General features: G+C 37.0%; 50 protein-coding genes (2 of these 50 cut by a window edge). 21 read left to right on the forward strand and 29 right to left on the reverse strand.

Annotated elements, in window-relative coordinates:
• The 4 genes from C4F50_RS24725 to C4F50_RS24740 all read right to left on the reverse strand — a co-directional run.
• A protein-coding gene (locus tag C4F50_RS24725; RefSeq protein ID WP_228012136.1) for a HAMP domain-containing protein crosses the window boundary here: on the reverse strand, window positions 1-1,660 show its 5' portion. 4,706 nt of this gene lie to the left of the window's left edge; 1,660 of the gene's 6,366 nt are visible here — the first part of the coding sequence; the start codon lies at window positions 1,658-1,660; its stop codon lies beyond the left edge, outside the window.
• 67 nt (window positions 1,661-1,727) lie between these two features.
• A complete protein-coding gene (locus tag C4F50_RS24730) occupies window positions 1,728-2,159 on the reverse strand; it encodes a response regulator (protein WP_194141311.1) in 432 nt (143 codons plus the stop codon).
• A complete protein-coding gene (locus C4F50_RS24735; protein ID WP_194141312.1) occupies window positions 2,156-3,607 on the reverse strand; it encodes a sensor histidine kinase in 1,452 nt (483 codons plus the stop codon). The genes C4F50_RS24730 and C4F50_RS24735 overlap by 4 nt, the downstream gene beginning before the upstream one ends.
• A gap of 103 nt (window positions 3,608-3,710) precedes the next feature.
• Window positions 3,711-4,088 (reverse strand): response regulator, encoded by a 378-nt coding sequence (locus C4F50_RS24740; protein ID WP_194141313.1) that lies wholly within the window; start codon window positions 4,086-4,088, stop codon window positions 3,711-3,713.
• 405 nt (window positions 4,089-4,493) lie between these two features.
• On the opposite strand from C4F50_RS24740, the gene C4F50_RS24745 reads away from it, so the two are divergent.
• Window positions 4,494-6,263 carry a mechanosensitive ion channel family protein gene (locus C4F50_RS24745; protein ID WP_194141314.1) on the forward strand — a complete coding sequence of 590 codons (1,770 nt, stop codon included), beginning with the start codon at window positions 4,494-4,496 and terminating at the stop codon, window positions 6,261-6,263.
• Window positions 6,264-6,322: 59 nt separating this feature from the next.
• Here C4F50_RS24745 and C4F50_RS24750 read toward each other — a convergent pair whose 3' ends face one another.
• Window positions 6,323-6,613 (reverse strand): hypothetical protein, encoded by a 291-nt coding sequence (locus C4F50_RS24750; protein WP_194141315.1) that lies wholly within the window; start codon window positions 6,611-6,613, stop codon window positions 6,323-6,325.
• Between the two features lie 202 nt (window positions 6,614-6,815).
• On the opposite strand from C4F50_RS24750, the gene C4F50_RS24755 reads away from it, so the two are divergent.
• From C4F50_RS24755 to C4F50_RS24790, 7 genes are all read left to right on the forward strand, one after another.
• Window positions 6,816-7,061: a hypothetical protein gene (locus tag C4F50_RS24755; protein WP_194141316.1), complete on the forward strand. Its 246-nt coding sequence runs from the start codon at window positions 6,816-6,818 to the stop codon at window positions 7,059-7,061.
• 138 nt (window positions 7,062-7,199) lie between these two features.
• The gene (locus tag C4F50_RS24760) at window positions 7,200-7,577 is read left to right on the forward strand and encodes a hypothetical protein (protein ID WP_194141317.1); all 378 of its coding nucleotides are present in this window, start codon (window positions 7,200-7,202) and stop codon (window positions 7,575-7,577) included.
• A gap of 272 nt (window positions 7,578-7,849) precedes the next feature.
• On the forward strand, window positions 7,850-8,773 hold the full coding sequence (locus C4F50_RS24770) for a hypothetical protein (protein ID WP_194141319.1): 924 nt from the start codon (window positions 7,850-7,852) through the stop codon (window positions 8,771-8,773).
• 4 nt (window positions 8,774-8,777) lie between these two features.
• Window positions 8,778-10,757, forward strand: a complete 1,980-nt coding sequence (locus C4F50_RS24775) for a TonB-dependent receptor plug domain-containing protein (protein ID WP_194141320.1) — start codon at window positions 8,778-8,780, stop codon at window positions 10,755-10,757.
• A 6-nt stretch (window positions 10,758-10,763) separates the two neighbouring features.
• Window positions 10,764-11,129, forward strand: coding sequence for a hypothetical protein (locus C4F50_RS24780; RefSeq protein ID WP_194141321.1), 366 nt, complete (start codon window positions 10,764-10,766; stop codon window positions 11,127-11,129).
• 57 nt (window positions 11,130-11,186) lie between these two features.
• Complete coding sequence (locus C4F50_RS24785) at window positions 11,187-12,053, forward strand: MbnP family protein (RefSeq protein WP_194141322.1); 867 nt, start codon at window positions 11,187-11,189, stop codon at window positions 12,051-12,053.
• A gap of 174 nt (window positions 12,054-12,227) precedes the next feature.
• Window positions 12,228-13,247, forward strand: a complete 1,020-nt coding sequence (locus tag C4F50_RS24790; protein ID WP_194141323.1) for a cytochrome-c peroxidase — start codon at window positions 12,228-12,230, stop codon at window positions 13,245-13,247.
• Between the two features lie 97 nt (window positions 13,248-13,344).
• On the opposite strand, the gene C4F50_RS24795 is transcribed toward C4F50_RS24790, so the two are convergent.
• From C4F50_RS24795 to C4F50_RS24820, 6 genes are all read right to left on the reverse strand, one after another.
• Window positions 13,345-14,418: an NAD(P)H-dependent flavin oxidoreductase gene (locus C4F50_RS24795; RefSeq protein ID WP_194141324.1), complete on the reverse strand. Its 1,074-nt coding sequence runs from the start codon at window positions 14,416-14,418 to the stop codon at window positions 13,345-13,347.
• A 3-nt stretch (window positions 14,419-14,421) separates the two neighbouring features.
• Window positions 14,422-14,799: a nuclear transport factor 2 family protein gene (locus C4F50_RS24800; RefSeq protein WP_194141325.1), complete on the reverse strand. Its 378-nt coding sequence runs from the start codon at window positions 14,797-14,799 to the stop codon at window positions 14,422-14,424.
• Between the two features lie 361 nt (window positions 14,800-15,160).
• Window positions 15,161-15,898, reverse strand: a complete 738-nt coding sequence (locus C4F50_RS24805; protein ID WP_228012137.1) for an SDR family NAD(P)-dependent oxidoreductase — start codon at window positions 15,896-15,898, stop codon at window positions 15,161-15,163.
• A gap of 65 nt (window positions 15,899-15,963) precedes the next feature.
• The gene (locus tag C4F50_RS24810) at window positions 15,964-16,182 is read right to left on the reverse strand and encodes a tautomerase family protein (RefSeq protein WP_194141326.1); all 219 of its coding nucleotides are present in this window, start codon (window positions 16,180-16,182) and stop codon (window positions 15,964-15,966) included.
• A 33-nt stretch (window positions 16,183-16,215) separates the two neighbouring features.
• Complete coding sequence (locus C4F50_RS24815) at window positions 16,216-16,749, reverse strand: YceI family protein (protein WP_194141327.1); 534 nt, start codon at window positions 16,747-16,749, stop codon at window positions 16,216-16,218.
• Window positions 16,750-16,842: 93 nt separating this feature from the next.
• Window positions 16,843-17,421 (reverse strand): Crp/Fnr family transcriptional regulator, encoded by a 579-nt coding sequence (locus C4F50_RS24820; RefSeq protein ID WP_194141328.1) that lies wholly within the window; start codon window positions 17,419-17,421, stop codon window positions 16,843-16,845.
• A gap of 167 nt (window positions 17,422-17,588) precedes the next feature.
• Here C4F50_RS24820 and C4F50_RS24825 point away from each other — a divergent pair, with 167 nt between their 5' ends.
• From C4F50_RS24825 to C4F50_RS24835, 3 genes are all read left to right on the forward strand, one after another.
• Complete coding sequence (locus C4F50_RS24825; RefSeq protein ID WP_194141329.1) at window positions 17,589-18,167, forward strand: TetR/AcrR family transcriptional regulator; 579 nt, start codon at window positions 17,589-17,591, stop codon at window positions 18,165-18,167.
• A gap of 73 nt (window positions 18,168-18,240) precedes the next feature.
• Entirely contained in the window at window positions 18,241-19,062 is an 822-nt protein-coding gene (locus C4F50_RS24830) for an SDR family NAD(P)-dependent oxidoreductase (protein ID WP_194141330.1), read from the forward strand.
• Window positions 19,063-19,079: 17 nt separating this feature from the next.
• Entirely contained in the window at window positions 19,080-20,291 is a 1,212-nt protein-coding gene (locus tag C4F50_RS24835) for an MFS transporter (RefSeq protein ID WP_194141331.1), read from the forward strand.
• Between the two features lie 257 nt (window positions 20,292-20,548).
• Here the strand turns inward: C4F50_RS24835 and C4F50_RS24840 are convergent, their stop codons facing one another.
• Window positions 20,549-21,487, reverse strand: a complete 939-nt coding sequence (locus C4F50_RS24840) for a ring-cleaving dioxygenase (protein WP_194141332.1) — start codon at window positions 21,485-21,487, stop codon at window positions 20,549-20,551.
• Window positions 21,488-21,796: 309 nt separating this feature from the next.
• On the opposite strand from C4F50_RS24840, the gene C4F50_RS24845 reads away from it, so the two are divergent.
• Window positions 21,797-23,386: a sigma-54 interaction domain-containing protein gene (locus C4F50_RS24845; RefSeq protein WP_194141333.1), complete on the forward strand. Its 1,590-nt coding sequence runs from the start codon at window positions 21,797-21,799 to the stop codon at window positions 23,384-23,386.
• Window positions 23,387-23,391: 5 nt separating this feature from the next.
• On the opposite strand, the gene C4F50_RS24850 is transcribed toward C4F50_RS24845, so the two are convergent.
• From C4F50_RS24850 to C4F50_RS24925, 16 genes are all read right to left on the reverse strand, one after another.
• On the reverse strand, window positions 23,392-24,009 hold the full coding sequence (locus C4F50_RS24850; RefSeq protein ID WP_194141334.1) for a TMEM175 family protein: 618 nt from the start codon (window positions 24,007-24,009) through the stop codon (window positions 23,392-23,394).
• A 1-nt stretch (window position 24,010) separates the two neighbouring features.
• Window positions 24,011-24,361 carry a cupin domain-containing protein gene (locus C4F50_RS24855; protein WP_194141335.1) on the reverse strand — a complete coding sequence of 117 codons (351 nt, stop codon included), beginning with the start codon at window positions 24,359-24,361 and terminating at the stop codon, window positions 24,011-24,013.
• A complete protein-coding gene (locus C4F50_RS24860) occupies window positions 24,361-24,981 on the reverse strand; it encodes an alpha/beta hydrolase (protein WP_194141336.1) in 621 nt (206 codons plus the stop codon). Before C4F50_RS24860 ends, C4F50_RS24855 begins: the two co-directional genes overlap by 1 nt.
• A gap of 17 nt (window positions 24,982-24,998) precedes the next feature.
• The gene (locus tag C4F50_RS24865) at window positions 24,999-25,289 is read right to left on the reverse strand and encodes a GNAT family N-acetyltransferase (protein ID WP_194141337.1); all 291 of its coding nucleotides are present in this window, start codon (window positions 25,287-25,289) and stop codon (window positions 24,999-25,001) included.
• Window positions 25,290-25,605: 316 nt separating this feature from the next.
• A complete protein-coding gene (locus C4F50_RS24870; RefSeq protein WP_194141338.1) occupies window positions 25,606-26,964 on the reverse strand; it encodes a sigma-54-dependent transcriptional regulator in 1,359 nt (452 codons plus the stop codon).
• Between the two features lie 8 nt (window positions 26,965-26,972).
• On the reverse strand, window positions 26,973-27,902 hold the full coding sequence (locus C4F50_RS24875) for a sensor histidine kinase (RefSeq protein WP_194141339.1): 930 nt from the start codon (window positions 27,900-27,902) through the stop codon (window positions 26,973-26,975).
• A gap of 51 nt (window positions 27,903-27,953) precedes the next feature.
• Entirely contained in the window at window positions 27,954-28,619 is a 666-nt protein-coding gene (locus C4F50_RS24880; RefSeq protein ID WP_194141340.1) for a YoaK family protein, read from the reverse strand.
• Between the two features lie 4 nt (window positions 28,620-28,623).
• A complete protein-coding gene (locus C4F50_RS24885; protein WP_194141341.1) occupies window positions 28,624-29,097 on the reverse strand; it encodes a Dps family protein in 474 nt (157 codons plus the stop codon).
• Between the two features lies 1 nt (window position 29,098).
• Window positions 29,099-29,527, reverse strand: a complete 429-nt coding sequence (locus C4F50_RS24890) for a DoxX family protein (protein WP_194141342.1) — start codon at window positions 29,525-29,527, stop codon at window positions 29,099-29,101.
• A 10-nt stretch (window positions 29,528-29,537) separates the two neighbouring features.
• Window positions 29,538-31,424 (reverse strand): amidohydrolase, encoded by a 1,887-nt coding sequence (locus tag C4F50_RS24895; protein ID WP_194141343.1) that lies wholly within the window; start codon window positions 31,422-31,424, stop codon window positions 29,538-29,540.
• 3 nt (window positions 31,425-31,427) lie between these two features.
• A complete protein-coding gene (locus C4F50_RS24900; RefSeq protein ID WP_194141344.1) occupies window positions 31,428-32,162 on the reverse strand; it encodes a M17 family peptidase N-terminal domain-containing protein in 735 nt (244 codons plus the stop codon).
• 50 nt (window positions 32,163-32,212) lie between these two features.
• Complete coding sequence (locus C4F50_RS24905) at window positions 32,213-33,505, reverse strand: alginate export family protein (RefSeq protein ID WP_228012138.1); 1,293 nt, start codon at window positions 33,503-33,505, stop codon at window positions 32,213-32,215.
• Between the two features lie 185 nt (window positions 33,506-33,690).
• On the reverse strand, window positions 33,691-34,323 hold the full coding sequence (locus C4F50_RS24910) for a hydrolase (RefSeq protein WP_194141346.1): 633 nt from the start codon (window positions 34,321-34,323) through the stop codon (window positions 33,691-33,693).
• Between the two features lie 200 nt (window positions 34,324-34,523).
• Window positions 34,524-34,841: a phosphoribosylpyrophosphate synthetase gene (locus tag C4F50_RS24915; protein WP_194141347.1), complete on the reverse strand. Its 318-nt coding sequence runs from the start codon at window positions 34,839-34,841 to the stop codon at window positions 34,524-34,526.
• A gap of 72 nt (window positions 34,842-34,913) precedes the next feature.
• The gene (locus tag C4F50_RS24920) at window positions 34,914-35,732 is read right to left on the reverse strand and encodes an alpha/beta fold hydrolase (protein ID WP_194141348.1); all 819 of its coding nucleotides are present in this window, start codon (window positions 35,730-35,732) and stop codon (window positions 34,914-34,916) included.
• A 1,163-nt stretch (window positions 35,733-36,895) separates the two neighbouring features.
• Entirely contained in the window at window positions 36,896-39,034 is a 2,139-nt protein-coding gene (locus C4F50_RS24925; RefSeq protein WP_194141349.1) for a tetratricopeptide repeat-containing sensor histidine kinase, read from the reverse strand.
• Window positions 39,035-39,356: 322 nt separating this feature from the next.
• On the opposite strand from C4F50_RS24925, the gene C4F50_RS24930 reads away from it, so the two are divergent.
• Together C4F50_RS24930 and C4F50_RS24935 are read left to right on the forward strand one after the other, a co-directional pair.
• Window positions 39,357-40,694, forward strand: a complete 1,338-nt coding sequence (locus C4F50_RS24930; protein ID WP_194141350.1) for a DUF6734 family protein — start codon at window positions 39,357-39,359, stop codon at window positions 40,692-40,694.
• Window positions 40,695-41,012: 318 nt separating this feature from the next.
• Window positions 41,013-41,168, forward strand: a complete 156-nt coding sequence (locus C4F50_RS24935; protein ID WP_194141351.1) for a hypothetical protein — start codon at window positions 41,013-41,015, stop codon at window positions 41,166-41,168.
• 78 nt (window positions 41,169-41,246) lie between these two features.
• Here C4F50_RS24935 and C4F50_RS24940 read toward each other — a convergent pair whose 3' ends face one another.
• On the reverse strand, window positions 41,247-41,633 hold the full coding sequence (locus tag C4F50_RS24940; RefSeq protein WP_194141352.1) for a hypothetical protein: 387 nt from the start codon (window positions 41,631-41,633) through the stop codon (window positions 41,247-41,249).
• 296 nt (window positions 41,634-41,929) lie between these two features.
• Here C4F50_RS24940 and C4F50_RS24945 point away from each other — a divergent pair, with 296 nt between their 5' ends.
• The 7 genes from C4F50_RS24945 to C4F50_RS24975 form a co-directional block, all read left to right on the forward strand.
• On the forward strand, window positions 41,930-45,631 hold the full coding sequence (locus C4F50_RS24945) for a two-component regulator propeller domain-containing protein (protein ID WP_194141353.1): 3,702 nt from the start codon (window positions 41,930-41,932) through the stop codon (window positions 45,629-45,631).
• A gap of 178 nt (window positions 45,632-45,809) precedes the next feature.
• Window positions 45,810-48,779 (forward strand): SusC/RagA family TonB-linked outer membrane protein, encoded by a 2,970-nt coding sequence (locus C4F50_RS24950; RefSeq protein WP_194141354.1) that lies wholly within the window; start codon window positions 45,810-45,812, stop codon window positions 48,777-48,779.
• A gap of 16 nt (window positions 48,780-48,795) precedes the next feature.
• Window positions 48,796-50,538, forward strand: coding sequence for a RagB/SusD family nutrient uptake outer membrane protein (locus C4F50_RS24955; RefSeq protein WP_194141355.1), 1,743 nt, complete (start codon window positions 48,796-48,798; stop codon window positions 50,536-50,538).
• Between the two features lie 264 nt (window positions 50,539-50,802).
• Window positions 50,803-52,596, forward strand: a complete 1,794-nt coding sequence (locus C4F50_RS24960) for an alkaline phosphatase (protein WP_194141356.1) — start codon at window positions 50,803-50,805, stop codon at window positions 52,594-52,596.
• Window positions 52,597-52,728: 132 nt separating this feature from the next.
• Window positions 52,729-54,996, forward strand: coding sequence for a GH92 family glycosyl hydrolase (locus C4F50_RS24965; protein WP_194141357.1), 2,268 nt, complete (start codon window positions 52,729-52,731; stop codon window positions 54,994-54,996).
• A 10-nt stretch (window positions 54,997-55,006) separates the two neighbouring features.
• A complete protein-coding gene (locus tag C4F50_RS24970; RefSeq protein ID WP_194141358.1) occupies window positions 55,007-55,573 on the forward strand; it encodes a hypothetical protein in 567 nt (188 codons plus the stop codon).
• A gap of 106 nt (window positions 55,574-55,679) precedes the next feature.
• Window positions 55,680-57,671, forward strand: the 5' portion of a protein-coding gene (locus C4F50_RS24975; protein ID WP_194141359.1) for a PAS domain S-box protein. 492 nt of this gene lie beyond the right edge of the window; the window shows 1,992 of its 2,484 coding nt (coding positions 1-1,992); its start codon is at window positions 55,680-55,682; the stop codon falls past the right edge of the window.

Genomic DNA, 57,671 nt, shown 5'->3' on the forward strand with positions numbered 1-57,671 from the left:
CCTCAGAAGAGAAGGAGTTCAGCTGATCTACCATCGTATTAATGGTTTTTTTCAATTCGAGAATTTCTCCTTCGGCTACAGCGGTAATTTTTTTAGAAAGGTCGCCATTTGCTACGGCTGTTGTAACCTCGGCAATATTACGTACCTGTCCCGTAAGGTTAGACGCCATTTGGTTCACAGAATCGGTTAAATCTTTCCAAGTTCCGCCCACACCTTTCACTTTTGCCTGACCTCCCAGTTTTCCTTCAGAACCAACTTCTCGCGCTACACGAGTTACCTCGGCACCAAACGAATTCAGCTGATCCACCATGGTATTGATCGTATTTTTTAACTCTAGAATTTCTCCTTCGACACTTACGGTAATTTTTTTAGAAAGGTCGCCTTTTGCTACGGCTGTAGTTACCTCGGCAATATTACGAACCTGTCCGGTAAGGTTAGACGCCATCTGGTTCACCGAATCGGTAAGATCTTTCCAAACCCCGCCGACACCGCGAACTCGCGCTTGACCTCCCAGTTTTCCTTCAGAACCTACTTCTCGCGCCACACGTGTAACCTCAGAAGAAAAAGAGTTCAGCTGATCTACCATCGTGTTAATAGTATCTTTTAGTTCTAGAATTTCTCCTTTTACGTCAACAGTAATTTTTTTAGAAAGATCGCCTCTTGCCACCGCCGTTGTTACATCGGCAATGTTACGCACCTGACCAGTTAAGTTAGACGCCATCTGGTTTACAGAATCGGTTAAATCTTTCCAGGTTCCGCCGACTCCTTTTACCTGTGCTTGTCCGCCCAGTTTTCCTTCTGTACCTACTTCACGTGCCACACGGGTTACCTCAGAAGAAAAAGAGTTCAGCTGATCCACCATTGTATTAATGGTATTTTTTAATTCCTGAATTTCTCCTTTTACGTCAACGGTAATTTTTTTAGATAAATCTCCTTTTGCCACCGCTGTTGTTACATCGGCAATATTACGTACCTGTCCGGTAAGGTTAGACGCCATTTTATTTACAGAATCCGTCAAATCTTTCCAAACACCACCAACACCTCTTACTTTTGCCTGACCTCCCAATTTTCCTTCTGTACCTACCTCACGCGCCACACGGGTCACCTCCATAGAAAACAAATTCAGCTGTTTTACCATTCCGTTTACCTCTTTGGCAATTCTAAGGAATTCTCCCTGCAATGGATTTCCTTCAATAGACAAGGGCATTTCCTGAGATAAATTTCCTTTGGCAACAGAAGTAATTACGTGTGCAATTTCGATAGTAGGGTGAACAAGATCCGAAATCAGAGTGTTTACCGAGTCAATACACGAACTCCATGAGCCGCGTGCTCCGTCCAAAACCACTCGATTGGTTAGTTTTCCCTGCTTACCAATGCTTTTACCTACTTTCTGAAATTCAAAAACCATCCTTTCATTCAAGTCAATAATTTCATTTAAAGTATCGCAGATCGATCTTTTTACTCCGTTCTGATCTGTTGGAAAACGCTGCGAAAAATTACCATTTTTGACTTTCATCAAAATCTTTAAAAACTCAGCATCACTAAGAATAGGGGCTTCGTTTGGATTTTTTTTACTACTAGCTTTCGTGTCCGTAACAACAGGCATTGCAATGACTGCCTTGTTTTTCGACGGTTTGTCGATGTGATTTGACTTTTTCATTTTGCTGCAGATTGGTTTAGGATTATGTTTTTAGGTTTGGGGAATTTATAGAGTTCTTGAAAACAAATCAAGTGTTTTCATTTAATAAAATTTTACGCAGATGAAACTGCACAAAAGCATCCATAGAATCAGATCTTTTGGTATTGTCGTTATAATTTAGCGGTTTTATAATATAACCAGAAATACCCAGTTCTTCGGCCGTGGCTCTATCACTGCTTTCAGATGAAGTAGTCATGATAAATACCTTAAAATCTTTTAAATCGGGATCATTTCTTAGTATTTTCAAAAATTCAATTCCGTTCATTCTCGGCATATTTATGTCCAAAAAAATAACATCGGGTCTTAGAGGATTTTCGCCTTCTCTAAGCAGTTTCAAAGCTTCAATTCCGTTATAGGCCGTATGCAGCAGATATTGAATCTCCAGTTTTTTTAAAGAACGCTGTACGGATATGGTATCCAGTTCATCATCTTCAACTAATAAAATATTTGCTTGTCTCATATTTCTTTATTATTTCTCCAGGTAAAAGTAAACTCGGTTCCTTCTCCTGGTTTTGATTGTACATGTATGGTTTCTCCTTGATCATCAATGATTTTTTTGACAATTGCCAGACCTATTCCGGTACTTTCTACTTCATTTTTTTCTCGGAGTGTCTGGAAAATTTCAAAAATTTTATGATGGTATTCTTTGTCTATGCCTAAGCCATTATCTTTTATCGAAAATTCGTAGACATTTAGAAACTTTTCGCATTTAATTTGAATACTGGCATTTTCAGTTTTCGCATATTTTACCGCATTGCTTATTAGATTGGAGAAAACCTGCTCAAGTTTTATACGTTCTGTAAAAATCTGAGGCAGGTCAGTGAGTTCTAATTTAAATTTTCTCGGAACAATCGACTGAGTAATTTCGAGAACAAGCGTATTGGTATCTACAAGTTCTGAGGGAGTTTTGCGGCTGATGCGGGCGTAATCCAGAAGACCATTGATCAAGGCTTCCATACGCTGTGTCCTTTTCGGAATGATACTGAGATAATTTTTTAAAGCCGGAGAAAGTTCGTCTGATAAATCTTCTTCGATCCAGGTAATCACATTATAAATACCTCGAAGCGGTGCTTTTAAATCATGAGAAACTACGTATGCAAATTTTTTAAGCTCTTCATTTTTATTTTCAAGCTCGAGAATGTTTTTTTCGAGTCTGCGCGACATAACATTGAGAGAGAATGCAAGAGCGCTTAATTCGTCATTTTTATGATCTTCTACAATGGTAAATCGGCCTTTAGAAATGGTGTCTGCCACACGGACCATTGAGTTAATTCGGTTTGTGATAGTAAATACAATATAAGCCGTGCTGCAGATTCCGACAAAAATCGTTAAAGAAAGAAATATTAAAGAATACGTTCTTGTTCGGGTCAGAGAATCCAGAAGCATTTCGCTGTGATGGCGGCGTGTTTTGTATTCTATCTTGTCAAATCTTTTAAACTTTTGAGTTATCGAATCGTTGATGTTTTTACCAACATGTTTTTTAAGTTTATTTTCTAAAAGATTCTGATAATTCTCGGGACTTTCTTTTCGTGCTTTAATTAATTCTGTCGTATAATTCAGCCAGCTGGTGTGCAGCAATCCTATAGAATCTAGTATGGCGCGTTGTGTCACCTCATTTTCCGTAAGAAGATGCTGTTCTTTCAAAAACTGAGGAACTTTTTTGATACCATTGTGATAAACTTCCAAAAAAGTAGTGTCATTAGTTAACAGATAACCGCGAACGGCGCTCTGCATTTCAAGAATTGCCCGGTGTGTTTTGTTGGAGTTTCGTATAACAGCTTCGGATTTTGAAAGATATTGAGAATTATGCTGCACCTTAAGCGACAATCGGTAATTGGTGTACGAATCTGCCACAGAAAGCAGAATGATAAATATAAATGCGACGATTATTTGAGTAGATAACTTCATTGTCCAGACTAAGATTATTATATAACTTTATAATACAAACAGCAGGACAGTAACTGTCTGAAGAAACAGAATTGGAAATAAGGTTTTAATACGTCTGGATTCATTATGCAATGTAATGCGTTAAAATTTTCTTTAATTCATCAAAGTTGTTGGGTTTTGAAATGTAACCGCTGGCACCATAATTTTGAGCTTTAGTTTTGATTTCTTCAAATTGTGAAGTCGAAAAAATGATAACGGGTATATTTTTAACGAACTCCTGCTTTTTAATTTCCACCAAAAATTCAAATCCGGACATAAGCGGCATGTTCAGATCTAAAAAGATTACATCGGGAATTAGTTCTTTACTAATTAATTTTTCCAGAGCTTCAAGAGGATTTTGTATTCCTGTGTATACTGCGCTGGATATTTCGTGTACTGCGTCCATAAAGAATTCGCAGTCATCCATATCGTCATCAATCTGCAGTATATTTTTGTATATCATTTGCTTTTAAATTTAAATAGTTCCGTTAAGTTTTGAAAAAACGGCTTACAGTGCTGCTCTTTACAGTAACAGACACACAAATTTTTTAAGATTTAAAATCTGCAAGTGCTATAACAAAAAAGGTAACTTTTAAGTTTTAGTTTTATATTAAATACTGGCAAATAGACTTAGAGAATCTTCTCAAGCATGTTTTTTGGATGGTGAAATGTAATTCATAAAAAATAAAGACTTTTATATAATTGTAAAACGCTTTTATATAATTTACATGTCTGGTAAAATTTAAAGCTAAACGTTGCTAAATTGAAGTTTTAATTTTGAAGGCCGATTTCGATTTTCTGTACCAGAGTTTCTTTTTTTCTTCGATATTTCTTATTTTTAGAAAACTAAATACTAAAATAAATATCTATGATTTTAGTTGCTAAGCGATTATGGTCTTTTCTCTTCCTACTAACATTGTTGTTACAATCAGACTCAATAACGGCACAGCTTTTAGGTTCGTCAAAAACGACAGCAGAAGAACCCGCCAAAACTCCAGATGATTCTCTTGGAAGAAGAACGCCTCAAGGAACGGTCAACGGATTTATTAAAGCGATTGGGGATCAAAATTATCTGCGTGCCAGTCAATATTTTGTTTTAAGTAAGCGCTCGTACCGCAAAACAGCAGAAAGAATACGAATCGCCAAGACTTTTCAGCAGCTGCTGGATCAGGGCGGTAATTTTTCTCCGTCTTCGATTATCAGCAATAAAGAACTGGGACGTATTGATGATGATCTTTCTACAGGAATCGATTTGGTTGGAAGCATTTCTACCGACAAAACGGCTATACCGCTTTATCTCGAAAACCAGTCAGATGACAGCCAGCCTGCCGTATGGCTTTTTTCTGCAGAAACTATAGAAGCGATTATGTCGGCTGATATTAAAGGTGAAAAAACTTTTTTAGATCGGGTGCTGCCCAATGTTTTGATAGAAAAAAAACTGGGTAATGTACCTATAGGACATTGGGCAGTAGTAGTTATCATGACTGTTGTTTCTTATTTACTCTCCCGACTGCTTATTTTTATGTTTGTTTTTGTAATCCAGAAATTATGGAGAAAAGCAGCGAGTGAAAAAGGTACGGCGATAATAGAAGCTTTTACACTTCCTGTGCAAATGTATCTTACGGTGATTTTGTTTGTGGCTTTTACACAGCGTATGGGGATTTCTATAGTAGTGCGCCAGCGTTTTAGCATTATTATCATCACAATCGGAATTCTGGCTTTTCTGATACTGCTTTGGAGAATGACCGATTTTGTGACCATGTATACCCGAAGCAGAATGAATAGGCGAGGACGGATTTCTGCTATCTCTGCCATTTTGTTTTTAAGCCGTGCGACCAAAGTGGCGATTGTTTTTATAGGGATCATTGCTTTGCTCGGAATTATCGGAGTGGATGTTACTGCGGGACTTGCGGCACTCGGAATTGGAGGTATCGCCCTGGCATTGGGAGCACAGAAAACAATAGAAAACTTTGTTGGAAGTGTCAGCCTTATAGCCGATCAGCCTTTGAGAGTAGGAGATTATTGCCGTGTTGATGATATAAAAGGTACTGTAGAATCTATAGGAATGCGTTCTACTACTATCAGAACGTCTGCCCGAACAATAGTTACGATTCCTAACGGACAGTTGTCAGCCAGTAAAATAGAAAATTTTGCCCATCGCGACCGTTTCTTATTCAACCCGATATTTAATTTCAGAATGGAAACAACGCCCGATCAAATGCGTTATCTGCTTGTAGAACTGCGGTCTTTATTGTATGCGCATCCTGCGGTACTCAACTCACCGCCGATAGTTCGTTTTACAGGTATTACTGCTGATGCTTTTAAGGTTGAAATTACCGCTTATATTGAAGCCGTAAATGCTGATATCTCTCAAGAAGTACAAGAAGACATCCTATTACGGATGATTGATATTATAGAAAAAAGCGGTACTGCATTGGCGTATCCGTCACAAACGCTTCACGTATCTCGCGACACACCATTCTCTGCTGAAAAAGCAGAGGCAGTTGCTGAGACGGTTAAAAAATGGAAAGAAAATAACGAATTACAACTCCCTAAATTTGATCCTAAGCGGGTCGAAGAATTAAAAGGAACCCTAAAATATCCAGACGACGGAAGTTTTAAACCAGAAGAATTGTAAAAGAGGAGTCTATAAAAACAAAAAAAACTGATGAGGTAATCATCAGTTTTTTTGTTTTGTTAATCTACTTTATAACCGTCTTCAGAGAAAGTATCTACTTCGCGGTCATTTTCGTCATAATCTTCGGTTAGGTCATCATCAATATCGTTTGGGTCAAGATCTTCTTCCTCTTCCCAATCATTTTCATCATATTCCGAATTCAGGTAATCACTCATATAGAGATCTTCAAGATCACTAAGTTTAAGAGAAAAATAGTTTTTTACAGGCGCTGCATCTGTAATGTTGTTTGGTAGAAAATTACGATCACCTTTAAGCGGCTGTCCAGAATAGTGTGAATTTTTTGATAACATATATTTTTTTTTGAATTATTAGTAAAGTTTAAGTCATATAAAAGTAAATTTTTAGAAGAAAGAATATCTTACATAATTTTTATTATATGTTATTGAATTTTCATCTGAATTGAAATTTTTAACATTGGCAGACAGTGTTTTACGGCTTTATATAATTATATTTGGATATAAAATTAATCGTCCAACTTACAAATCTTTTGCAATGGAAAAAATTATACAATTAAAAGTGAGAAAAGATTTGGATCCGCACCAACAGCTCACTATAATCAAACTAAAAGGGAGCCTGATTTCAAAAGGCTACACAGAGATCATTCATATTCTTGATCAGGACGATGAATTTCATATCAATACTTTTGAGACTGATGCAGGGCAGCGAAATGAAGTACAGCAGTATATAACTGCTTTTATAAATGCCGAGAATCTTCTCGATACAATTTCCCTCAAATAGAAAATCTAAGATCTAAAAAAAACTGTTGAAGCCTTCAACGGTTTTTTTTTTGTTTTTTAAATTTGAAATTTAATTTTTTAGTTTTATCAAAATAAAAATAAAAAATCCGTTACTTTGTAGCGCAAATTTAACAAGCAGTTGAAAAGGTTATTCATCATAGTACTTTCCGTTTTAATCTTATCGCCATCTTTTGGCAGCTTGTTTGTTTATGCTTCATTCAAAATCAACCAAAAAGAAATTGCCCAAACGATTTGTGTACAGCGTAAATCTGTTTTCAATACTTGTAACGGTCGATGTGAACTTCAAAAAAGCATTAAAAAATATGCTGATAACGAAAGAAAAATGCAGGACAGCCTAAAAGATAAATTAGAAGTGGTCTACATTCAAAACAATACAGAAGTAAACTTTACTGCCATTCCTGTAATCGAATCAAAAGAGAAATCTTCTATTTTATTCGATAAAAAACCTATTGGGGCGTCTAATCTTACTTTTCATCCGCCGCTCTATTTCGTATAGATCAAATTTCAGTTCAAAAATTTAAATTCCATTTTTTTAAATTGGCAGCCTTGCTGGCTCTATCTCTCGGATCCAAATTCCAATTGGAAGAATTTGTGGTATTCTGGCATTTAAAGCTTTTTTAAACAGTGCTTGGACCCATTCTTTAAACTGATTTTCTGATCTTTTTTCTTTTCCCATATTCTTGGTTAATTCATGGTATTTTCTTGTTTTGGTTTTAAATCAAATTAAGAAACCGCCTCATTCAAACCGTTTTTAACTATTCCTTTTAAATGAGATTTTTTAATTTTTTAGCAGCAGCTTTCGCTTTTGCAGCCGTTTCCTGCACACTTGACAAAACCGATTACGAAGCCGAAATTGGCTTAGAAGTACCTGAATCCTATGAGTTTAAAGAAGCTGTTTCTTTAAATACGGGAAACTTTAAAATAAGCATAGATGCCTTAAACGGAACTTTTTATAAAGGCTATAATGAACTTCATCTCAGAATTCTCAATACACAAACCAATCAAAACATTACGGATTCGGAGGTTACTTTTTTACCTGTTATGACCAATTCTGATGAAAGTAAAACTTCTTGTCCGCACCAATATGCCATGAAGTTTGATGCTGCAGGCAAATACTTTTCGGGCTATTCTGTTTTTACGAGCGAAAGTGTGGCTGGGTCGAGCTGGAAACTGTATCTAAGTTTTACCGCTGATAACCAAAAATATGAAATCACCAAAGACATTTCTGTAGCAAAGCAGGACAATAAAAATCTAAACATGACTGCATTTACAGGAAAAGACGGTGAGCAATATTATATCGCACTCGTGGCACCGCAAAAACCAAAAGTGGCCGAAAATGCTTTGACTGCCGGAATTTATAAATACAATAAACCGACTACGACAGCAGGAACCTTTCCAGATCCGTCACAGTTTTCATATTCAGAAGTAACGGGTTATACCTTAAAACTCGATCCGAGAATGCCAGAACCTTCTATGGGAAACCATTCTTCGCCTAATAATAAAGATTTGACACAGCAAAACGACGGTTTATACCACGGTGTAGTCAATTATACCATGACCGGAAACTGGACGCTGAATATGATATTGACGAACCAAAACGGTTTGATCGTAAAAGGAACAGTGGTTCCGACAGATTTTACGCCTGGAATTGAAGGGGTAAAAAGTGAACTTTATATTGATACTTTATTTTAATCGCATGAAATATATAATACTGTTACTTTTTTTAGCAATGTCTGCTAATGCTCAAAACAATCATGCACACCACGATAGTATCAAGAATCTGGAAGAAGTGCGGGTGAAAAATGCGGCGAAGAAAAAAATTGAAACCGACATGAAAATGGCAGTTTCAGTTGACGAGTTTTTGTCATCTGCAGCAAACATCAGTTTTATAAAAAGGGGTGCCTATGCCTGGGAACCTTTACTAAACAATATGACAACCGAACGCTCAACGGTTACAATTGACGGGATGCATATTTTTGGTGCTTGTACGGATAAAATGGATCCGATAACGTCTTATGTTGAAAGTAATAATCTGGCTTCTATTGATATAAAATCGGGACAGGAAGGAAGTCTGCATGGCGCTACAATTGCCGGAAGTATTGATTTGAAACGAAGAAGCACGCCTTTTAGCACCGAAAGAAAATGGAACGGCGGCTATCAGACAGGTTTTGAGTTTAATAACAAGCAGTTTTTTAATCTGGGAAATGTCTCTTACTCCAGCAATAAATTTGTTGCCGACGCCAGTATTTCATACCGAACGGCCGATAATTATCATGACGGAAATAACGATGAGGTAAAACATTCGCAATACAATAAATTTAACACGGCGCTTGGACTTGCTTACAAGACCAGTGAGTTGTCATCTGTACGTTTTGATGCTATTTTTGATCAGGCCAAAGACGTTGGTTTTCCAGCTCTTCCAATGGATTTATGGCTTTCGCGTGCTTTAATTACCTCGGCTTCCTATAAACAATTATTTCAAGAAAGTTGGTTTAAAGCGGTAGATACCAAAGTATATTATAATGCTATTGAACATTATATGGATGATACGACACGTCCTGAAAATCTGGTTCATATGGATATGCCGGGATGGAGCACAACGTACGGCTTGATCTCGAAAGCAAATTTGCAAAAGAACACTTATTCGTCAGAAATTCAGTTGAATGCGTATGATAATCTGTCGATTGCAGAAATGAGAATGTATCCGCAGGATCGCAGTAAAAGAACCATGTTTGCGTACAGCTGGCCTTGGGTGACGACTCGTTTTGCAGGACTTTCTATGAATAATTTCTGGGATATTTCTGAGAAAAGCCAAGTCAATTTGGGCGGATCGCTGGGCGTAAACTATAATTATTCAAAATTTGTAGAATTCAATTGGATTTTTCACCCGGGAGCGCCTCAGGAAAAAACAAGAATACTGCCGAGTCTGCATGCGGGTTATCAGCTGGAACTCGAGCATTTTAATTTTTCTGTCGGAACGGGTTATGGCGAAAGAGCGCCTTCTGTTTCTGAAGGTTACGGATATTATATCTACAATAGTTTTGACCGTTATGACTATATCGGGAATCCAGATTTAAAAAATGAAATTTCACAGGAACTGAATGCAAGTGCAGGTTTCAGGAACGAGCGATTGAATATTGTTGGAAAAGTAAATTATTTCTATATCCAGAATTACATTATCGGAAAAATTTTGAGCATGGGAAGCCCAATGAATTATCAATCGGTTGGGGTAAAAGGCTACACTTCTTTAGATCATGCGGCACTTTTTAATATGTCTCTAAATACTTCTTACAACATTCTGGAGCACCTGCATTGGAGCGGAACGCTTACGTATGCAAGAGGAACAGACGATAAAGGCGGAAATTTACCATTTATACGTCCGTTGAGTTATTTGACTTCGCTTCATTTTATGCATAAAAACTTCGGAATCCAGACTTCTGTAAACGGCGATTTTGAGCAGATTAATTACAGTCCCGAATATGGAGAAGACCAAACTCCGGCTTACACTATATGGAATCTTTCTGCCGATTACACTTTTAAAATCAATAAAGTAAGAAGTACCATTCAGGTGGGTGCCGAGAATTTATTGAATGAATATTACAGCACCTATGCAGATTGGGGAAATATTCCGAGAATGGGACGTAATATTTTTACCTCTTTAAAAGTAAATTTTTAAAAAAAAATGAGAAAAGTTTTTGGTATCACAATGACAATACTGTTTCTGCTGGTTTCTTTCCAGCAGGCACTAATTGTTGTGCACTTTAAACTGAATCAAAAAAATATAGAAAAAGAGTTCTGCGTCAACAAAGCAAAACCTAAAATGCAGTGTCATGGTCAATGTCATTTGAAGAAAGAGCTGGAGAAATCAGAGAAAAGCGATTTGGAATTAACTGGAATCGGTAAAAAAATCGATATCAACATGATTCAAATTTTTGATTTTTCTTTAGAAATTTCTAAAACCATTCATTATGCAAAAAAAATAGTTTATAAAGAATGGGGAAAATCTGCGCCATCTTTAGAAATTTTTGTACCGCCGCCTATTTTGTAATTTGTTAAAAATCAGTTTTATAGATAGAATAAAAAGATAATTATAAAATATATCAAAATGCAAAATTTTAAAAAATACTTTATAGCTGCAACTGCGGCCTTTGCTTTCGTTTCATGTTCTAACGATGATCAGAATGCTGTTTCAAACAATCTAACATTGGAGTTTAATAATACTTTCAAAAACACGACAATCGTTTTAGGAGACGCCGCTTCGGCTTCGGCTACAGCCAACACTTCGGCTGCAGGACAAGTACATCATTTTTCAGAATTAAAATATGTAATTAGTAATATTCGCCTTGTAAAAGAAGATGGGAGCGAAGTGCCGTACAATGTTAACGATTTAGACAAAGGCGCTGCTGTTATCGATCAGTCCAAAACGGCAAGTTTGAGTTATGTTTTAACGAATGTTCCGTCCGCATCTTACAAACTTATCAAATTTGGATTGGGAATCAAACCAGAACAAAATACGCTGGATCAAGTGCGGTTTCCTAAATTTTATGCGGCAGCTGGAGCCAATGATACTCAAATGATGTGGGAATGGGGAAGCGGTTACCGTTTTACAAAAGTCGAAGGTTTTTATGATACCGATAATAAAGCCATGTCTATACATACCGGAAGTACAGTTGAAGGAACTGCAGGAGCGTACACGCAAGGTGTAAACGCTTATAGAGATATTACTTTAAACCTTACAACAAATGCTGTCGTGGGAAGCAGTGCGCCAAAGATTAAAATTAAAGCCGATTTTGATAAAATGCTGAGCGGCAAAATAAACACGATTACATTGTCTACAGGAACTGGAATGAACGATAATGCGACTCCAAATGTTCATACTGCGGCACAAATGGTAAAATTTGTGGATAACCTTGGCGGAAACGGCACCAACGATATCAGCGGCATGTTTTCGGTTACTGCAGTAGAAAATTAGAAATAGATTTCTAAAAATATATTTAACACATAGATTTTTGTTGCTCTCTTAAAAGCTGAAAAAAGACAGCCGGTCTAGGTGAATTTCACCAAACAGAAATGCCTTTTTGGGCTTTGCATACCATGATTCTATGTGTTAAATATTTTCAGAGTTTTTAAAATAAATTCATTTAAAATGAAAAAAATAATTCCCCTATTATCTGTGGTTCTGTTACTTATTTCTTGTAGTAATACTGATGACGAGATGATTGCTATTGATAACCCTGAAATTGCCCTCAATATCCCAACAGGTTTTCCTGAGCCAAATGAATTTGTGCGTTTCAATAAACCAACAAAGTACGGCGTTGAATTGGGCGAAAAACTTTTTTCGGATAAAAGATTCAGTGCAGACAATACTATTTCCTGTTCCAGCTGTCATATTCAGGAAAATGCTTTTACAGACGGAAAGGCTCAGGGAATCGGCATTGAAGGAAGAATTGGGCTCCGAAATACGCCTTCGATTCAGAATTTGATGTTTATGAAGTTTTATAATTGGGACGGAAGCAAACTGCAATTAGAAAATCAGCCTTTAGTTCCTATAATTACGCATGAAGAAATGGATTCTTCTATTTTGGATGTTATTGGTAAAATTCAAAATGATGCGTCGTATGCCGATTTGTTTAAAAAAGCTTTTGGCGACGCAGCCATTACGCCCGAAAGAATTTATAAAAGTATTGCACAATTTGAATATAGTTTGGTTTCTGCCAACAGTAAGTATGATAAAGTAAAACGTAAAGAAGGCGAAAGTTTTACGGCAGGTGAAGCAAAGGGTTTCGAAATATTTCAGCAGAAATGCGCCAGCTGTCACAGCACAGAATTGTTTACCGATCAGAGTTTTAGGAATATTGGTTTTCCTTTAAACACCAATTCAAACGAAGCAGGACGAGCCAGAGTAACCGGCATTACTGCTGATTATATGAGTTTTCGTGTTCCAACTTTACGCAATATAGAATACACCGCACCGTACGGAAGTTTCGGCCAGTTTCCGACTTTAAAAGCTGTTTTGGATTATTTCGATAATGGTGTTTTGGAAGCTGAAAACCTGGATCCGATATTTAAGAATAACGGCAGCAGCATACCACTTACCGAAGAGGAAAAAAACAATTTAATCGCTTTTATGAAAACCTTAAGTGACACAGCATTTGTGAAACAATAAGCTTATTTAGTTGAGCTTTTGCGAACTTAAAATCAACATACAGAAGATAAAAAACCTTTGCGAACTTTGCGGTAAAAAAAAACAAGCTTTATAAAAATCAGCGGTCAAGCAAAGCCGAAGTTTCGCTGATTAAAGCCTGCATCAACGCCTCAGCGCTGTGATGTTTAAGAGAGTTATTGTTCTGACCCGACCAGAAACTAATCATATCGGTTCTGTTTTGTGCTAAGGCAGCCACTCTAAGCGGTGCAATCAATTTGGTTTGTAATGGAAAAGGCAGTACTTCTGTTTCAAAAGGAACGCTTTCAGAAATTTTGTTGCTGACCATTCTGCCCATTCTTCCGGTAAGTGATTTTGAAATGGTGGTATGATTTAAAGCACCAGAAAACAGAACTTCTTTGTGTATCGGATGTGCGCCCGATTCATCGGTTACCATAAAGGCAGTTCCTAACTGTACCGCATCGGCGCCTAAAGTCAAAGCGGCTGCAATACCTTTAGCATCGGTTATACCGCCTGCGGCAATGATTGGCGTTTTGATTTTAGCTTTTAATTGCTGCAATAGCGAAAACAATCCAGTAAAAGAATCTTGTGCTGGTCTTAAAAACGAAGGTCTGTGTCCGCCGGCTTCAAATCCTGCAGCGACAATGGCGTCTACTTGAGCGTCTTCAAGAGCTAAGGCTTCTTCTAAAGTTGTTGCGGCTCCAACGGTTTTAATGCCTAATTTTCGACTTTCTCTAAGAATTTCTGTAGACGGAATACCGAAAATAAAGCTAAAAACAGCAGGTTTAATTTCGAACAAAACTTCAACCTGTTTTTCAAATTTAGATGGAATAGCAGTCGATAAATCGGGTAAGGGAATCCCTAATTCGTCAAAAAAGGGTTTATAGATTTGTTTGATCTTTTCTATTTTTTCTAACGGATAATCGATAAGGGTTTTATCCACGTCGTTAACCCATAAATTGATATTGTAGGGTTTGTCGGTAACTTCTTTTATGGCTTTTCCGGCTTGCAGGATTTCTTCTGGAGTCAGTGTGTAGGCGCCATAGCTTCCTAGTCCGCCTGCGTTGCTGACAGAGGCCAATAAGGCGGGAGTTGAAAAACCACCGCCCATAGGGCCTTGCAGAATAGGGTATTGAATGTTTAGTAATTCTGTTATTTTAGTTGAATTCCACATCACTTATTTGTTTACATGTGTTAGCAGTTTGTTTACAATAAGCCATTTTCCATCGACAACGGCAAGGCTTAACTGATCGTAATAGTTATATTCAAATATCGGAACTTTAACTTTGGCAACAGCGGTATTATTGATGATTTCTAAAGATATAATTTCCATTTTGAATTTTTCTCCCAGTTCATTTGGACTTTTACGGTTTTTAACGCCTTCCAGATATTGGTCTACGGTTTTAAAATAAGGAAGTCCTTTAATGTCTCCAACGACTAACGCTTTTGGGTGAAAAGTCTTTTGTAATAAGGCAGTATCACCATTGTAAATTCCGTTGAAATAGTTCATGAGTACAGCAGTTATTAAGGCTGCACTTGTAGTGAAGTTTTCCATGATTTTTTATTTTAGATTCTTAATTTTTTAGAAATTGATTCTCATTTGTTGTGATTTCTTCTTTCAGTTTCCAGTCGAAACGAGAGGATTGTAAAAGAATGAATTAGGTGTTCTGAAAACGTCTGCCGCGAGAGGGATGGGAGCAAGCTGCCGAAGCAGCGCGTACAGCCCGACAGGATCTTGATAAGAGGGCGTATACGCATAAAGTAATTTTGCCCTCTTATCGGGATGCTGTCTCGCCCAAGTTTATATTAGAATTTTAGATTTTAGATTTTAGTCCCGAAGCCTCGGGATAGATTTTAGAATTTAGATTGTGGAGTTAGTTGCTTGGGCTTTGACTTCGCACTTTATGATTAAAAAATTAAATACTATGACCGGCAACGTGACCGCCATCTAAATTAATGATTTCTCCGGTAACAAAATTACTTTCGGCTAGATATAGTGCTAATTCGGCCACATCTTGGGTTTCTCCGATGCGGTTTAGTAAATGTAAACCAGCTAATGAATCGGCGTTGTTTACTCCGGTTTTTGCTTGAAGCGGACTTCTGATGATTCCGGGTGCAATGGCATTGACGCGGATATTGTTTTTTCCGAATTCTGCGGCCAATTGTCTGGTAAATGCATGAATACCTCCTTTACTTGAAATGGGAGCCGTCGCAGGGAAACCGTTTATGGCATGATCTACAAGCACGGTCCCGATGTTGATGATGTTTCCTTCGCCTTGTTGCAGCATTTGTTTTACAGCAGACTGACTTGTAAAGAAAGTGCCTTTTAAGTTGATGCTTAAAAATAGATCTAAGTCTTTTTCTTCGACATCAAGAAAGGATTTTGGTTCAAAAATACCAGCATTATTGATTAAAACATCCACGCTTCCAAAGCGCAGCACGGCGGTTTCGATTAATTTTTTACCTGTTTCGATCAGGCTGATATCCCCGGGAACAATGGCCACTTTATCAGGATTGTTTAATTCGTTGTAAGTATTGGCAAGGTTGGCAGCATTGGCCGAATTGATGACTAAATTGTATCCTTTTTCTAAGAATAATTGTGCAATTGTTTTTCCGATTCCGGTAGAAGCACCGGTTATGATTACTGTTTTCATTTCTATTTTTTTAGTGATGTAACTTTGTCAAAGTCTCAAACTTTGACAAAGTGTACTTCAGTTGCTTATTTTTTTTGAGCTGTGATTCCTTTTTCGCGAAGAACAGAAATTTGTTCGCCCGCAAAACCCCAGTCGTCTAATTCTATTTCCTGAATGACAACATGTGTGAGGCTGGGATCTTTGTCTAGTACGTCGGTAATAAGATTGGTTATTCCGGCAATGAGCTGTTGTTTTTGCTCTCTGGTAACGCCTTCGCGTGTAACCTCAATTTTTACGTATGGCATGACTTTTTGAATTATGAATTGTGTGAAATTTGATTAGGAAAGTCTTGCTGTAAGGTCTACGTCGAGTTCAAATTCGTTATAGATCAGCGTGTCTCCAAGATTGGTAAAGAAATTTCCAGAACGGAATTTCATATCGTATTTGGTACGATCGATGATGATTTTACCAGAAGCTTTTAATTCGTCGTTGTGGTTTTTTACTTCTAAGTTAAAACCAATTGGGTGCGTGATCGCTTTGATAGTCAGATTGCCTTCGACAAAATAAGTATCGTCAGCTTGTTTGACTGCTGCAGTAATGTCTAAAAAAGCGGTTTTAAATTTGTCTGTAGAGAAAAAATCGTCTGAAGCCAAATGTCCTGCAAATTGCTGGTTGGTTGCGGGATCTGTTACGTCTAGAATTTTGATAGATGTGGTGTCGATGACTACTTTTCCGCCGGTAAGAGCACCGTTTGTAAAAGAGAAGTTTCCGTCTTCGATATCAATTGTTCCGTTGTGTGAACCGGTTACTTTTTTTCCGGTCCAGTTTACGCTGCTTTGAGCATTTGCAATTTTAAATTTTTGAGTTTCCATATTGTTGTACTTTAAATTGTTATTAATTTATAGTACAAAGTAATGGCGGTATCGCAGATTGGTTACGTGATGTAGATCACATTCGTAAAAACACTATTTTGAAGCGTTGTACAATCGGCTTAAAGTTTCTCTGGAAACTCCGAGGTAGGCTGCTATTAAATGTTTTGGAATCATATTATAGAGAGCTGGATAAAGTTTCATGAGTTCTTCGTATCTCGTTTTGGTATCATTGTTCATAAACGAAAGCAGTCTTTTCTGTGCGGCTACATAACCGCGGTTGGTTCTCCATCTAAAGAAGTGTTCTGCCTGATGCAGTTCGCGGCAGATTTTTTCTCTGTCGTGGTTAGAAAGCGAAAGAATGGCTGCATCGGTAACGCAGTCTACATTTATGGTTGCTGTGGTATTGTTGTAAAGCGCGGCATAGTCTGACGACCACCAGGTGGGCATGGCAAACTGTAAGATGTACATTTTGATTTCGTCGTTTACATAAAAAGCTTTTAGACAGCCGTCTATTACAAAATATTCTTTATCAACTTCTTGGCCTTCGGTAATAATGCTTTGCCCTTTTTTGTATGTTTCGGGTTTAAAATGCGAAAAAAAATAATCAAATTCGTCGTCTGTAAACGATGCAATTTTTAATACATGTTCTTTTAAAAGGCTTTTGGCGTCCATTTTTTGGAGTTTAGTACCCGTAAAATTACTATTTAAGATAGTTACTTGAATGCTGTTTTTGAAATTTAATTAAGAAGCTCAATTAGAAGCTGTTAAAAATAAAAGTTAAAATATTTTTTATTTTAGACCGAACGGTCTTATATTTGCAATGTCAAAATGAGAACGTGATGAGTAAAGCAGAAAGAACCAGACAATTTATTATCGAAGCATCGGCTCCTATTATTAATAAAAAAGGAGTGGCGGGAACTTCGCTCAGTGATATTATGGAGGCTACAAAATTGGCCAAAGGTGGTATTTACGGCAATTTTGAAAGCAAGGAAGAGATTTGTGTTGAGGCTTTTTTGTACCTCAGATCTAATCTGGCTAAAAAATTGGATTTTGCAGCATCGCAGGGAAATTCGGCTCAAAGTAAATTCTTTAATGTATTGGATGTCTATAAAAATGACGAAAGTATGATGGAGGGATGCCCGATATTGAACTTTGGTACAGAGGCAGATGATACTAATCCTATTATGAAAGAGCATGTAAAAAAAGCGGCTTTTTCTGCTCAAAAAAGATTTTTTACGATACTGGATGATGGTGTTAAAAATAAAGAATTGTCATCAGACTTAAATCCCGATGTGTTGAGCATTAAGATTTTTGCAATGGTTGAGGGCGCTGTTTTATGCGGAAAATTGGTGGGTACTGAACAAATGATTATCGTTCTGGAAAGCATCAAAGAGGAATTTAAAAGATATGTCTTGTAAACATATTTTTTTTACTCATTTTTAGACCGATCGGTCTTTTTAATTTGAAAGTTAATAATTAAATATAAAAACAATGTCTAAAGTAATTTTTATAACAGGAGCCACAAAAGGATTTGGAAGAATCTGGGCAGAAGCATTTTTAAAACGCGGTGATAGAGTAGTGGCAACGGGTAGAAATACCAATGCACTTCTGGATCTTAAAGAGCAATACGGAGATTTGGTTCTAACAATTCAACTCGATGTTAACGACCGAAAAGCTTCTTTTGAAGCGGTAAATAAAGCAAAAGAGCATTTTGGAAGAATAGATGTTTTGATTAATAATGCTGGATACGGCTTGTTTGGCGCGGTTGAAGAAACCTCGGAAGAAGAAGCAAGAAACCAGATGGAAACGAACTTCTTTGGCGTGCTTTGGTTATCACAAGCCGTTTTACCGATTATGCGCGAGCAAAAAAGCGGCCATATTATTCAGGTTTCGAGTTTCTTAGGGCTGGTTACACTTCCGGTTTTAGGGCTTTACAATGCTTCTAAGTTTGCGGTTGAAGGTTTAAGCGAAACGCTGGCATCTGAGGTTAAAGATTTTGGAATCAATGTTTCGTTGGTAGAACCAAACGGTTATACTACAGATTGGTCGGGCGCATCGGCTTTTCAAACTCAAAGTATGGAAGTGTATGATGCTGTAAAAGCGGGTTTTAATGAAGCAACCTCGACTCCGGGAATTTTTGGCAATCCAGAAGCGACTGCGAATGTAATTCTTAAACTGGTCGATCATCCAAATCCGCCTTTAAGATTGCTTTTTGGATCCCTTGCTTATGCCGCAGTGACCGAAAAATACAAAGAGCGTCTGGCAGGTTTTGACGAATGGAAATCGGTTTCTATAGAGGCACACGGTGCATAATTTAGAAAAAAGAAATAATGAGGATTTTAAAAGAAAATCATCAGGGTTTCAGTACGATACTGGCCCTGGCTTTGATTCCGCTGTCGGGTTTTGCAACAGATATTTATCTGCCTTCGCTGCCTGATATGGCAAATGATCTGCATGTTTCGGCATCGGCGGTTCAATTGTCGCTGGTTTTATTTATGTTTAGTGTAGGGGTAAGCCAGTTTTTTATTGGCAGTATATTGGATAGTTTTGGCAGGTATAAGATCGGACTGGTTTCGCTTGGTTTATTTTCTTTAACCAGTTTTGTTATTGCAATAATCCCTAACATTTATGTGATTTATGCCATGAGAATCATTCAGGGAATTACCATTGCACTGATTGTTGTGGGGAAACGAGCGTATTTTGTAGATCTTTTTTCGGGAGAAAAACTTAAAGGTTATATTAGTTTATTTTCGATTATCTGGGCAACTGCTCCTATTATGGCTCCATTTTTAGGAGGTTATCTCCAGAATAGTTTTGGGTGGAAATCTAACTTTTATTTTCTGGGCGGTTTATCATTGGTTTTCCTGATTTTAGAACTAATTTACAGCGGCGAATCTTTAAAATATTACCAGCCTTTTAAACTTAAATCAATCACAGCAACCTACAAAGTCATGCTTAAAACAGCCGATTTTACATTGGGCTTAGTAATAATCGGAATTTGTTTTGGTATCGTGATTGTGTACAGTTTGTCAAGTCCGTTTATTATCGAGCGTGTTTTAGGCTATTCTGCTATTACTACGGGGTACAGTTCTTTATTGTCTGGTTTTTCATTAATGACGGGAGGAATAATCGCAAAATCTTTGATTAAGAAACCGTTGGCTCAAAAAGTCGGAACGGCATTCGGCATACAGATTATTTTGGTTTTGTTAATGATTTTTACCGCATCGTATACAAGCAGTCTCTACACGTTGATTGGCTTTATTATCGGAATTCATATTGCGGGTGGTTTTATTTTTAATATCGTTTACGGTTATTGTTTAACTCGTTTTACCAAAAATGCTGGAGTAGCGAGCGGACTCACCGGCGGCGTAATGTACATGATCAGCTCTGTTTTCAGTTACGGATTTACCAATTTGTTTGAAGTAAAAAGTCAGTTACTGCTTGGAGCTGCAGATCTTTCATTGCTTTTGATCGTCACTGTTTTATTTATGATTTTTAATAGTTACAGGGTAAAAAGTGTGGGGGTAGGAGTTAGGAGTTAGGAGTTAAGGGTTAGGAGTTAGGAGTTATGGGTTAGGAGTTAGGAGTTAGGAGTTAGGATTTAAGGGTTTTGGCTTATGGCTTATGGGTTATGGCTTATGGGTTATGGTTATGAGTTAGGGTTATTGGCTTATGACTTTAAGACTTATATCAGTTAATGCAAAGCTTTATTTAAATAAAAATACCCCAAAGAACAAGTATCGTTTTTTGGGGTATTTACTATACAGGTGCAGGTTTTAAACTGCAGTTGATTTAAAAATTAATTAATTTTTACCAAATGTGCTTCGATTGCTGCTCTGTCTGATTCGTATTGAGCAGGAAGTTTTAAGTTTTTACCTAATTCTTCTAAGCTTTCGTCTACCGTAAAACCAGGGTTTTCTGTTGCAATTTCAAATAAAACGCCGCCTGGTTCTCTAAAATAAAGGGAGTGGAAATAATTTCTGTCAATCTGTGGTGTAATAGACAATCCGTATTCTTCGATTTTTTCACGGAAGTGCATTAAAATTTCATCATTTGCAACTCTAAAAGCAACGTGATGTACAGAACCGTTGGCAACGTGTCCGCGTTTTTCATCAGCTAATTCAACCAAATCTACAATGGCAGCATTTTCTACAGCATCAGTAGCATAACGGTAACGGTTTACATCTTGATCGATTAATTTATAACCAAATATTTCAGTTAAAATCGCAGCGGTTGGCTTGATGTTGTTTAAGGTCAAAGTAATGTTATGAAAACCTTTTGTAGCTACAGCAGCTTTAACCTCTTCAGTCTCCCAAGATTTTCTGTTATCTTCTGTTTTAGACTCGATTAATTCTAATTTTAATCCGTCTGGGTCTAAGAAAGTCAGGTATTTTTCTCCGAATTTTTCAGCTGGTTTATTGTAAATAACATTGTATTTTTCAAAACGTTGCTGCCAAAAATCCAAGCTTCCTTTTGGAACAGAATATCCAATCTCTGTTGCCATTCCAGAACCTTTTCTTCCTTGCTGAATTCCTTCTCCCCAAGGGAAAAAAGTTAAGATTGTTCCTGCGCTTCCCACTTCGTCACCAAAGTAAAAATGGTAGGTTCCAGGATCGTCAAAATTGACTGTTTTTTTTATAAAACGAAGTCCTAATATGTTAGAATAAAAGTTGAAATTACGTTTAGCGTCACCTGCAATTGCAGTAATATGGTGTAAGCCTAAAATTTTATTTTCCATGGTATTGATGTATTAAATTGTTGTTTGATTTTTCTTTTACAAATTTACGCCCGTTATGGCCGCGGATCGATTAACCTAGATTAAGAAATAAAATGCCGGCTAAATTTGATTCTTTAAATAATAGCCAAATAGTGTTCCTTTTTGTTTAATGTGTTGTAATACAAGGATTTTGTTCTGTTTTGTTGTTTTCAATTATGCGATATATCGTAAATTTATGTCTGGTAACTGTTTTTATTTCGAAAATCGATAGTAGGTTTATAAGGGCTATTTCTTAAATTTACGCATGCAATACCACACCAATTAGAATTTATGAAAGAGCCAGCAGATCAAAATGCAATTTTACTCAACAGACTGCAGGAGCGAGAAAGAGAGCAATTTCTAATTTTATCGATTTGCAAATCACTGTCGGAAGTAACAAACAAGCAGGAATTTCATAATATAATTGGAGGTTTATTAAAAGAACAATTTTTGTTTGAAGATTTTATTTTCGCTTCCGCGGATGACAATCAAACCGATTACGAAATCTTCTATCAATTCTCGGATCAAAAAAATACAGAGGCCAAAACGCACCCTGTAAACGATGGTTTTTTTGATGTTTGTCTCAATGATGCCGATACCGTGGTTTTTGATTTAAAAAGAATTTCAGAAAGAAAAAATAAGCTTCCGGATTACCTTCAATCCGTACAGGATAAAAATTTTAAAAACGGAATCGGAATTGGTCTTCCTTATATAAAAGGATATCGAAATGTACTGTTTCTATTTTTTAAAAATACAGTTTCTTTCAGCAGAGAATCAAACCGAATTATTCGAGGTATAGCAATCCAGCTTTCTATAACGCTTCGCAATATTAAATGGTCTGAGGCGTACGAAAGTAATCTGAAAGAATTAAAACATTTGCAGTATAATTTAAGTAAAAGAAAACCGGAGACGAAACTGATAGGGACCGAAAGCTTTCTTGAAATTGTCGGCAGCAGCGAAGTCATGCAGAAGGTTTATGAATTGGTCGATCAAGTTGCACTCTCACAATCTACAGTTTTAATTTTGGGAGAAACGGGAACAGGAAAAGAGTTAATTGCAAATGCAATTCACAATTTATCTTTGGTTTCTAATAAAAGAATGGTAAAGGTAAATTGTGCTTCGATCCCAGAAAATCTGATTGAGAGCGAATTATTCGGGCATGAAAAAGGTGCTTTTACGGGCGCATCAGATCTAAGAATCGGTAAGTTTGAACAAGCCGAAGACGGCACTATTTTTCTAGACGAAATAGGGGAACTGCCTTTGGAACTGCAGGGGAAACTGCTGCGTGTGCTGCAGGAAAAAGAGATAGAAAGAATTGGCGGCAACAATGTCGTAAAAGTAAATGCAAGGGTAATTGCGGCAACAAACAAATCATTGGAAAAGGAAGTTGCAGAAGGACGTTTTAGAAGCGATTTGTTTTATAGACTGAATGTGTTTCCGATTGCGGTTCCAGCTTTGCGTGAGCGTCCAGAGGATATCGAAGTTCTGGGGAATTTTTTCTTAGAAAGACATTCGGAGAAAAATGGAAAAAAGATAAAAGGGTTCTCTAAAAAAGTCCTGAAAAGTATGTACGCACACCCTTGGCCTGGAAATGTCCGCGAACTTGAAAATATGGTAGAACGCAGTATTTTGTTTGCCAAAGACAACGTGATAAAAGAAATGACTTTTCCTGAAATTTTGGTAGGAGAATCTCTAAATACCGAAAATGATTTTTACACCAAAACGCTGCAGGAAGTAGAAAAGGAGCATATTTTGAAAACCTTAAAAAAATGCGGCGGCAGAATTTCCGGACCGCAGGGCGCCGCAGTTTTATTAGGTCTTCCGTCGACTACATTGGTTTCCAGAATGCAGAAATTGGGCATTAAGAGAAAGTATTTCTAATCCGTTCAGTCTGGAATCATTTTTATTTTTCCCGATGAAACAGCCCAATAAACCAGCAGCAGCATATTGATTGCCAAAGCCGCTGCAGGAAACTGAAACGAAATTCCGAATGCAATTAAATAAGTTGGGAATCCGTATAAATAGTTGTTCCTGATTTTTTTGATAGCAGTATTGGTGATTCCCGGACGCAGCAATTTTTGGTTATGACTGGCAATATACCACAACAGATTGTACGAAATGTTGATGAATACAAAGATTCCGGTATAAACGGCAACAGCGATGTTTGATGCCTCGCCGTCAAAAAAACGCGCTAATAATGCAGTAGGGTACGAAACTGAAGAAACCAGAAAGAGAATCAGTCCGTTGGCAAACATGATTCCGGTATTACGGCTGTAAATCTGTTTGAAAATCTTGTGATGATTGACCCACATTATAAAAATACTGAAAAAAGAAAGCGTAAAAGCCAAATACGTTGTCCATTCGCTTTTTAGAAAAGCTAATAATTGGCTGCTGGTTTTTACAATTCCAATTTCTGGTGCATGAAGGTCTAAGACCAAAAGTGTGATCGCAATTGCAAACACGCCGTCGCTGAATCCTTCTATTCGTCCCGTTTCTTTTTCCATTTTATAATTTTATAAATATTGACTTTCTTAATTTAGGTTCAATATTTTTTGTTTTGTGGCCTTTTCCAGTCGTGTCTTCGACCAATAATATCGAGCCTGTTTCAAAAGTTCTTTTTTCTCCCAATGATGTTTCGATTTCGACACCGCCGTCTAGTAAAACAATGTACTGCCGATCGGGTGCATTGTGAAAATCATAATCGTAAGAGGGTTTTACTTCTCTAAAAACAATTGATTTTACAGGTTCATCATCAGAGAGAAAACCGATATCGCCATTGTTTTTTAACGGAACTTCAAAGTCCTGAAAATAACTTTCTCCGTTTTCGCCGCTGTAGATTCTTGTTATCTGGATCATTATTTCTTTGAAAAAATCAGTTCGTTAGCCAAATCAATTTCGTCGTGGCTGATGGTATGCCCAATGTTATCATAAATTTTCTTGGTGACATTGGCTCCCAATTTTTTAAGAAGTGCTTCGGACTCATTTACTCTTTCTACCGGAACGTGAAAATCGGGATCGCTCGTTCCGATGAAAACAGGCGTATTTTCAAAGTTTCCGTGATAGTGTTCTTCGTATACTTTATCGCCGATAAGACCGCCTGTAAAAGCCACAACACCGCCGTATTTTGCCGCATTTCGGGCAGTAAATTCTAAAGCAAGACAAGCTCCCTGCGAAAATCCTAAGAAATAAATGTTTTCTTTTTCGATTCCGTTTTGCTGTACCGCTATTAAAACTTGATGTACGGCTTCTAGCGATTTTGAAAAAGAAGGTTCGTTTTCGTTAATAGGAACTAAAAACGAGTACGGATACCAGGTTCTGTTTTCTGCCTGCGGTGCTACTAAAGCAAAGTCTGCAACATCAAGATATTTAGCAATCGATAAAATATCATGAGCTCCTGCACCACGCCCATGAAGCATGATCAAAGCTTTTTTTGCCTCATTCAAGGGCACGCCGGCTGTTATAGTATCTAAATTCATAAGTCTTGTTTTTAAAATTATTTTTTCCAGATATCTTGATACTCGTCTGGATGTCTTGTAAATTGCGCGTGTACGTACGGACAAAGTGCTTTAACCATCATTTTGTTTTCGCGTACATAAGAAACCATTTCTTCTAATAATTTCTTGGCATAGCCTTTTCCTTCGGCTTCTGGTTCAACCCCTGTATGGTAAACAGTCAGCAGATCGTCTTTGATACTTACCGTCATTTCGCCTTGCTTTTTACCGTCAACGTAGAGATTAAAATTGCCGTGTTTTTTTTCGTCTAATTCTAGTTTTATTGCTTCCATAATTTTTTGATTTTTTAACCGCGAAGAGCGCAAAGGTTTATGCAAGGTTCGCGAAGTTTTTGTTTTTATGTGTTGGTTTTATAGTTACAAAGTTCGTTAAGCTTACGTTGAATTCAGCTTAATCTAGATTAATAAGATTTTTTTTTCTCATTTTAGTTTTATGCTATTTGCCACAAAGACACAAAGTTTTTTAAGCCTTGTTTGTCATTTGAATAAAGGAAAAATCGCACTCGTAAACACAAACTGTATCAAAACAAACCTTTGCGAACCTTGCGTAATTCCCTGCGTTCTTCGCGGTTAAAAACTTCAAAACAAATTAATTATATCCTTGTTTTATCCCTAACTTTTTCATTTTTGAATACAAAGTCTGTGCAGACATCTGCAATAGTTCTGCCGCACCGCCTGGACCCGAAACTTTACCGCTGCAATTTTGCAATGCTGTCAAAATATGTTCTTTTTCCATTTCTTCCATGGTTTTCATTTTACCCGAACTTTCTTGTACTGGACTCGAAACAGACTGTGGAAGATCAAATTTTTCAATTTCATTTGTTTTAGAAAGCAAAACATTTCGTTCTATCAAGTGTTCCAGTTCGCGAATATTTCCCGGCCAATCGTACTGCATCAATTGTTCTAAAGCTGCTTTACTAACGCTTGTGACATTTTTTTTGGCGCTTGCCGCGTATTTTTTCAGGAAATAGTTGGTCAGAACTTCCACATCTTCTTTGCGTTCTTTTAGAGTGGGCAATTGTATCGGAAAAACATTTAATCTATAATACAAATCAAGCCTGAAACGCCCTTCTGCAACTTCTTTTTCTAAAGATCTGTTGGTTGCCGCAACGACGCGAACATTAATTTTTATGGTTGAATTTCCGCCTAATCTCTGAATTTCTTTTTCTTGTAAAACACGTAACAATTTAACCTGAGAATCAAGAGGCAGTTCGCCAATTTCATCCAAAAAGATGGTGCCATTATCGGCTTGTTCAAACTTGCCGATTCGGAGCGAATTTGCGCCTGTAAAAGCACCTTTCTCGTGACCAAAAAGTTCAGATTCTACTAATGATTGCGGCAGTGCAGCACAGTTAACAATAACCATCGGATTTTTTTTATGAGCAGAAAGATCGTGTATCGAATGGGCAACGCGTTCTTTTCCGGTGCCGCTTTCGCCGAGAACCAAAACTGAAGTCTGTGCAGGAGCAACAATTTTTATTTTTTCAATTACCTCTTTTAATAATTCACTCGTGCCGATAATACCTTCAATTGCTTGATTTTCTGCTTCAAAAACAGGATGTGCGACTGCTTTATTTTCCTCATTAAATCTATATTTCGCAATGTCCAGCATTACAATAAGGTCACGTTCTCTAAAAGGTTTTACCATAAAACCATAAGGGTTCGTTGCCTTTACAGCTTCGAGAGTAGATTGATTGGTATTGGCAGAAATGTACAAAAACGGCAGCTGCATTTCGCGCAATTCCCAAGCCAGATCAATTCCGGTAAGATTTCCTTTTAAAATAATATCGAGCAAAACCCAATCGGGTCTTTTTTCTGAAATTAGTTTTCTGGCCTGTATCACAGAAGAAGCAATGCCTGTTATCTCGTAACCTGCTTTGAGCAGCATGATCTTTAAATCGTTTGCTACAATAAATTCGTCTTCAACAATTAGAATTTTCTCCTTCATTCCGTAAATTATATGATTTCAGAATTTTCAGAAGTTCCTTCCAATTCTGTATTTCTTGTAAATGTAATTTTGATTTTCATTCCGTGATCATTTTTCATTTCAAAAGTTCCATCGAGCTGGTCGCTTAATCCCATCATTAGATTCATGCCGAGTGAGTTTTTTTCTGCTGCATTAAAATTTTCGGGAACACCGACTCCGTTATCCTCAATTATCAATGTGTAATTGTTTTCTCCGGCATTTTTCAGCTCAATATGCACATCGCCTTTTTGGTCTAGTGGAAAGGCGTATTTTATGGCATTATTGATGGCTTCGTTTATGATTAATCCAAGCGGAACCGCCTGCGCTGCATCAAGGTACACTTTTTCTAAATCCAAAACAAAATTGATTTTAGCATCGGTGTTAAAACATTCTCTCATATAACTGATCAATTCCACAATATACCAAGACATATCGATATTGGACAAATTATCAGATTGATACAGCTTTTGATGTATGAGTGACATGGCGTGCATTCTGTGCTGGCTGTTTTGTATCGCCATTAAAGCGTCTTCATTTTCCAGATAAGCCGATTGTGTATTGAGTAAACTAATGACAATCTGAAGGTTATTTTTTACTCGATGGTGAATTTCTTTTAAAAGCCATTCTTTCTCGATCAGCATTTTTTTGACTAATTCGTTGTGCTCTTTAATTTTCTTTTTCAATCTAAATTGATTGTAAAGAAGTACTATAAAAAGAAGTACAATTATTGCAATGATTATACTTAAGACTGAAAACAACTCAAAGTTTTGATCGTTGTTTTTAACCAAAGCAATGTTCTTTTTTAATGAAATATTTTCTTTTAACTGTGCACAGAGCTGCGTGTTCACCATAAACAAAAAAATCACCATACAAATACTGTATGTGTGATTTTTAAAGATGTTTAGGGGATTAAAATTCATTTTTTAAAGATAATCGTTTATCAGAATTGTGCAAATCCGTGTGCGAAAAGTCTAGCTGTTTCTGTGGTACCAATAGCAGATAATCATGGCAGCTCCGGGTAAAATTAAAGTTCCTAAACCAAAGAACTTTCCCGCAACGGCTCCAAGAAAACAGCCTATAAGAAAACCAAAAATGGTAACCAATTGTTTCTTAAAACTTAAAAAAGAATCGGCATCGTTTGTTCCATTTTTAATCAAGTTTCCTAAATCCAGAGAAGCCTGCGTTACATTTCCGGTCATCATTGTTGTCGGGCCGTGTGTTTCTTTAGCAAATAATTTCCCAAAAGCGTTTTGAAGTCCCATTGCAAAAACGGTGGTCATGGCTACAGTGTACATGGCCCATTCTGAAAATATTTCTAAATACCCAAAAACATACGAAGCGATTCCGGAAAGCAGTAATATGATACCTTCCCAAAATAGAATAGTGTAGCGGTTGACACTTTTTAAAGCAATTCTGCCCCCCACAATTACAGCAAATATAAAGATGGGAAAAGTCAATAATTTGATCCAGGCATGAGCGTCTGAACCTTTAATAATCTGATAGGCAAAAACAATAAAGTTGCCTGTAACATGTGCAGAAAATAAAGAGTCTGCCGCGACGAACGTTACGGTATCGCAATACCCTGCGATCATGGTGAGCAGCAGGGTAACGTACCAAATATTTTTTTGTATTTCCATAATATTATTTTAAATGAGCGCGAAGCATCCAAGCCATTTTTTCGTGATTTTCTACAAGACCTGTGATAAAATCACTTGTTCCTGCATCCTGCAATTCATTTGCGATACTGTTGATATTTTCACGCAGATAAATAATAATGCTTTCGTGATCCAGAAGTAATTCTTTGATAAAACCATTGCTGTCGTTTTTCTCTTTTAATTCTTCAGAAAGATGTGTCAATGCTAAGAAATCTTTCAGTGTAGCAGGAGCATAATGCCCCAGCGCTCTTATTCTTTCGGCAACCGTATCTACTATTTCATCAATCGCATCGTACTGTTGTTCAAAGAAAAGATGTTTGTTGTAGAAATCTGGACCTTCGACATTCCAATGCGCTCTTTTTGTTTTGGTATAAAGTACAAATTCATCTGCAAGAATTTTGGTTAATACATCCACTACTTTGTTAATGTTTTCTTGTTTAATTCCGATGTTTGTTTTCATTTTAAATTAGGTTTAATAAATAATAATCAAGTGAATATTTTCCTGCTCCAAGCGCAAGAATGAGTAATAAGGATAAGGTGTACATATAAGGAACATCGCGAACTTCGAGTGAATCTTTTCTGTGAACAACAAAATAACCAACGGCTGTTACGCCAATTGTTGGTAAAACAGCCAATCGTGTTCCAAGCCCCAGAATAATAAAAAACGGAACTACTGTATCAGAAAAAGCAGCCACTAATCCGTTTAGTTTTTCGGGAAGATGAAGCGGATTCGGAACGTGTTCTTTTTGTCCGTTTTCAACTCTGAATTTTTTCATCCCGTGTACTCTGAAAAGTTCAACAGCCAGCAGTATTCTAAAGAATAGGAAAGCGGCATTATTGAATGAATTTCCTAAATCGGAATACAGAATTTGTTTTATAAGGTCTATCATTTTTATAATATTAAAAAGCAAAACAAGAACAGCCTAAAGCGCCCCAAAATGCATTGTAGTTGTTAACAGGAACGTTGCTCATCCTTGCAGCGTCGTGATTGTGCAGGTGAACATCACAGCTGCCGCTGCAACTGTGTATCTGCGAGGTCAGTTTTGGTTTTACAGCGTCTTTTGCATTTTTTTCAATCGCGCTCTGCAAACTGCTCCTTGCAGGATATCCGTTGTAAATATTGGTTGGCGACCAATCTGGAAGAATCGGAATATGAGGCGGTGAAAACGAAGAAAAATCGCCGTTAGCATACACAATCTTTCCGTCTACAATTGTTAAATCGGCTTCAATTTTTTTAATGTCTTCATCATCGATATTAAAATAATCGCGGTCCAGAACCGTTAAATCGGCAAACATTCCGACTTTGATATCCCCTTTTTTAGCCTGTTCCTGGGAGAACCAAGCGCTTCCTCTGGTGTATAATTCGAGAGCGGTTTCTCTGCTCAATCGGCTTTCGTTGTACAATTGCAGTCCTCCGATTGTTTTTCCAGCCGTCATCCAATACATTGAAACCCATGGATTATAACTGCTTACACGTGTAGCATCAGAGCCGGCGCCAACAGGAACTTCCATTTCAATCATTTTTTTGATCGGCGGTGTGTTTTCTGCTGCTTTTGCGCCGTATCGGTCTGTAAAATACTCTCCTTGATACGCCATTCTGCTTTGTACAGCAATACCGCCTCCAAGTGCTTTTACACGTTCGATGTTTCTTTCGTCAATTGTTTCGGCGTGATCAAAAATCCACGGAAGTCCGTTGAATGGAACATCTTGATTTATTTTTTCAAAAACATTCAAAAATCTTGTAATGCTTTCGTTATAAGTTGCGTGAAGTCTAAACGGCCAGCGGTTTTCTACCAAAAGACGTACAACTTTTTCTAGTTCAGCTTCCATGTTTTCTGGTAAATCGGGTCTTGGCTGCAAGAAATCTTCAAAATCTGCCGCAGAGAAAACCAGCATTTCTCCCGCACCGTTGTGGCGGTACATATCATCGCCCTGATATAATTTTACGGTATCAATCCAATCCGAAAAATCTTCAAATTCGTGTTTGGGTTTTTGGGTGAATAAATTATAAGCGATTCTAACGGTAAGCTGTTTCTTTTCATTCAATTCATTAACCACTTTATAATCGTCTGGAAAATTCTGAAAGCCGCCTCCTGCATCAATCACACTCGTGATTCCGAAACGGTTCAATTCTTTCATAAAATGACGCGTCGAATTGATTTGATGTTCATACGAAAGTGTCGGGCCTTTTGCCAGCGTCGAATACAAAATCATGGCGTTTGGCGTTGCAATAATTAATCCTGTTGGTTCACCGTTTGAATCTCTTTCAATATGACCGCCCGGAGGCGCAGGGGTATTTTTATTGTAGCCAACAGCTTTAAGCGCCGCTCGGTTCATAATCGCTCTGTCGTACAAATGCAGAATAAAAACAGGCGTTTCGGGAGCGATAGCATTGATTTCTTCTAAAGTCGGCATTCTGCGTTCGGCAAACTGAAATTCCGACCAGCCGCCCACAACACGAACCCATTGCGGATTTGGAGTGCGGTCCACTTGTTCTTTCAGCATTCGAAGTGCATCGGCAAGCGAAGGAACACCGTCCCAGCGTAATTCCAGATTATAGTTTAGACCGCCTCGGATTAAGTGGATATGCGAATCGTTGATTCCAGGAACCGCTCTTCGGTTTAAAAGATCGATTATTTTGGTTTCTTCTGATGCAAAACTCATGACCTCACTGTCGTTTCCAACCGCGATAAATTTTCCGTCTTTAATCGCTGCAGCGGTTATATTTGGCGTTTCTGGATTGAAACTGTGAATTTTACCGTTGAATAAAATTAAATCTGCTTTCATACTTTATGATTTGGCGTTAAGTTTTGTGATCGCTTCTTTAATTCCTTCGCCTGCAACAGTATAAAAAGCGGGGCCTGCAAGCAGAATTATTTTAGTTAAAGGCTTATGATCGGATAATTTTTTCTCTTTTAAATAAGCCTGAGTTCGATAAGCTTCAAAAGATCCTAAAACTACATTTGTTGCCACTAAAGCAGTTGGAGAGTCGATCCCCGCGTCTTTAATATCGCTGGCAAACGAAAAATTACTAACGCCTAAACGCAACGCTTCACGCATGGCAACGCTTCCTACGCTGATCATTAAATCGGGAGTAAATTTACTGCGGTCGCCCAGTCCGATCAGTAATAATTTTTTGGAAGCCAAAGTTCCCTTTGGAGGCGTAATTAACAAAGTTTCAAGCGCATGTCCTGTAAATTTGCCATTTTTACGAAGTTCGGTAATCAAGCCTTTAAAAGCTTCGTCTAGATGCACCATTCCGTTGAGGTTTGCAGGCAGGGCAGGAGGGTTAAAAATATCCCCCTCTGTATATTCAAAAACGCAGGCAACTTGTAAATCTGCTTCTGCGGCAGACGGTCCTTGAACCAATCCGTTTACCGCAACTCCGTCTACTTTCCCCCAAGTTGTAGTCGATCCGAGTGCTGCATTTTGTGCAAAAGCGATATTCGTTAATCCTGCGAATAGCAGAAGAAATAGAGCAGTGGCTCTAAATCTGTATGTTTTTATAATGGCTGTATTTTTCATGTTTAGAATTTTAGCTGTTGTTGTTTGTGTGGTTATTATGAATTATTTTTTTAAAATTTAAACCCAAGTCGGGCATTAAAAAAAACGCCGTCTTTAGAATTTGGAATAATGTCGTTGATAAAGGCGCCTGTTTTAAAATACTGGATTCCGCTGACAACCGAAATGTATTTATTGACACTGTAGGTAAAATTGGCCAGATAAGCTGTTCCGATATATTTTTCGTCCGATGCGCTGCCGCGAAGGTTCAGCATACCGCTTGGTCTGTAAACTCCGTCTTGAGTTGAAAATCTCCAGTTAAAAACCACGTCGACCTGCATCTTGAGCTCTGGCAGTAAATCCATCGTGGCATAAGGATGAATGTCGATAAGGTTGACCGGCCCAACTTGCGGACTGAAGCCAAAATAACCTCCTTTTGGATACAACGGATTAAAGGTCTGCAGGTTTGGATTGTCGGTGTTCTGATCTCCTGAAATATAATCGTTGCGAAGATTTATTGTCGGTTTAAATTTGATGTTTTCAAAAGAATATCCCAAATCTGCCGATGCGGTCCAGGCATTAATAGCTCCAGAACCAAAACTTCCGAATTGATAAGCGGCTTCTAGGTTGTAAATAAAACCGCCGCCGTATTTCCAAAATCGTGTCCCAATTGTATGTCGTTTTTCGGGAGCAATTCCCTGTTCAAATAACGATTCATTGCGCTTGATTCCGAGATAATACAAATCCAGATTTCCTGCTTTCGGAAAAATTATTTTAGAATAAGCTCCCCAGAGATTCAGTTGTTTGGACATTTTATTATCAAAAACGCCGCTGTAAATCGTATCGGCCATCATGGCAAAACCGTCAATAGAGAATCGGGCAGAGGAATACATTATTTTTCCTCCTGTAAAATACAAGCGCGCATTTGGCCCTTCTCTTACCGAAATCAATCTTCCAGATCCATAATCAAGTTCTTGTCTTCCGGCTCGGACAATTAGTTTTTTGTCTTCTTTCTGCCATAAGGCAACATCCAAAAAAAGATTCTGAACATTGAGCTGGTCTTCATCAATTCCTCTTGGTCCGTTTACTCTTCCGTCTTGTAAAGCGCTTCTTAATTGCGCAAAAATTCTAAAGTTTTTTCCTAAATGAATGTCGGCATGAAGATCATAGCGCTGCAGTAAGAAATTGTTGCGGCCAATATTCAATCTTCCCCAATCTTCATTGTTGAAATCAACGTATTCGTATCGTGCTTCGCCTCCAAAAGACAGGTAAAAATCTTTTTCTTTGTTTAAAGGAACAAATTTTAAATTCTGATAAAAGTTTCTATTAGAGTCTTTTAAGAATTCGTAATTTTCGTCATAACGCAAAAGTTTAAAATTTTGTGCAGACGCCAAGTTTCCTACTAAGAGAAAGAGAACAAGTAACTTAACGTTGTTTGATATGGATTTTGTTGATTCCAACATAATGAAGGGTAAGAGGGGGATTAATTTTGTTTTAAGTTTCAGGTTTCAGGTTTCAAGTTTCAGGTTTTACGTTGAACTGAAGGACTGAATTAGTGTTTCAACATATTGTGAGCGTAGTGAATTCCTAATCCGTAAGAACCGCCGTGTTTTTTCATTAAGTTCGTTACTGGAACATAAGTTTCTTCACGTGCCCAGTCTCTTTGTAATTCTAATAAGTATTGAATAGAAGTAATTGGCTGTGCGCCAGCTTGAATCATTCTTTGTACTGCACGTTCGTGTGCTTCTGCACTTACATCACCGCAGGCATCTGTAATAACGTACACTTCGTAACCTTCTTCGATTGCAGATAAAGCTGGTCCAACAATACATACACCTGTCCATAAACCTGCAAGAACTATTTTTTTCTTGTTTTTCCCTACAATTGCTTTATAAGCGTTTTCGTCTTCCCAAGTGTTCATTGAAGTACGATCGATATATCCTGAAGTTGCAATTGGATAATATTCTTCGACTTCTGGAAAAACAGGACCCGAAAAGCTTTCTTCGGCAACAGTTGTTACTACAGTTGCCACATTAAATATTTTTGAGGCACCGCTGATAATGGCAACGTTATTTCGTAATTCGCTTAATGCAATGTTGCTGGTAGCAAATGCCATTTGACCTTCAAAGTCAATTAAAACTAATGCGTGATTGTCTGGTGATAATAAGTTTGCTGATGGTTTCATGTTATTTATTTTTAAAAATTATTATTAGTTAGCTTGTAGAGGATAAGCTTTGAATGATTTGTGATGAATGGCCTCCTGCTTTAGCTGAAGGTTTTAATATTGGTTTTAAAACAGGCTTTAGCCGAAATGCTGTGTGTTAGGCTAAAGCCTTAATTTTTTCTATCTATTTCCTCCAGCTGAAGCGGGAAGCAATTGAAGTATTAATGCGTAGAAAGCTTTCTGATCATTTCTACAGAGACAGAATCAGCATAAATGCCGAAAGCACTTGTCAAGACTCCTTTTATATTGTATACATCCGATATGATTCCGTATACAATATCTTCGTCGCCGGGATCTGTATCGCCTTCAAAACGAAAGATGTATTCGATCTTAAATTCTTCTGGAGACATAGACTGTGAATTGTTGTTGTAACGAATACAGTTTACATCAAGGTTAAAGTTTTGTGTAAAACCTTGAAGAGCTAACCATTGCAGTGCTTCTGTAACGGTGTCGAACGAGGGTTGCTGAAATTGACTCATAAAAGATTGTTTTTAAACTGCCTGCAAAAGCGAACTCATAACAGGCAGTTTGGTTAATTAAAGACTGTCAGATTATCCTTTAATAAATTCTAAAATATCTTTGTTGATCGTTTCAGCTTCTGTAGTCGGCATACCGTGAGGAAAACCTGGGTATGCAATCAATTTTCCGTTTTTCAAAAGTGCCGCTGCTCTTGGAGCCTGACCGAATGGTACGATTTGATCGTCTTCTCCATGCAGAACCAAAACAGGAATGTCTAAACTTTTAAGATCTTCTGTAAAATCAGATTCAGAAAATGCTTTAATTCCTTCATAATGAGCCAAAACAGAACCCATCATTCCTTGACGCCACCAATTGTGTTTGATACCTTCCTGAACCGTTTGTCCTTCGCGGTTCCATCCATAAAAAGGGATTGGGAAATCATAAAAATACTGTGCTCTGTTAAAACCCGTTCCTTGTCTGATTTCGTCAAATACAGATAATGGCACTCCTTCTGGGTTTGACTCGTTTTGAATCATTATTGGAGTAACTGCACTGATAATTACAGCTTTTGCAATACGACCTTTACCATGTTTTGCGGCATATCGAATTACTTCTCCGCCTCCTGTAGAATGCCCTACGTGAATAGCATCTTTTAAATCCAAAGCTTCTGTTAATGCGGCTACGTCTGCTGCGTAAGTATCCATGTTGTTTCCTTCAGAACTTTGTCCTGAGCGCCCGTGGCCACGACGATCGTGTGCAATTACTCTGTAACCTTGTTTAAGGAAAAACATCATTTGTGCATCCCAATCGTCAGCTGATAAAGGCCATCCGTGGTGAAAAACAATTGGCTGTCCTGTTCCCCAATCTTTGTAATAAATCTGTGTTCCGTCTTTTACTGTAAGTGTGCTCATTTGTTATGGTTTTAAATTGTTGATTTCGGTTTTATAATCTTATTTGTTACAAGTATGCTGTTGTTTTATTGATACTGCAAATCTATAGCAGTGAAGAAGGCTGGTCTATTAACCTAGATTAAGAAGGTGCTTTTTACGGTTACTTCTTAATCTAGATTAATTCTTTGGGATTTTTTCCAAAGCATTATTTCGTTCTGTTTTCATGTGCTGCATCTTGATATAAATAAGAGTTGCTGACTATCTGCCAAATAATGTGCCTTTAAGAGTAATGCCTTGTTCTGTAAGGGATTTAAGGTTTTGGCAGTTTTTTTTAGGTTACGATATATCGTAAATTTATTAAGGGAGTAATGACAATTGGTGAAATTATCGCAAAGTGCCGCAGTATATTTTTTGCATCATTACAAAATGTGTGGAGCAGTAAAGATTAAAAAAGAGAATATCAATTGCCTCCAGATTTATCTGGAGGTTTAAAAAAACATATTTAGAGGCTTTAGCCAAATAAAAATTTATTCCTTTTTGGAGCTTTTATAAGGCTAAAGCCATTTAGAATATCATACGATAACCAGCATCTAAAGGTGCTGATAATTGAAAATATTGTTTGAAAATGGGATTTTAATCTAGGTTCTCAATATAATTTAAGCAATTATCCCCAGCGTATCATTAGAAAATCTGCGGAGCAGTAAAGATTAAAAAGAGAAGATCAATTGCCTCCAGATTTATCTGGAGGTTTTAAAAAAACATATTTATAGGCTTTAGCCAAATAAATTTATTGCTTTTTGGAGCTTTTCTTTGGCTAAAGCCATTTAGAATATCATACGATAACCAGCATCTAAAGATGCTGGCAATTTATAGTATTGTTTGAAAATGGGATTTAAATCTGGGCTCGCAATATAATTTCAGCAATTATCCCCAGCGTATCATTAGAAAATCTGTGGAGCAGTAAGATTAAAAATGAGAAGATCAATTGCCACCAGATTTATCTGGAGGTTTAAAAAAAAGATATTTACAGGCTTTAGCCAAATAAATTTATTGATTTTTGGAGCTTTTCTTTGGCTAAAGCCATTAAGAATATCATATGATAACCAGCATTTAAAGATGCTGGCAATTGATAATATTGTTTGAAAATTGGATTTTAATCTGGGCTCTCAATATAATTTTAGCAATTATCCCCAGCGTGTAATAGTATTTGCAGTAAATTCTACCTGAATTACTGCACCATTATCATTAAAAAAAGAAACTTTACCATCCAGCTGCTGCGCTAAACCGCTGATTAAATTAATGCCTAATGTAGCCGGCGAGTTAAAATCAAGATCATCAGGAAAACCATTTCCATTATCCCTGATCTTAAGTGTTATTGTGTTGTTTTCGCTGGGTTTCATCTCAATTACAATAATTCCTTTTTGATTGCTTTCAAAGGCATATTTTATAGCATTTGTAATAGCTTCATTCAAAATCAAACCAACAGAAACCGCCTGCGCTTCATCAAGATGCACTGTATCAAGAGCAGTTTCAAAAGTAATGTAATGCATGTCAAAAGTATCGCGAAAATTATGCAGCAGATCATTAATGTAGTTTTCCATTTCTATTTCTCGAATGATATCTGTTCTGTATAATTTTTGATGCAGCAAAGAAATGGCATACAGTCGGTGCTGGCTTTTTTGAATGGCATCAAAGGCTTCTTTGTTTTTTAAAGTTGACGACTGCGAGTTTAAAAGACTCATCACAATCTGCAGATTATTCTTGACCCGATGATGAATTTCCTGCATAAGCGATTCTTTTTCAATAACCAGTTTCTGCAGCGTCTCATTTTTTTGATCGATTTCATTTTTTTGAGTGATCAAAAGAGCATTGTTTTTTTTCTTTTCCTGATAACTTATCCAAAACAAAATGATGCTCACTAAAAGAAAAGCAACCAGACAAAAGCCGAATTTTATAGTAGTTTGAGCGTGTATTGTTTTTTGTTTTTCGGCATCCATATCTAATTTTAAATTAGAAAACTCTTTTTCTTTCTTCTCCAGACCATACAAAATCTGCAGTTCTTCGATTTGTTTGTTCTTTTTTTCATTAAAAATAGAATCATTCAGATTTTTGTATTTCTGAAAATATTGTATTGCTGTAATGTAATTTCCTTTCGCCGAATCAATTTTAAACAAATACAAATTCGCTTCTTTCACCTGAGAAAGTTCTACAATTCCTTTTGGGAAATTAAGTGATTTCTGAAAATTGACTTTTGCCTTATCATAGTTTTGATGCTCTTCATAGAATTTTCCAAATTCAAAATAAGCTTCAGATAAATCAATATCCATGATAGAATTACTTTCTTCATATAAAGTAATCATTTTTGCAAAATTGGCTTCGGCCAGTCTGGGCTGTTTATTTTTGTTATAACAATAGGCGAGAGAACCATAAATGATGGCTTTGTCCGTATTTTTTTTAGGCGCATATTCTTTTATAATATTTTGTACCTGTCGTAAAGCTTCTTTTGGTTTTTTGATCTCAATAAGTTCTTTACACAATAAATCGGTAAAGGCATAGATATTCGTATAATCTAATTCTTTTTGAGATTTAAGAATAGGAATTGCTTTTGCCAGCAGTTCTATGCTTAAATCATGTTTGCCAAGATCTTTGTAGGCAAGTGCCAGCTGTTCGTAAAAATCGGGTGCATCTCCAAACTCTTTTGTTGCTTCCATGTATTTTACACAAGCAAGAGAATAATAAAGGCTTTTGCCCAAATCGCCTTTAAGTCTGTTGACATCTGCTAATAAATCGTAGGTATACTGCAGTTTTTTGTAACCGATTTTTTTATAAATACCGAGAGCCTGAAACAGTTCTTTTTCTGCCAGATCCAATCTGCCTTGGTTTAAATGGGCATCGGCTTTGTATTTTACGAGATAAGCATAATCCTCAAACAGCCCCAGATTTTTGTAAAGTGCAGCAGCTTTATCAAAACAAATTACAGCTTCATCAAAAGATTTAAAATTGCGCGGAAACTGCCAAAATAATCTTTTTCCCTGCTTTGCCCATAAATCGGCTTCTTTTTTATATTGTTTTGTTTTTTGATAGAAGACCATAGCCTTCTGGTAAAATTCGAGTGCCTTGGGATAATTATTTTCTTCGAATAAAAGTTCTCCGTAGAAAAAAAGACATTTATGTTTCAGATTCTCATCATTGATTCTGTGACTAAGCACAAAAGCCTTGTTAAAATTCGAGCGAGCACTGTCAAGATCAATTTTAAAACTATCGGGTCTGTATAAAAATTCGGCGCCGTGATCAAGAAGGTCTGTGATTTTTTTGGTGATCAAAGAATGCTTTTTTGAAACCGCAGCTGCATTAGAAGTCTCTTGAACGGCAGTAGAATAGCAATTCCAGCTCAGAATAAAAAAAACAAACGACAACTTTGCTATGCAGCATTTAACCATAAAGAGATATTAAAAAAACAATTGTTCTTGGGAATTATTTGCGGTAAAGAAAACAAATAAGTTTTTAAAAATAGCTAAATTAGGGTTGGTAAGCAAGATTATTATACCGTTGAAAAGAATAAAATGTGGAATACCGTAAAGAAAATCGCAAATTATTTTCGTTATTTGAATAGATCCTATCTACAATACTAAGCAGAATTCTTACATGAAAATAATACAAAGTTTTTGGTCTGGAAATGCGACTGATTTTACTCATAATTACGGCTGGTTCTCTTATAAGTATAATTGGCTCAGCTGGTTGTTAAGCTGTCATCAATTAGTTAAATTCCATAAAGACGTCGAGCTTTATACAGATCGTTTTGGATATGAAATACTGATCAAAAAACTACAATTGCCTTATACTAAAGTGCATGTGATTTTGGATGATTTAAATGAATATCACAAAGACCTTTGGGCTGTTTCTAAAATTAAGGTTTATGAAATGCAGGAAGAACCTTTTCTGCATGTTGACGGAGATGTTTTTGTGTGGGATTCTTTAACCGATAAATTTAAAAACGCTGCGGTGCTTACCCAAAATTTAGAAATTACAGCTGCCAGCTACATTAAAAAGTGGAATGAAATTTCGCCGCATCTCGTATACCTGCCGCTAGAAATGGAAAATTATCATAAGAATCCCAATAATTTTGCCTGTAACATGGGAGTTGCGGGCGGCAATGATATTCAGTTTTTTAAAGAATATGCCCAAAAAAGTATTGATTTTGTAGATAAAAACAGAAGCGCATTTTCAAAAATTAACTGTCTTAGTTTCAATCTTTTCTTTGAGCAGATTTTATTTTATCAATTTGCAGCAATTAAAGAGGTAAAGGTTGATTTTTTGTTTGATCAAGTGTATAATGACGGTGAGTATTTTGGTTTTGCCGAATTTCATGAAGTCCCTCAGAAATCGTATTTGCATTTATTGGGAGTTTATAAACGAAATCCTTTTGTGTGCAAGGCGATGGAGGTTTACATCATGAAAAATTATCCAGAAAGTTACTCAAAAATTGCGGCTTTGGTAAATGAAGCTGAAAGGAACCAGAATGAGGTAGAATTTCTAACACAGGAAAAAGTTGCAGCATTGACTGCAGATTTTGATTTTGAGCTTAAAACTAACAAAAAAAGCTCCGATAATTATCTTCTGAAAAGAGACTTATATACAGCAGGTATGCCTAATTATTTTCAAAGTTTAGTAGCGGCCAAGGAAGATTTTAAGATCGTATTGCTGGACGGATTTAAGCACATCCGCACTACTCGTAATGAGGAAGAATTTTCTTTTTTAGAAATTGAAGATCGCAATTCTGTATCTCGAAAATATGAGTTGGATGAGTTAGATGAAGAAGCTTTGTCTGTAATAGCAGCAGGAACTCGATATTTTGATTGTATTACATCGTTATTAGAGCACTTTGAATATGATTCTGAAGAGGAAGAAAATGATATTTTGATACTTTTAAATAAAAAGCTGACCAATTATATCGTTTATAAAATTATTGCCATTTATAAATAATTCGAAAATGATATTTTTTTTAAACAGTCAAGAATGCTTTTGTTTGCTGGGTTTTTTATGATAATCATTAGAAATAAATTATTCTAAATGTTAAATTTTTAAACAAATGTGGTTTTGCGTAAGAAAATGTAAATATAAAGAGCCATATTTGTAAGGAGAGTGCTGCTTTTGCAGCATGCATAAAAAAATAGATATTGTAAACTGTTTTACTAGAGGGATTTAGTATTACGAAAATAGATAAAAATCTTGCGCAAGGATAGACATAAATTCCAAATGTCTTTAAATGATTGGAATAGTAATCAATTTAATTATTTAATTATGTTTAAGAAAATTTCAAAAACAAAAGAAGTTAAAAAATTTGTTGCAAACGACGTACAAAAATTGACTGTTAAAGAATTAAAACAAACATTAGGAGGTTATCAAGAACCGATTCTTTGCTATGATGAAATTAGAAACAGATATTATAAATGCTAATACAAAAATTATAAGCATAGTATCCATTTAGAACTGTCTGCATTTTTTTGCAGGCAGTTTTTTTATAGCCCTGCACGTCTACTTTTTAATTTCAAGTTCTACTTTAAAGGTGCCTAAAAAGGGATTATCAGCCATTTGCGAATGTCCAATTACTAAGATATAAGTTCCTTTTTGTTGAATTGGAACTTTTAAATCTATTCCGAAAGGACCGTCTGAGGTTTTATCAGGAAAAATAATTTGATTAAAACGGACGTTTCCTTTGCCTGTACTTGGAGTAATTTTTCCGTTCAATTCTCCTGTATCGTCATTTTTAAACTTAACGTATACCCTGGATGGAATCGAATCTAAAGAACCTTCTGCTGTAAAAAGGCCTTTGTCATCCTTAAAATTCATAAAAATAGTATCGCCGATTTGTTTGTTTTCTTTGCTGTTCTCTTCGGTGTTATTTTCGTGACGTTGTTTCATAACAGGTTGAGAAGTTTTAACAACAGTATTTTTGTTTTCTTTTTGCTGACATGAAAAAAAGAAAAGGAATAATAAAGGCATCAGAAAAAATTTCATAATAGTATTTTTTATCAAGTACATCAAAGTTATCTCGTTTATACTACTACGTGTTATATTTTACTATTTTAAATTTATATAAAGAGGTGTAGAGATGAAATTATAAAAAGCCTGCCGCATATTGCACGTTTTTTATTTAACCTACACTTTATATTGGGTTTAACTTGCAATTGTATACTTGCTGGTTAAAATACCAAACAATGATCAGGCCTTTACTTTTCTTCTTACTTTTTAGTTTATCTTCCTTTGGGCAGCAGCTGAAATTCGATAATTTCACCACAAATCAGGGATTATCCAACAATTCTGTAGCTGCTATTGAAAGTGATCGTGACGGCGGTTTATGGATCGCCACCTGGGACGGCCTTAACTATTTTGACGGCACTAATTTTAGAGTTTATAAAAACGATTCTAATGATCCTAAAACAATTTCCAGTAATTATATTACGAAATTAAAAAAAGATGCCTCGGGTGCCCTATGGCTTATTACAAAAGAAGGACATGTTAATCAGTATATTGGGAATCATGAATTTAAAGAGTTTAAGTTTAAAAGTATTCCAAGAGATATTGATTTGTCTGAGAAAGGAAACATTGTGGTTAAAACAGCTGATGATGCTTATTTTGAATTTAAAAATAAAGCTTTTGCTGCAATAACCCGTAATAAGGTCCATACTGCAGATTTTACGAATCTTAAAAACCTACTGCTTAGAAAATATCCAAAGCTTATTATCAATTGTGTTTTAAAAGACAAAATGGGGAATATATGGTTTGCTACTCGTGAGAACGGCTTGTATATCATGACAAATGATGCAGACGAAAACAAAATCAGGCATTTTACTTCAGATCTGTATTCGCCGTATTCTTTTAAAAGTAACGAAATAGAAACGCTGCATGAAGATGATTTTGGAAATATCTGGCTGGGGCAGAAAGATGGGGGTTTGAGTATGGTTTTTATGGGTTCAGAAAAAATCAATTCTGTTATGCCGCATCCTGTAAACGAGCCGTTTCTGCCAGACGAAACCATTCGAGCTGTTACCAAAGACAATAAAGGAAAAATCTGGCTGGGTTATTATACCAGAGGACTTTATTATTACAATGACAGAAGTCGTGTTTTTGAAAAATTTAAAATAGATCAGGCAGGTTCAAACCCTGATTGGGAGCGTATCAGGACTTTGTTTACAGCAAGCGACGGAACGATCTGGGCGGGTACTTATAAAGGAATGCTGCGCATTTCAAAAAACAAATATACCGCTTACGAAAACAGCGGTATTCCAAGAATGTCTATTTCGAGATGTTACTCAATGGTTGAGGATCAGAATAAACAAATCTGGATGGGAAGCTGGGGCGGTCTTGCAAAATTTAATCTTTTAACGGGAAATTTTGAAAAGTTTAAAGGTCAGGAATTATTAAATAAATACCACATTCGATGCGTCAGGAAAAACAACACAAATCTGATTCTGGCGACAGAAAATAATGGGGTAATTGTGTTTGATTTGAATACAGGAACTTTAAATGAAATTAGTGCTAAAGACGGACTTTTAGGAAACAGTATTTATTCGGTTTTTATTGATAAACAATCCGATAATTACTGGATTGCTTCTCTTGGAGGTGTCAGTGTTTTTAATAAAAAAAAGGGACTGATAAAAAATATAACAGAGGCTGACGGACTGCCAAGCCACATGGTGTACGGGCTTATTGATAACGGAAAAAAAATCTGGGTAAGCACGACGAAAGGAATCGCTTCTATTGATAAAAAAAACTACAACATTAACTCGTACAATCCGTCGTATGGATGGCAGGCACCAGAATTCTCAGAAGGAGCTTATTATCAGGATTCTAAAGGGAATTTGTTTTTTGGAGGTGTAGAAGGACTTAATTATTTTAATCCAGATGCACTTTATTCGGCCAGTGCAAAAGCAAAAATAAAATTAAGGATAGACGGGAGCGAAGCGTACCAGCAGAAGATAACAAAAAGCTTTTCTGCCAATGAATTGGAAATAGAAGTAATCCCGATAGTATTTCCAAGAAACAAAAGAAATGATATTTATTACAAACTCGAAGGACATGATAAAGATTGGATTCGCCTGGGAGCAAATAATAAAATAGAATACACGCATTTATCTTCGGGAGATTACAATTTTATGCTCAAACAAGGTAAAGACGGGATTGCCGAGAGTGCCTTTTTCAGCCTTACTATTGCTCAGGCATTCTACCAATCGATATTATTTTATATGCTCTTATCGGGCTTTATACTGCTGGTTTGTATAATTGTGGTCTATGTAAAAAATAAAACGGCACTTTCGCAGCAAAAATACCTCGAAGAATTGGTAAGAGCGCGTACCGCTGTGATCGAAAATCAGAAAAAAAATCTGGAAGATATTAATATAGAACTTGATCAGAAAAATAAAAAAATAGAAGAACAGAAAGAAAAACTTTTGATCCTGCACAGCAATTTTAAAAATGAAAACTTCGAAATCGAAAAATTTAAGACTTTTATGCTGGCCGAGTTTCAGGACCCCATATCCAAAATAATTAAAATCTCGGGTTCTGTTAAAAAAGATGCAGAAACGCATCGTGCCCTGACGGCACAGTCAGACAAACTGGTCAATATCATTTCGGAGTGGAATTATCTGGAACATGTTAAAGATCTGGGTGCTGTAAAAAAAACAGCCGCTTATTTATTTCCTGTTTTAAAAAATAATGTCGAAAAGCTTAAAAAAAACCTGCAGCTTAATGAAGTAAATTTTAACTGCGAAATTGAAAGCACCAATTGTTTTGCTGTTGTAGACATACTGCGTTTCAAACTTTCGCTGCAGTATTTTTTTAATGATATCTGCAAATATTCTGATAAAGACAGTACATTGAAGATTGACATTGGTTATCACAATAATTTTATAGAAATCAAAGCAGCTTCAGACAGTATTATTTTAAAAAACAACTGGTATAATATTTCGCATTACAGTCCGTATTTTAGAGCACTCCAAGTATTGCTGCAAGACCTGCAGGGAGAAGTGGTTCCTGGTTATGAAGATCATTTTGAAACCGCCTTACGAATTCCGATCGAAATTGTGAATCCTGAATCGAATTTCAAAGAAACAATTTCATGGAAAAATTTTAATTACGAAGAACAATTTTCATCAGATAAAAAATGTCTTTTGGTTTTTGGCGATCAATTTAATACAGCCGCAGCCCGTCAGGTTTTAGAAAGCGAAAATTATAACATCATTTTTGAAAGTTCTGTTTTTAATTTAAATGCCATTATCAAACAGGTCGATACCGCGGCTTTAATTTTCTATCAGGCGGCGTTTTCAAAAGAACTGATTAATTTTTTACAGCAGTACAAAGAAAATGCAGCTCTAAAAATGCCGATGGTTTATATTTCTGAGGATATTAATTATGAATTGGATGAACAGCTTTTAGAAATAGGAATTGATACGCACATCAAACTGCCGGCAAGTGCATCATTTGTCAGTAAAAAGATTGACAGCCTTATCAATCAGAATAAAGAACCGCTGCGAGAACATAAAATACAGCAGAAAATATTTGAAATTCTTACCGAAGATAACGATCATATTACGCCAAACGAAAAGCTTTTAAAAAGAGCCTTAGAAATAATTAAAGAAGAACTTCAGAATCCTTCTTTTAATGTAGAAATGTTGGTAAGTCAATTGGGGATTTCAAGGGTAAAATGCTATCGCTTGTTTAAAGAAACGCTCAATCAGTCTCCGTCGGATATCCTCATGTCGCTGCGATTGCAAAAGGCAGAAGTTTTATTAAAAACGAAGCGATTAAACGTTTCCGAAATAAGTTTTGAGTGCGGTTATAACGATCCAAAATATTTTGGACGCTCTTTTAAAAAGTATTTTGGCAAAAGTCCGAAAGAATATAAAGAGTACAGTGTCTAGAATTGCTGTTAGCCCAGTATTTACACAAAGTTAGGCAAAGGTTAATGAACAAATTTTACCCTTTTTTTCTGTTAATACTGCCCTAAATTGAATTATTAGTCCTCTTTTGGAAAACAAAAATCCTCCTCTTGGCAGGTTCCTTAAAATACTTTTGACAAAACATAAAAAAGTATTTTAAATGAAAAAAATCTATGCATTGTTAATTCTTGCCTTAGGATGTATGTCCTATTCCTATGCGCAGGAGTCAGTATCAGGAATCGTACTTTCTGATACAGAAAAAGTACCCGTACCAGGAGTCTCTGTGTATATTAAAGGAGAACCAAAAGGAGCTGTGACAACAGATTTTGACGGGAATTTTAAAATTAAAGTACAACAGACACAAGGTGTTTTAGTTTTCTCTTATGTAGGATTTAAAACCAAAGAAGTTTCGTTCTCTGCACCACAAAAACTAACAGTTTCTTTGGCAGAAGAAGTGAGTACTTTAAATGAAGTAGTAGTGGTTGGTTACGGTTCTCAAAAAAGATCTGACGTAACGGGTGCTATTGGTTCTGTAAAAAGCGAAAATTTTAACAAAGGAGTAGTAGCCAATGCCGGACAGCTTATTCAAGGTAAAGTTGCGGGTGTAAATGTTATCGCAGCGAGCGGTGAGCCGGGTGCTTCTCAGGATATTATTATCCGCGGAGTCGGAAGTTTACGTTCGGGAACAACACCTTTATATGTAGTAGATGGTTTTGCTTTGGACAATTCGGGTACTGGAGTGGCATCAAACCCTTTAAACTTTATCAATCCTCAGGATATCGAAAGCATTGAAGTTCTTAAAGATGCTTCTGCTTCTGCCATTTATGGTTCTAGAGCAGCAAATGGGGTAATTGTAATTACGACTAAAAAAGGATCAAAAGGACAAAATAAAATAAATCTTTCTATAACCAGCGGTTATTCGTCATTAGCAAATAAAGTAGATGTTTTTAGTGCAGATGAATTTAGAAAACAAGTTGCAGCTGTAAACGGAACATTGCAGGACGGCGGAGCAAACACTAACTGGCAGGATGAGTTAACAAGAACGGGAGTTTCTCAGAACGTTAACTTATCGATGAGCGGCGGTACAGAAAAATCTACCTATGCAGCTTCTCTTGGAGTAGATAATCAAGAAGGTGTTTTAAGAAACAGTGATTTAAAACGTTATTCTGGACGTTTGAATTTAAATCAAAAAGCCTTAAACGATAAGTTTAGTGTTGCTTTTAATATGACCGCTACAAAACTTGAAAATTCGAGACCAGATGCTAGAGGTATTGTTGGAAACATGTTAACCATGAATCCTACAGACGCCGTTTATGTAAACGGACAACCGAATACGAACTTAAGCAACGATATTTTGAATCCGTTGATCAGTGAGAGAATTTACTCTGACGAGACCAACAACAATCGTATTTTGGCTAATATTTCTCCATCTTATGAATTTATAAAAGGATTAACGTATAAGTTTAATCTTGGTGTAGATTACTCAATGTCAGAAAGAGACATTCAGGTATTGCCTTATACTTCTGCAACAAATACAACTTTAGGTTCATTAAACAATGTTATGACTACCAATAACAACGTTTTGTATGAAAACACCTTGACGTATAACTTTACAAAAGGAGTTCATAATTTTACAGTTTTAGCGGGTCAGTCTTACCAAAAAATTCAGGTAAACCAAAAAAGCTACAACTTATCAGGATTCCCAGATAATGGTGTTGAACCAAAAAATCAAATCGAAACAGCAAGCGAGCGTACAACACAATCATCGTCTGCGGTAGAAAATGAGCTTCAGTCTTTCTTTGGAAGATTAAATTACGGTTTTGATAATAAATACCTGCTTACAGCAACCATGCGTGCAGACGGTTCTTCTAAATTTGGTAAAAATAACAGATACGGATATTTTCCTTCTGTAGCATTGGGCTGGAACATTACAAAAGAAGATTTCTTAGCAGAATCTGAAACAGTGAACAATCTTAAATTAAGAGCAAGCTGGGGGCAAACTGGCTCTCAGGAAATCCCTTCTAAGATTACCAAGGCAAGTTATACAGAAAGTAACACAGGATACGACACCTATCCATTAGATCCGTCTGCAACAGATTTAGGCGGTTACCCATACGGTTCTATCTACACACGTTTGGCAAATCCAAACATTCAGTGGGAAGTTTCTACACAAACAAATATCGGTTTAGATTTTAGCTTATTCAATAACAGATTATCAGGCACAGTTGATTATTTCAACAAAGTTTCAGAAAACATTTTGTTAGAAGTAGCGCCGGTAGATCCGATTCAGCCTACATCAAAATATTGGACAAACATTCCAGATATGCAGATTAAAAACCACGGTATCGAGGTTGCTTTAGATTACAGCAGTGATAAAACCCGTGATTTCTCATACAGCATTGGCGGAAACGTATCTTTTACCAATAATAAAGTAGAAAATTCTCCGTATAAAATTTTGACAACAGGTGGAGCGCAGGGAGGCGGACAATCTGGTGCAACGATCAACGGTGTACTTAACGGACAGCCTATTGGTTCTTTCTACATGCTTGAGTTTACAGGAATTGGTGCTAATGGTTTAAATCAGTTTGCAGATACAAACGGAGACGGACAAATTCTGGACAATGACCGTGTTGTTGCCGGAAGTGCGCTGCCAGATTATATTTATGCTTTTTACCTGAATTTTAAATACAAGAATATTGATTTAGGATTTAATTTTAACGGAGCTGGAGGTAACAAAATTTACAACCACGTAGCAATGACTTCTTTTAACAGAGGTAACTTGGCAAACTCTTTTAACACTACAGACCGAGCTTCAGAATTTTTAAACGAATCGTCTACCAACTCTAATACAGTTTCTACAAGATATTTAGAAGACGGAAGTTTCCTAAGATTAAATAATGCAACTCTTGGATATAATTTAAGCCCAAAATTAATCGGACTTGATAATGTAATGGACAATATTCGTCTATCGGTTACAGGACAAAATTTATTTGTGATCACAAAATACAGTGGTTACGATCCTGAAATCAATACCGGAACTTCTGTTGGAGACATTCAGTCTTTCGGAATCGATTATTTCAGTTACCCAAGAAGCAGAACTATTGTGTTTGGTTTAAACGCGGCATTTTAATCAAAAATAACAAAACATGAAAAATAAAATTATAATAGCAGCTCTTGGATTGGGTTTATTCTTTAACTCGAGCTGTACAAACTTAGAAGAAAATGTTCTGGACGAATCTTTGGATGGTGCAGGACAGGCAGAAGCGATCAGCGGTGCCATTGCTCCAGCTTACGGACAGTTAAAATCAACATGGATTCATACCAACAACTACGGACTCCAGTTAATTGCCAGCGACGAAGGAATTTTACCTTACAGAGGTGGAACAGACTGGTACGACGGCGGTAAATATCTGGCTGTACATGCGCATACCACTACGCCGACAAATGACTTGGTGACAAGTACTTGGAATGAATTGACTAAAAATATTTCGAGAACACTGTCTGCTATCGAAGTGCTAACACCTCTTGCCGAAAGCGGTAATACAGAAGCACAGGGAGCACTTTACGAAATGAAAGCCTTGAGAGCTTACCTGAATATGATGACGCTGGACAGCTGGGGACTTGTATTTAAAAAAGAATCATCGGCCAGTATTTCTGAAATTCTTAGAGGACAAGATGCGGTTTCTTACATAGAAAACGACTTGTTGTCTGTAGCAGATGTGATCAATACAACCAAAGGACCAGGAAGAATGACACAAGCTGCGGTTTGGGGACTTCTTGCAAGACTAAATCTAAACGCGGCAGTTTACCGTGATCCTTACGGAACGGCAAATTTTACTACTGCAGACATGGATAAAGTTATAAAGTATACCGACAACATTATCAATTCGGGTAAATTCAGTCTGTCTCCAGAATATTTTGACTTGTTTGATGATGCTAATAATTCTAACAAAGAAGTAATTTTTGCATTAGATCAGCGAGGTGTTTTAAAAGACGAACACAACCGCTGGGCATACTGGTCAATTCCGGGATCAATGTTCCCAAGACCAGAATCGATTAATGCAGACGGAACAGACGGTCCGGCTATTACATCAGACTTTTACCAGACATGGGTTAGCGCTTACGGTTCTGTAGATCCTGCAGATGCAGATTCAAGATTTTACAAAAACAACGCAAAAGTGCCGGATAATTTAAAAGACCTTACCGGATTTTCTCCATTAAACGACGAAAACCATTACTACTGTGTAAAAGCAGAAGAGTTTGAAATCGACAGAGGAATCATGAGAGGTATTCCGTGGGCTGCGAGAAAGGATGCCAATGGAGCTTTCTACAAATGTGACGGCGGGTATAGAATTTATCCTGTAAAACAAATTAAAGGAAACGGACCAGACAAAAATGTGGGTTATGTAAACCTAACAGAAAAAGTAGATTTTACTAAAGAAGGAAGTATGCACTATTCTGGATACCGAGTTTCTAAATACCAGTTCAGCCACACTTCTCCAGACGGAAACTACTACAGCAGTGTAGACATGGTATTGCTTAGATATGCAGAAATTTTGATGATGCGTGCCGAAGCCAGATTAAGAAAAGGCGATAATGCTGGAGCTTTAGCAGATATGAACACGGTAAGAACTTCTAGAACTGCCCGCGCTCCAATTCCTGCAGCGCTTCCAGCAATTACTTTAGATATTTTGTACAGAGAATACGGTTTTGAATTTTATTGGGAAGGTTTGAGAAGAACCACTCAGATTCGTTTTGGACATTTTGAAGACAAATGGACCGAAAAAACAGATACTGATGTAAACAAACGCTTATTCCCAATCCCTCAGGTAGCTATTGACGGAGCTTCGAACACTCCAGGTTACTTAGTGCAAAATAAAGGTTACTAGTTTAATTTTGTTTTTTTATATTGAATTAAAGACTGCCGCTCATTTTATTGGCATTGTAGTAAAATGGGCCGGTCTTTTGTGTTAGTTGTTTTGAAACAGGGCTGTTTTTAGGAACACCCTGTTTATTATTTTTTGATACAAGCCGTCTGCAGAAAAAAATCCCCCGTTTTTTAGCTGTTAAGTCAGGCAGAGACATGTTTTACACTCCCTTTTTTGCCCCATCTACCTACATTTTTTTATTCAAAATTCATTAATTTATTTCAAATGAAATTACCATTCATAAGCATCAGTTTACTGCTCTTTCTTTTTGGAATTCAAAGCCATTTGTGCGCGCAGGACAGAATCAAAGTACATTCGCATAACGATTACAACCATACCATTCCTTTTTGGGATGCGTATTCAAACGGTGCAGCCTCTATCGAAGCAGATATTTTCTTAAAAGACAATAACTTATTTGTTGCCCATGACAAAGAAGGAATTACTGCTTCCAGAACTTTAGAAGATTTGTATTTAAAGCCCTTAGAAACAGCTTTAAAAATGAACTACAAAAAAGAGACCCCATTATTTTTATTGATAGACATAAAGACTGATGCCGAACCAACGCTGCAAAAACTTATTACTGTTTTAAAAAAATACGAAACGATAACAAAAAATAAGAATCTTAAAATTATTATATCAGGAAACAGACCAAATGCTGCAACCTATACTAAATATCCAGATTTTATTACATTCGATTATCAGGAGATAGACCAAAACCTGTCAAAAGAAAACTGGGAAAAAGTAGCCATGATCAGTGTTGACTTTAAAAAATACTCCGTTTGGAACGGATTAGGAAGATTAACTCATGAGGATTACGATCGCGTAAATGCTGTTATTTCTAAAGCAAAAACATGGAACAAGCCCTTTCGCTTCTGGGGATGTCCAGATACCAAAAGTGCTTGGAAAGTATTTTTAGAATTAGGAGTAACTATTATTAATACAGATAAACCATACAATTGTGTTCAATACCTTGAATCTTTTCCGAACAGATGGGTGACAGCTTCTAATTCATCAAAAGTGTATGTTCCGACTTATAAAACAGATCAAAAAAATCTTCCGGTAAAAAATGTAATTCTTTTAATTGGAGACGGAAATGGTTTGTCGCAGATATCTTCAGCCGTTTTGGCCAATAATGGAGCTTTATCAGTAACACAATTAAAAAGTATTGGTTTTATAAAAACACAATCAGCAGACGATTTTACAACAGATTCTGCAGCAGCAGGAACAGCTTTGGCAACAGGGCAGAAAACAAATAATAGAGCCATTGGAACCGATACTTTACGAAAACCAATTCCGAATATTTTAGAAATACTCCAAAAAAGAAATTTCTCAACAGGAGTCATAACCACTGATGAAATCACCGGCGCAACCCCGGCAGCTTTTTATGCACATACAAACGAAAGATCGGATACAGAAACAATTTCTAAAGATTTATTAGCAAGCAGACTCAATTTGTTTGCAGGCGGCGGTGCAGAAAGTTTTAAAAACATTTCACTAGGGTCTAAATTTAAGTTACTGAATTCGGTTAAAGAACTTCAGGCTGAAACCAATGAGGCCGTTGGTGTATTTATTTCTCAAAAAAGAGTTCCTTCTGTTCTAGAAGGAAGAGGAACCGTATTAGCAGATGCGACAAAATACAGTCTTGAATTTTTAAGCAAGAAAAACAAACCTTTTTTCCTGATGGTAGAAGGAGCACAGATTGACAGTTTTGGGCATGTTAACAATACCGCCGGAATTGTAGCAGAAACAATCGATTTTGATACTGCTATAACACAAGCTCTTATGTTTGCCGATCAAAATGAAGGAACATTGGTAATTGTTACCGCAGATCATGAAACGTCTGGTTTTGCGATTCCGCAGGGAAATGTAAAAACACACAAAATAGAAGGCGATTTTATTACCAATGACCACACAGCGACAATGGTTCCGATATTTTCTTACGGACCGCATTCGCAGGATTTTCAAGGTGTTTATGAAAACAATGAAGTGTTTGAAAAGATACTTTCGATTTTGAAATAAAATAATGTTTAGAAGTTTTCTGCCACAGATTAAAAGGATTATTTTTTTTGAAACGCTGTAAAAAATCATTTGTAATCCTTTAATCTGTGGCAAAAAAAATAAATTCAAAGTTTTTAAAGAAATAAACAAGCAATGAAAATATACAGAAATATACTTTTAGGGATATCATTTTTGTTCACAATTACAAATTACGCCCAAAAAACCGTTCACCAATACGTTGATCCCATGATTGGATCAGAAGGAGTCGGGAGGGTTTTTATCGGGCCTTCGTGTCCGTACGGAATGGTAAAACCAAGTCCCGATTGCACGTCGAGTCCCAACAGCGGCTGGCTTCCGATTCCCAAAGAAGTAACCGGATTCAGTCAGGTGCACGTAAGCGGAACGGGAGGCGGCCCCAAATACGGAAACATTTCTATTATGCCCTTTTCGGGAACTTTAGATAAAATCGACCAGACTTCTTTTAGAGCTGAAGAAAACGTCAAACTCGGATATTACGAAACGGTTTTCAAAGAAAATAAAATCAAAACCGAAATTACAACCGGCGAAAAGGTCTCTTTTTACCGCATTACCTATCCAAAAAACAAATCCAAAGAATTAAAGATCGATCCCGGATTTTTTCTTGGGGAAGAAAAGATTCCAGATGCCAGAGAAGCCCAGCAGTTTGTGGGTTCTCAGATCGAAATTGTTTCGGATACCGAAGTAAGAGGTTACAGCAGAATCCGAGGCGGGTGGAACAACGGACGCGCTTATACGGTTTATTTCTGTGCCATTTTCGATCAGCCGATTGCTAAATATGCCACTTTTAAAGACGGTAAATTTTATAATGAAAAAACGCAGTTTGATTCAGGGAAAAAAACAGCGGCACTTGTATCTTTCGGAAATTCAGGCAAAGACGAAGTTAACGTGAAAATCGGAATTTCTTTTTTAAGTGAATTAAAAGCAAAAAACAATATCCAAGTCGAAATCCCGCATTGGGATTTTAATGCCGTTTTGAATTCATTAGAAAATAAATGGGAAAATTTATTGGGCAGAATCCAGCTTTCGCAGGATACATCAACTGAATACAAAAAAATGTTCTACACAGCTTTGTATCATACCATGATTATGCCCGTGGACCGAACAGGCGAAAATCCGTTATGGACAAACGACGAGCCGTATTACGATGATTTTTATACGATCTGGGATACCTTTCGTACTTCAAGTCCGTTGATCACCCTTATCGATTCCAAACGAAAAGTGGATATCATCAACGCCATGCTGAACATTTACAAACGCGAAGGTTTTTTACCCGAAGGAAGAAGCGGCAATGACAACGGAAGAACCCAGGGCGGCTCAAATGCTGAGGTGGTTCTGGCCGATGCTTTTGTAAAAAATCTAAAAGGCATCGATTACGAACTGGCACTGCAGGCGATGCTCAAAGACGCTGCCGTTCCGCCTGGAGGAAATGAAGAAAAAGAGGGAAGGGGCGGGCTTATGGATTACCTGAAATTAGGCTACGTTCCCTACGGTACAGACCGCGCCGGAAACCGTACAATCGATTATTCGTACAACGATTACAATATTGCTGTTGTTGCCAAAGGTTTAGGCAGAACAGAAATATACAATCAATACATAAAACAAGCCGACAGCTGGCAGAACCTATGGCGTTCCGATTATGAAAATAACGGCGCAAAAGGCTTTATCATGCCAAAAGACAAAGACGGAAACTGGCTGGATGATGTGGTTTTCGGCGAATCAAAAATCCAGAAACCCACTTTTAAATATACGCCGGTTATCATCGAATCGCCTTGGTATGTGTGCCACTGGTGCGTGTTTTTCTACGAAGGCAATTCATGGGAATATTCATTGAGTATTCCGCACGACGTTCCAGAACTAATTAAAAAATCAGGAGGAGAAAAAGCGTTTGAAAACAGATTGAATATTTTATTCGATTCAGAATTGTACAATGTGGCCAACGAACCTTCATTTCTAACGCCTTGTCTGTACCACTGGATCGGAAAACCGTATTTGAGCAGTGAGAGGATCAGAACGATTATCCAGAAAAATTTCAATACTTCAAGGGAAGGACTTCCAGGTAACGATGATTCCGGCGCCATGTCTTCTTGGCTTGCTTTTCACATGATGGGATTGTATCCCAATGCCGGACAGCCTTATTACCTGATCAATTCTCCTTTGGTCACAACCAGCACAATGAAGCTGGAAAACGGTAAAAGTTTTACAATTACAGCGAAAAAAATGAGCGGCAAAAACAAGTATATTAAAACCGCTTTTTTAAACGGAAAAGCATATAACAAAGCATGGATTTCGCACGATGATATTAATAACGGAGGAGAATTGATTTTAGAAATGGATTCGAAACCTTCCTCTTGGGGAACAACGATATTACCACCGTCAAAATAAAATTCAAAAGATGAAAAAAATACTTTTATCCCTTCTATTCTGCGCGGTTTCTCAAATCGGAATTGCACAAAACACAATTCCGACACTTAAAAACAATACCGAATTACAGTATGTCTGCAAACTGCACGGACAAACCAGATCACTGTCCCTTAAAACCAATTTAGAAAATGACGGAGTTACTTTTAAATTAGAAACCAGAGGCGTAAAAAGCAGTATCGTAACCACAAAAGAAGGATTAAAAAACGGAACTGCCTTAAGTTACAATCAGGGTGAATATGCGCCGGTCTTAAACCTGAAACCAACCGAAACTTTCTTTATGATTTCGCAGTCTGCTTATCAGGAATTAATAAAAAATAAAAAGTTTGTGTACAACAATACGACTTATGATTTAATCGCCGAGGATTCACAGACAGCTGTATTTCTGGACGGCAAACTGGTAGAAACCTTTCGCATAAAAGCCCAAATCGACGAAACCGAAATGTGGATTGTAAAAAATCCGGAGTTTCCGTTGATCTGTAAAGTGATTAAAAATCCGCTGGGAATCAACTGGACATTGGTTAAAGTTGTAGATAAGTAAACGTGTAAAAGAAAAGGAACCTTAAAAAATCTGGACGGTTGTGCGGTAAATAATTGCGGGTTTATTAAAATTGCTATATCTTCGGACTGAAACAAATTAATTAGCAGTGAAGGTAGAAGGCAGTGTAAATGAGTATTTATTTTTAAAAAATAAGGGAGAAACCGGATCTCTGATTGCAGCAATGGATTGGAACGCCTCACCTTTAGGGCCTTTAGAATCCTGGTCAGAAAGTCTTCGAACTTCATTAGGAATCATGCTTGCTTCTCGCGTCCCGATGTTTATTGTATGGGGACAAGAAAAAACACTTCTCTACAACGATTCTTTCCTGCCTTTTCTTAAAGGAAGCGACATTCATACTGTTTCTCTAGGAAAACCATTAAGTGCTGTGCTGCATTCTGAATGGAAATCGGTATCAGAGGCCGTTAATGACATTATAGATAAAGATGTTTTCAAGTCTGAGTCTAATATAGTTTCGTCTTTAAGCCATAATGGAGTACTACAAAAGGTTTATCTTACTGTGGGCTACAGTGTTATCTATAATCAAAACGATGGTATTGACGGGATTTTTGCTACTTGTATAGAAAGTTCTGCCCTTATACCAGATGTCATCGCATCAACTTCAGTTAGGTCACAGCTCAATACTGTTTTAATGCAGTCCAATGCAGGAATTGCGCAAGCCGATATAACTGGAAGAGTAATAGAGGTAAACGATCGGTACTGCCAGATGCTGGGATATAGCCGCACAGAGATTCTAAAAATGAATTTAGGAGAGCTTACCCATCCTGAGGATCTGGAACTCAATATGAAAATGCTGCAGGAGTGTATCGAAAAAGGAAAAGACTTTTTGATCACAAAACGCTATGTATGCGGAGACGGATCTATAATCTGGGTCAACAACAGCGTTTCTATTGTCATGGATCCTGCGGGAGAAAAATATATTACTGCTATAGCAATTGATATTACCGCTGAAAAAGAAAAAGAAGAAAAACTGCTGGCAAGTGAAGCGCATCTGCAGCTGCTGCGAGATACAGTGCCTGCCATGATTTTTTATCTGGACCAGCAGCAAAGATATGTTTCCTACAATACCGTTTTTAAAGAATGGTTTGCTGTAGAAGGAGATCAGGCGGTTGGTAAAACAGTCAAAGAATTTTTAGGAGAAGCGGCTTACAGCAAAACACTTCCTCATCTTCAAATTGCCTACGGAGGTGAACAGGAAAAATACGAGATGTTTGCGCCTTCTAGAATGGGAGTTAAAAGATGGCTGAGTATTGTGTATACGCCGCATAAAAACCAAAATGGAAAAGTAATTGGCTTGATTGTTCACGCTACAGACATTACACAGAGTAAATTAACCGAATTTGCACTTCGTGAAAGTGAAGCAAAACTCCGCTCTGCTGTCGAAGTAGCACAATTGGGTACCTGGTCACTTGATATTGAAACTGGAATGAGCACTTTTTCTGAACGACATGCAGCCATGTTCGGATTAGAAGCAACCATAATGCCTTCTGAAAGTATCAGAGCTTTGATAAAACCTTCGGATTATAAACGAGTAACAGAAGCTTTTTGGGAAGCACAAAAACCGGGATCCAACGGAGCCTATGAGTCAGAGTACAGCATCATTCATGGGATCACCAAACAGGAACGCGTTATTCATGCGGTTGGCCAGACTTATTTTGATGAGAATGGAAAAGCTTTGGTGATAAGCGGTACCACGCAGGATATTACCATTCATAAAGAATTGCAGCTGGAACTCGAGAACGAAGTAGCCGTTAGAACCAAAGAGCTTGATGCTGTATTAAAAGAACTCCAAGTAGCCAATCAGGAACTGGAACAATCTAATAATGCTCTTAAATATTCTAATGAAGAGCTGGCGCAATTTGCTTATGTGGCCAGTCATGACCTTCAGGAACCACTTCGAAAAATTCAGATTTTTGCGGCCATGCTTCAGGAAGAAACTTTAAGAAGAGATCCTAAAACTATTATTGAAAAAATTTCCCTTTCCGCTGCCAGAATGAGCCAGCTGATTTCTGATCTTCTGGCGTTTTCAAGGCTTATTCAACCAGAGAAAAGCCTGCTGAAAGTAGATCTCAACGAGGTC

Source organism: Flavobacterium hungaricum (assembly GCF_015182285.1).
Lineage (GTDB): Bacteria > Bacteroidota > Bacteroidia > Flavobacteriales > Flavobacteriaceae > Flavobacterium > Flavobacterium hungaricum.

Coding starts and splice junctions, on each gene's coding strand:
- C4F50_RS24775 (WP_194141320.1), top strand. CDS start 8,778: ATGAAATATATAATACTGTTACTTTTTTTAGCAATGTCTGCTAATGCT.
- C4F50_RS24965 (WP_194141357.1), top strand. CDS start 52,729: ATGAAAATATACAGAAATATACTTTTAGGGATATCATTTTTGTTCACA.
- C4F50_RS24810 (WP_194141326.1), bottom strand. CDS start 16,182: ATGCCATACGTAAAAATTGAGGTTACACGCGAAGGCGTTACCAGAGAG.
- C4F50_RS24970 (WP_194141358.1), top strand. CDS start 55,007: ATGAAAAAAATACTTTTATCCCTTCTATTCTGCGCGGTTTCTCAAATC.
- C4F50_RS24875 (WP_194141339.1), bottom strand. CDS start 27,902: ATGAATTTTAATCCCCTAAACATCTTTAAAAATCACACATACAGTATT.
- C4F50_RS24790 (WP_194141323.1), top strand. CDS start 12,228: ATGAAAAAAATAATTCCCCTATTATCTGTGGTTCTGTTACTTATTTCT.
- C4F50_RS24890 (WP_194141342.1), bottom strand. CDS start 29,527: ATGATAGACCTTATAAAACAAATTCTGTATTCCGATTTAGGAAATTCA.
- C4F50_RS24820 (WP_194141328.1), bottom strand. CDS start 17,421: ATGGACGCCAAAAGCCTTTTAAAAGAACATGTATTAAAAATTGCATCG.
- C4F50_RS24870 (WP_194141338.1), bottom strand. CDS start 26,964: ATGAAGGAGAAAATTCTAATTGTTGAAGACGAATTTATTGTAGCAAAC.
- C4F50_RS24830 (WP_194141330.1), top strand. CDS start 18,241: ATGTCTAAAGTAATTTTTATAACAGGAGCCACAAAAGGATTTGGAAGA.
- C4F50_RS24815 (WP_194141327.1), bottom strand. CDS start 16,749: ATGGAAACTCAAAAATTTAAAATTGCAAATGCTCAAAGCAGCGTAAAC.
- C4F50_RS24785 (WP_194141322.1), top strand. CDS start 11,187: ATGCAAAATTTTAAAAAATACTTTATAGCTGCAACTGCGGCCTTTGCT.
- C4F50_RS24960 (WP_194141356.1), top strand. CDS start 50,803: ATGAAATTACCATTCATAAGCATCAGTTTACTGCTCTTTCTTTTTGGA.
- C4F50_RS24845 (WP_194141333.1), top strand. CDS start 21,797: ATGAAAGAGCCAGCAGATCAAAATGCAATTTTACTCAACAGACTGCAG.
- C4F50_RS24935 (WP_194141351.1), top strand. CDS start 41,013: ATGTTTAAGAAAATTTCAAAAACAAAAGAAGTTAAAAAATTTGTTGCA.
- C4F50_RS24740 (WP_194141313.1), bottom strand. CDS start 4,088: ATGATATACAAAAATATACTGCAGATTGATGACGATATGGATGACTGC.
- C4F50_RS24755 (WP_194141316.1), top strand. CDS start 6,816: ATGGAAAAAATTATACAATTAAAAGTGAGAAAAGATTTGGATCCGCAC.
- C4F50_RS24945 (WP_194141353.1), top strand. CDS start 41,930: ATGATCAGGCCTTTACTTTTCTTCTTACTTTTTAGTTTATCTTCCTTT.
- C4F50_RS24950 (WP_194141354.1), top strand. CDS start 45,810: ATGAAAAAAATCTATGCATTGTTAATTCTTGCCTTAGGATGTATGTCC.
- C4F50_RS24800 (WP_194141325.1), bottom strand. CDS start 14,799: ATGGAAAACTTCACTACAAGTGCAGCCTTAATAACTGCTGTACTCATG.
- C4F50_RS24860 (WP_194141336.1), bottom strand. CDS start 24,981: ATGAATTTAGATACTATAACAGCCGGCGTGCCCTTGAATGAGGCAAAA.
- C4F50_RS24940 (WP_194141352.1), bottom strand. CDS start 41,633: ATGAAACAACGTCACGAAAATAACACCGAAGAGAACAGCAAAGAAAAC.
- C4F50_RS24780 (WP_194141321.1), top strand. CDS start 10,764: ATGAGAAAAGTTTTTGGTATCACAATGACAATACTGTTTCTGCTGGTT.
- C4F50_RS24745 (WP_194141314.1), top strand. CDS start 4,494: ATGATTTTAGTTGCTAAGCGATTATGGTCTTTTCTCTTCCTACTAACA.
- C4F50_RS24840 (WP_194141332.1), bottom strand. CDS start 21,487: ATGGAAAATAAAATTTTAGGCTTACACCATATTACTGCAATTGCAGGT.
- C4F50_RS24855 (WP_194141335.1), bottom strand. CDS start 24,361: ATGATCCAGATAACAAGAATCTACAGCGGCGAAAACGGAGAAAGTTAT.
- C4F50_RS24930 (WP_194141350.1), top strand. CDS start 39,357: ATGAAAATAATACAAAGTTTTTGGTCTGGAAATGCGACTGATTTTACT.
- C4F50_RS24795 (WP_194141324.1), bottom strand. CDS start 14,418: ATGTGGAATTCAACTAAAATAACAGAATTACTAAACATTCAATACCCT.
- C4F50_RS24865 (WP_194141337.1), bottom strand. CDS start 25,289: ATGGAAGCAATAAAACTAGAATTAGACGAAAAAAAACACGGCAATTTT.
- C4F50_RS24910 (WP_194141346.1), bottom strand. CDS start 34,323: ATGAAACCATCAGCAAACTTATTATCACCAGACAATCACGCATTAGTT.
- C4F50_RS24835 (WP_194141331.1), top strand. CDS start 19,080: ATGAGGATTTTAAAAGAAAATCATCAGGGTTTCAGTACGATACTGGCC.
- C4F50_RS24920 (WP_194141348.1), bottom strand. CDS start 35,732: ATGAGCACACTTACAGTAAAAGACGGAACACAGATTTATTACAAAGAT.
- C4F50_RS24805 (WP_228012137.1), bottom strand. CDS start 15,898: ATGAAAACAGTAATCATAACCGGTGCTTCTACCGGAATCGGAAAAACA.
- C4F50_RS24880 (WP_194141340.1), bottom strand. CDS start 28,619: ATGGAAATACAAAAAAATATTTGGTACGTTACCCTGCTGCTCACCATG.
- C4F50_RS24730 (WP_194141311.1), bottom strand. CDS start 2,159: ATGAGACAAGCAAATATTTTATTAGTTGAAGATGATGAACTGGATACC.
- C4F50_RS24885 (WP_194141341.1), bottom strand. CDS start 29,097: ATGAAAACAAACATCGGAATTAAACAAGAAAACATTAACAAAGTAGTG.
- C4F50_RS24915 (WP_194141347.1), bottom strand. CDS start 34,841: ATGAGTCAATTTCAGCAACCCTCGTTCGACACCGTTACAGAAGCACTG.
- C4F50_RS24955 (WP_194141355.1), top strand. CDS start 48,796: ATGAAAAATAAAATTATAATAGCAGCTCTTGGATTGGGTTTATTCTTT.
- C4F50_RS24850 (WP_194141334.1), bottom strand. CDS start 24,009: ATGGAAAAAGAAACGGGACGAATAGAAGGATTCAGCGACGGCGTGTTT.
- C4F50_RS24770 (WP_194141319.1), top strand. CDS start 7,850: ATGAGATTTTTTAATTTTTTAGCAGCAGCTTTCGCTTTTGCAGCCGTT.
- C4F50_RS24735 (WP_194141312.1), bottom strand. CDS start 3,607: ATGAAGTTATCTACTCAAATAATCGTCGCATTTATATTTATCATTCTG.
- C4F50_RS24750 (WP_194141315.1), bottom strand. CDS start 6,613: ATGTTATCAAAAAATTCACACTATTCTGGACAGCCGCTTAAAGGTGAT.
- C4F50_RS24895 (WP_194141343.1), bottom strand. CDS start 31,424: ATGAAAGCAGATTTAATTTTATTCAACGGTAAAATTCACAGTTTCAAT.
- C4F50_RS24900 (WP_194141344.1), bottom strand. CDS start 32,162: ATGAAAAATACAGCCATTATAAAAACATACAGATTTAGAGCCACTGCT.
- C4F50_RS24825 (WP_194141329.1), top strand. CDS start 17,589: ATGAGTAAAGCAGAAAGAACCAGACAATTTATTATCGAAGCATCGGCT.